At 66.1% G+C, this 55,020-nt stretch carries 57 protein-coding genes; 33 read left to right on the top strand and 24 right to left on the bottom strand.

Annotation, left to right across the window (positions count from 1 at the left end; genetic code table 11):
• Nucleotides 1-54: 54 nt before the first annotated feature.
• The 7 genes from AC1ROX_RS29855 to AC1ROX_RS29825 are packed head-to-tail and all read left to right on the top strand — an operon-like array spanning nt 55 to nt 6,222.
• Nucleotides 55-1,032 (top strand): branched-chain amino acid ABC transporter permease, encoded by a 978-nt coding sequence (locus AC1ROX_RS29855; protein ID WP_493132256.1) that lies wholly within the window; start codon nt 55-57, stop codon nt 1,030-1,032.
• The gene (locus AC1ROX_RS29850) at nt 1,025-1,777 is read left to right on the top strand and encodes an ABC transporter ATP-binding protein (RefSeq protein WP_493132254.1); all 753 of its coding nucleotides are present in this window, start codon (nt 1,025-1,027) and stop codon (nt 1,775-1,777) included. The genes AC1ROX_RS29855 and AC1ROX_RS29850 overlap by 8 nt, the downstream gene beginning before the upstream one ends.
• Nucleotides 1,777-2,478, top strand: a complete 702-nt coding sequence (locus AC1ROX_RS29845; RefSeq protein WP_493132252.1) for an ABC transporter ATP-binding protein — start codon at nt 1,777-1,779, stop codon at nt 2,476-2,478. Before AC1ROX_RS29850 ends, AC1ROX_RS29845 begins: the two co-directional genes overlap by 1 nt.
• Before the next feature lie 16 nt (nt 2,479-2,494).
• A complete protein-coding gene (locus AC1ROX_RS29840) occupies nt 2,495-3,580 on the top strand; it encodes a polyamine ABC transporter substrate-binding protein (RefSeq protein ID WP_493132250.1) in 1,086 nt (361 codons plus the stop codon).
• Between the two features lies 1 nt (nt 3,581).
• Nucleotides 3,582-4,580, top strand: coding sequence for an ABC transporter ATP-binding protein (locus AC1ROX_RS29835; RefSeq protein WP_493132248.1), 999 nt, complete (start codon nt 3,582-3,584; stop codon nt 4,578-4,580).
• Between the two features lie 3 nt (nt 4,581-4,583).
• Entirely contained in the window at nt 4,584-5,423 is an 840-nt protein-coding gene (locus AC1ROX_RS29830) for an ABC transporter permease (protein WP_493132246.1), read from the top strand.
• Nucleotides 5,424-5,433: 10 nt separating this feature from the next.
• Complete coding sequence (locus AC1ROX_RS29825) at nt 5,434-6,222, top strand: ABC transporter permease (protein WP_493132244.1); 789 nt, start codon at nt 5,434-5,436, stop codon at nt 6,220-6,222.
• 3 nt (nt 6,223-6,225) lie between these two features.
• Here AC1ROX_RS29825 and AC1ROX_RS29820 read toward each other — a convergent pair whose 3' ends face one another.
• A complete protein-coding gene (locus AC1ROX_RS29820) occupies nt 6,226-8,148 on the bottom strand; it encodes a hypothetical protein (protein WP_493132242.1) in 1,923 nt (640 codons plus the stop codon).
• Between AC1ROX_RS29820 and AC1ROX_RS29815 the strand changes: the two genes are divergently transcribed.
• From AC1ROX_RS29815 to AC1ROX_RS29805, 3 genes are all read left to right on the top strand, one after another.
• Complete coding sequence (locus AC1ROX_RS29815; protein WP_493132240.1) at nt 8,147-8,329, top strand: hypothetical protein; 183 nt, start codon at nt 8,147-8,149, stop codon at nt 8,327-8,329. The genes AC1ROX_RS29820 and AC1ROX_RS29815 overlap by 2 nt on opposite strands.
• 86 nt (nt 8,330-8,415) lie before the next feature.
• Nucleotides 8,416-9,600 (top strand): sulfite oxidase, encoded by a 1,185-nt coding sequence (locus AC1ROX_RS29810; RefSeq protein ID WP_493132238.1) that lies wholly within the window; start codon nt 8,416-8,418, stop codon nt 9,598-9,600.
• On the top strand, nt 9,597-10,037 hold the full coding sequence (locus AC1ROX_RS29805) for a hypothetical protein (protein WP_493132236.1): 441 nt from the start codon (nt 9,597-9,599) through the stop codon (nt 10,035-10,037). Before AC1ROX_RS29810 ends, AC1ROX_RS29805 begins: the two co-directional genes overlap by 4 nt.
• On the opposite strand, the gene AC1ROX_RS29800 is transcribed toward AC1ROX_RS29805, so the two are convergent.
• On the bottom strand, nt 10,038-10,346 hold the full coding sequence (locus tag AC1ROX_RS29800) for a winged helix-turn-helix transcriptional regulator (RefSeq protein ID WP_493132234.1): 309 nt from the start codon (nt 10,344-10,346) through the stop codon (nt 10,038-10,040).
• A gap of 86 nt (nt 10,347-10,432) precedes the next feature.
• Between AC1ROX_RS29800 and AC1ROX_RS29795 the strand changes: the two genes are divergently transcribed.
• Nucleotides 10,433-10,987 carry a carboxymuconolactone decarboxylase family protein gene (locus AC1ROX_RS29795; RefSeq protein WP_493132231.1) on the top strand — a complete coding sequence of 185 codons (555 nt, stop codon included), beginning with the start codon at nt 10,433-10,435 and terminating at the stop codon, nt 10,985-10,987.
• On the opposite strand, the gene AC1ROX_RS29790 is transcribed toward AC1ROX_RS29795, so the two are convergent.
• Together AC1ROX_RS29790 and AC1ROX_RS29785 are read right to left on the bottom strand one after the other, a co-directional pair.
• Complete coding sequence (locus tag AC1ROX_RS29790) at nt 10,968-12,131, bottom strand: benzoate/H(+) symporter BenE family transporter (RefSeq protein ID WP_493132229.1); 1,164 nt, start codon at nt 12,129-12,131, stop codon at nt 10,968-10,970. The genes AC1ROX_RS29795 and AC1ROX_RS29790 overlap by 20 nt on opposite strands.
• 126 nt (nt 12,132-12,257) lie before the next feature.
• Nucleotides 12,258-13,499: a Zn-dependent hydrolase gene (locus tag AC1ROX_RS29785; protein ID WP_493132227.1), complete on the bottom strand. Its 1,242-nt coding sequence runs from the start codon at nt 13,497-13,499 to the stop codon at nt 12,258-12,260.
• A gap of 39 nt (nt 13,500-13,538) precedes the next feature.
• Between AC1ROX_RS29785 and AC1ROX_RS29780 the strand changes: the two genes are divergently transcribed.
• The 3 genes from AC1ROX_RS29780 (at nt 13,539) to AC1ROX_RS29770 (ending at nt 16,230) form a co-directional block, all read left to right on the top strand.
• The gene (locus tag AC1ROX_RS29780; RefSeq protein WP_493132225.1) at nt 13,539-13,727 is read left to right on the top strand and encodes a hypothetical protein; all 189 of its coding nucleotides are present in this window, start codon (nt 13,539-13,541) and stop codon (nt 13,725-13,727) included.
• Between the two features lie 289 nt (nt 13,728-14,016).
• Nucleotides 14,017-15,189: a CaiB/BaiF CoA transferase family protein gene (locus AC1ROX_RS29775; RefSeq protein ID WP_493132223.1), complete on the top strand. Its 1,173-nt coding sequence runs from the start codon at nt 14,017-14,019 to the stop codon at nt 15,187-15,189.
• A gap of 9 nt (nt 15,190-15,198) precedes the next feature.
• On the top strand, nt 15,199-16,230 hold the full coding sequence (locus AC1ROX_RS29770; protein WP_493132221.1) for a histone deacetylase family protein: 1,032 nt from the start codon (nt 15,199-15,201) through the stop codon (nt 16,228-16,230).
• Here AC1ROX_RS29770 and AC1ROX_RS29765 read toward each other — a convergent pair.
• The 3 genes from AC1ROX_RS29765 to AC1ROX_RS29755 all read right to left on the bottom strand — a co-directional run bounded on the left by AC1ROX_RS29765 (nt 16,227) and on the right by AC1ROX_RS29755 (nt 19,144).
• Complete coding sequence (locus tag AC1ROX_RS29765) at nt 16,227-17,051, bottom strand: aminoglycoside phosphotransferase family protein (RefSeq protein WP_493132219.1); 825 nt, start codon at nt 17,049-17,051, stop codon at nt 16,227-16,229. The genes AC1ROX_RS29770 and AC1ROX_RS29765 overlap by 4 nt on opposite strands.
• Complete coding sequence (locus AC1ROX_RS29760; protein ID WP_493132217.1) at nt 17,038-17,880, bottom strand: MBL fold metallo-hydrolase; 843 nt, start codon at nt 17,878-17,880, stop codon at nt 17,038-17,040. The genes AC1ROX_RS29765 and AC1ROX_RS29760 overlap by 14 nt, the downstream gene beginning before the upstream one ends.
• Nucleotides 17,881-17,953: 73 nt before the next feature.
• The gene (locus tag AC1ROX_RS29755; protein ID WP_493132215.1) at nt 17,954-19,144 is read right to left on the bottom strand and encodes a glycosyltransferase family 61 protein; all 1,191 of its coding nucleotides are present in this window, start codon (nt 19,142-19,144) and stop codon (nt 17,954-17,956) included.
• A gap of 255 nt (nt 19,145-19,399) precedes the next feature.
• On the opposite strand from AC1ROX_RS29755, the gene AC1ROX_RS29750 reads away from it, so the two are divergent.
• Genes AC1ROX_RS29750 through AC1ROX_RS29725 form a run of 6 tightly spaced genes read left to right on the top strand, consistent with a single transcriptional unit; the run spans nt 19,400 to nt 26,162 of the window.
• Nucleotides 19,400-20,170 carry an ImuA family protein gene (locus tag AC1ROX_RS29750; protein WP_493132213.1) on the top strand — a complete coding sequence of 257 codons (771 nt, stop codon included), beginning with the start codon at nt 19,400-19,402 and terminating at the stop codon, nt 20,168-20,170.
• Nucleotides 20,088-21,737, top strand: coding sequence for a Y-family DNA polymerase (locus tag AC1ROX_RS29745; RefSeq protein WP_493132211.1), 1,650 nt, complete (start codon nt 20,088-20,090; stop codon nt 21,735-21,737). The genes AC1ROX_RS29750 and AC1ROX_RS29745 overlap by 83 nt, the downstream gene beginning before the upstream one ends.
• A 13-nt stretch (nt 21,738-21,750) precedes the next feature.
• Nucleotides 21,751-22,014, top strand: coding sequence for a FitA-like ribbon-helix-helix domain-containing protein (locus tag AC1ROX_RS29740; protein ID WP_493132209.1), 264 nt, complete (start codon nt 21,751-21,753; stop codon nt 22,012-22,014).
• On the top strand, nt 22,011-22,451 hold the full coding sequence (locus AC1ROX_RS29735; protein WP_493132207.1) for a type II toxin-antitoxin system VapC family toxin: 441 nt from the start codon (nt 22,011-22,013) through the stop codon (nt 22,449-22,451). The genes AC1ROX_RS29740 and AC1ROX_RS29735 overlap by 4 nt, the downstream gene beginning before the upstream one ends.
• A gap of 4 nt (nt 22,452-22,455) precedes the next feature.
• Nucleotides 22,456-25,776 (top strand): error-prone DNA polymerase, encoded by a 3,321-nt coding sequence (locus AC1ROX_RS29730; RefSeq protein WP_493132205.1) that lies wholly within the window; start codon nt 22,456-22,458, stop codon nt 25,774-25,776.
• A gap of 17 nt (nt 25,777-25,793) precedes the next feature.
• On the top strand, nt 25,794-26,162 hold the full coding sequence (locus tag AC1ROX_RS29725; RefSeq protein ID WP_493132203.1) for a hypothetical protein: 369 nt from the start codon (nt 25,794-25,796) through the stop codon (nt 26,160-26,162).
• Between the two features lie 5 nt (nt 26,163-26,167).
• On the opposite strand, the gene AC1ROX_RS29720 is transcribed toward AC1ROX_RS29725, so the two are convergent.
• A complete protein-coding gene (locus AC1ROX_RS29720) occupies nt 26,168-28,633 on the bottom strand; it encodes a ligase-associated DNA damage response DEXH box helicase (protein ID WP_493132201.1) in 2,466 nt (821 codons plus the stop codon).
• Nucleotides 28,634-28,780: 147 nt separating this feature from the next.
• Between AC1ROX_RS29720 and AC1ROX_RS29715 the strand changes: the two genes are divergently transcribed.
• The 6 genes from AC1ROX_RS29715 (at nt 28,781) to moaA (ending at nt 36,371) form a co-directional block, all read left to right on the top strand.
• Nucleotides 28,781-29,290: a 2Fe-2S iron-sulfur cluster-binding protein gene (locus AC1ROX_RS29715; protein WP_493132199.1), complete on the top strand. Its 510-nt coding sequence runs from the start codon at nt 28,781-28,783 to the stop codon at nt 29,288-29,290.
• Nucleotides 29,287-30,273 carry an FAD binding domain-containing protein gene (locus AC1ROX_RS29710; RefSeq protein ID WP_493132197.1) on the top strand — a complete coding sequence of 329 codons (987 nt, stop codon included), beginning with the start codon at nt 29,287-29,289 and terminating at the stop codon, nt 30,271-30,273. Before AC1ROX_RS29715 ends, AC1ROX_RS29710 begins: the two co-directional genes overlap by 4 nt.
• Nucleotides 30,270-32,579, top strand: a complete 2,310-nt coding sequence (locus AC1ROX_RS29705; protein ID WP_493132195.1) for a xanthine dehydrogenase family protein molybdopterin-binding subunit — start codon at nt 30,270-30,272, stop codon at nt 32,577-32,579. Before AC1ROX_RS29710 ends, AC1ROX_RS29705 begins: the two co-directional genes overlap by 4 nt.
• 96 nt (nt 32,580-32,675) lie before the next feature.
• Nucleotides 32,676-33,695, top strand: coding sequence for a ligase-associated DNA damage response exonuclease (locus tag AC1ROX_RS29700; protein WP_493132193.1), 1,020 nt, complete (start codon nt 32,676-32,678; stop codon nt 33,693-33,695).
• 3 nt (nt 33,696-33,698) lie between these two features.
• Nucleotides 33,699-35,309 (top strand): cisplatin damage response ATP-dependent DNA ligase, encoded by a 1,611-nt coding sequence (locus AC1ROX_RS29695; RefSeq protein WP_493132191.1) that lies wholly within the window; start codon nt 33,699-33,701, stop codon nt 35,307-35,309.
• Nucleotides 35,310-35,378: 69 nt separating this feature from the next.
• Nucleotides 35,379-36,371, top strand: a complete 993-nt coding sequence (moaA, locus tag AC1ROX_RS29690) for a GTP 3',8-cyclase MoaA (protein ID WP_493132189.1) — start codon at nt 35,379-35,381, stop codon at nt 36,369-36,371.
• 1 nt (nt 36,372) lies between these two features.
• Here the strand turns inward: moaA and AC1ROX_RS29685 are convergent, their stop codons facing one another.
• The 3 genes from AC1ROX_RS29685 to AC1ROX_RS29675 all read right to left on the bottom strand — a co-directional run bounded on the left by AC1ROX_RS29685 (nt 36,373) and on the right by AC1ROX_RS29675 (nt 38,554).
• Entirely contained in the window at nt 36,373-37,299 is a 927-nt protein-coding gene (locus tag AC1ROX_RS29685; RefSeq protein WP_493132187.1) for a DMT family transporter, read from the bottom strand.
• Nucleotides 37,300-37,379: 80 nt separating this feature from the next.
• Nucleotides 37,380-38,075, bottom strand: a complete 696-nt coding sequence (locus AC1ROX_RS29680; RefSeq protein ID WP_493132185.1) for a gamma-glutamylcyclotransferase — start codon at nt 38,073-38,075, stop codon at nt 37,380-37,382.
• Nucleotides 38,076-38,086: 11 nt separating this feature from the next.
• Nucleotides 38,087-38,554, bottom strand: a complete 468-nt coding sequence (locus AC1ROX_RS29675) for a MaoC family dehydratase (RefSeq protein ID WP_493132183.1) — start codon at nt 38,552-38,554, stop codon at nt 38,087-38,089.
• A gap of 148 nt (nt 38,555-38,702) precedes the next feature.
• Between AC1ROX_RS29675 and AC1ROX_RS29670 the strand changes: the two genes are divergently transcribed.
• Nucleotides 38,703-39,524 carry an enoyl-CoA hydratase gene (locus AC1ROX_RS29670; protein ID WP_493132181.1) on the top strand — a complete coding sequence of 274 codons (822 nt, stop codon included), beginning with the start codon at nt 38,703-38,705 and terminating at the stop codon, nt 39,522-39,524.
• Between the two features lie 4 nt (nt 39,525-39,528).
• On the opposite strand, the gene AC1ROX_RS29665 is transcribed toward AC1ROX_RS29670, so the two are convergent.
• The 7 genes from AC1ROX_RS29665 to AC1ROX_RS29635 form a co-directional block, all read right to left on the bottom strand.
• Entirely contained in the window at nt 39,529-40,326 is a 798-nt protein-coding gene (locus tag AC1ROX_RS29665; RefSeq protein ID WP_493132179.1) for an ABC transporter permease, read from the bottom strand.
• Nucleotide 40,327: 1 nt separating this feature from the next.
• Entirely contained in the window at nt 40,328-41,149 is an 822-nt protein-coding gene (locus tag AC1ROX_RS29660) for an ABC transporter ATP-binding protein (protein WP_493132259.1), read from the bottom strand.
• A 12-nt stretch (nt 41,150-41,161) separates the two neighbouring features.
• On the bottom strand, nt 41,162-42,196 hold the full coding sequence (locus AC1ROX_RS29655) for an ABC transporter substrate-binding protein (RefSeq protein WP_493132177.1): 1,035 nt from the start codon (nt 42,194-42,196) through the stop codon (nt 41,162-41,164).
• An 85-nt stretch (nt 42,197-42,281) separates the two neighbouring features.
• A complete protein-coding gene (locus tag AC1ROX_RS29650) occupies nt 42,282-43,145 on the bottom strand; it encodes a crotonase/enoyl-CoA hydratase family protein (RefSeq protein ID WP_493132175.1) in 864 nt (287 codons plus the stop codon).
• A 10-nt stretch (nt 43,146-43,155) separates the two neighbouring features.
• Nucleotides 43,156-43,488 carry a DMT family transporter gene (locus tag AC1ROX_RS29645; RefSeq protein WP_493132173.1) on the bottom strand — a complete coding sequence of 111 codons (333 nt, stop codon included), beginning with the start codon at nt 43,486-43,488 and terminating at the stop codon, nt 43,156-43,158.
• A 148-nt stretch (nt 43,489-43,636) separates the two neighbouring features.
• A complete protein-coding gene (locus tag AC1ROX_RS29640; protein WP_493132172.1) occupies nt 43,637-44,689 on the bottom strand; it encodes a glycosyltransferase family 2 protein in 1,053 nt (350 codons plus the stop codon).
• Complete coding sequence (locus AC1ROX_RS29635) at nt 44,682-45,422, bottom strand: class I SAM-dependent methyltransferase (protein ID WP_493132170.1); 741 nt, start codon at nt 45,420-45,422, stop codon at nt 44,682-44,684. The genes AC1ROX_RS29640 and AC1ROX_RS29635 overlap by 8 nt, the downstream gene beginning before the upstream one ends.
• Before the next feature lie 62 nt (nt 45,423-45,484).
• On the opposite strand from AC1ROX_RS29635, the gene AC1ROX_RS29630 reads away from it, so the two are divergent.
• Both AC1ROX_RS29630 and AC1ROX_RS29625 read left to right on the top strand, forming a co-directional pair.
• Nucleotides 45,485-47,068: a hypothetical protein gene (locus tag AC1ROX_RS29630; RefSeq protein WP_493132168.1), complete on the top strand. Its 1,584-nt coding sequence runs from the start codon at nt 45,485-45,487 to the stop codon at nt 47,066-47,068.
• Between the two features lie 170 nt (nt 47,069-47,238).
• A complete protein-coding gene (locus AC1ROX_RS29625) occupies nt 47,239-47,547 on the top strand; it encodes a DUF3775 domain-containing protein (protein WP_493132166.1) in 309 nt (102 codons plus the stop codon).
• A gap of 39 nt (nt 47,548-47,586) precedes the next feature.
• Here the strand turns inward: AC1ROX_RS29625 and AC1ROX_RS29620 are convergent, their stop codons facing one another.
• The 4 genes from AC1ROX_RS29620 to AC1ROX_RS29605 are packed head-to-tail and all read right to left on the bottom strand — an operon-like array spanning nt 47,587 to nt 49,797.
• Entirely contained in the window at nt 47,587-48,051 is a 465-nt protein-coding gene (locus tag AC1ROX_RS29620; RefSeq protein WP_493132164.1) for a PaaI family thioesterase, read from the bottom strand.
• Nucleotides 48,048-48,491, bottom strand: a complete 444-nt coding sequence (locus AC1ROX_RS29615; protein WP_493132162.1) for an acyl-CoA thioesterase — start codon at nt 48,489-48,491, stop codon at nt 48,048-48,050. The genes AC1ROX_RS29620 and AC1ROX_RS29615 overlap by 4 nt, the downstream gene beginning before the upstream one ends.
• Before the next feature lie 5 nt (nt 48,492-48,496).
• The gene (locus tag AC1ROX_RS29610; protein ID WP_493132160.1) at nt 48,497-49,342 is read right to left on the bottom strand and encodes a VOC family protein; all 846 of its coding nucleotides are present in this window, start codon (nt 49,340-49,342) and stop codon (nt 48,497-48,499) included.
• A complete protein-coding gene (locus AC1ROX_RS29605; protein WP_493132158.1) occupies nt 49,339-49,797 on the bottom strand; it encodes a MaoC family dehydratase in 459 nt (152 codons plus the stop codon). The genes AC1ROX_RS29610 and AC1ROX_RS29605 overlap by 4 nt, the downstream gene beginning before the upstream one ends.
• Before the next feature lie 88 nt (nt 49,798-49,885).
• Here AC1ROX_RS29605 and AC1ROX_RS29600 point away from each other — a divergent pair, with 88 nt between their 5' ends.
• Nucleotides 49,886-51,553 carry an adenylate/guanylate cyclase domain-containing protein gene (locus AC1ROX_RS29600; protein ID WP_493132157.1) on the top strand — a complete coding sequence of 556 codons (1,668 nt, stop codon included), beginning with the start codon at nt 49,886-49,888 and terminating at the stop codon, nt 51,551-51,553.
• A gap of 97 nt (nt 51,554-51,650) precedes the next feature.
• Here AC1ROX_RS29600 and AC1ROX_RS29595 read toward each other — a convergent pair whose 3' ends face one another.
• Nucleotides 51,651-52,811 (bottom strand): acyl-CoA dehydrogenase family protein, encoded by a 1,161-nt coding sequence (locus AC1ROX_RS29595; RefSeq protein ID WP_493132155.1) that lies wholly within the window; start codon nt 52,809-52,811, stop codon nt 51,651-51,653.
• Between the two features lie 135 nt (nt 52,812-52,946).
• Between AC1ROX_RS29595 and AC1ROX_RS29590 the strand changes: the two genes are divergently transcribed.
• Complete coding sequence (locus AC1ROX_RS29590) at nt 52,947-53,150, top strand: (2Fe-2S)-binding protein (protein WP_493132153.1); 204 nt, start codon at nt 52,947-52,949, stop codon at nt 53,148-53,150.
• Between the two features lie 28 nt (nt 53,151-53,178).
• On the opposite strand, the gene bfr is transcribed toward AC1ROX_RS29590, so the two are convergent.
• Complete coding sequence (gene bfr / locus AC1ROX_RS29585; RefSeq protein ID WP_493132151.1) at nt 53,179-53,664, bottom strand: bacterioferritin; 486 nt, start codon at nt 53,662-53,664, stop codon at nt 53,179-53,181.
• 449 nt (nt 53,665-54,113) lie between these two features.
• Here bfr and AC1ROX_RS29580 point away from each other — a divergent pair, with 449 nt between their 5' ends.
• Complete coding sequence (locus AC1ROX_RS29580) at nt 54,114-54,710, top strand: superoxide dismutase (protein ID WP_493132149.1); 597 nt, start codon at nt 54,114-54,116, stop codon at nt 54,708-54,710.
• 10 nt (nt 54,711-54,720) lie between these two features.
• A complete protein-coding gene (locus tag AC1ROX_RS29575; RefSeq protein WP_493132147.1) occupies nt 54,721-54,876 on the top strand; it encodes a DUF3309 family protein in 156 nt (51 codons plus the stop codon).
• Nucleotides 54,877-55,020: the final 144 nt, after the last annotated feature.

The following is a 55,020-nucleotide window of genomic DNA, read 5'->3' as shown; positions in this document are numbered from 1 at the left end:
GCGCCACTCCAGTGGCGCAATCTTTCATGAGCGCCACTGGAGTGGCGCGCTCCAATGAGAGACCTGATCTCTTCCCTCCGAACGCCGCGCGGGATCGCGACGGCGCTGATCCTGCTGGTGCTGGCGGTCCTGCCGCTGCTCACCCAGGCCTTCGACCAGCGCTATCTCCTGTCGATCGGCACGCGCATCGTCATCTGGTCGATCGCCGCGGTCAGCCTCAACATGATCCTGGGCTATGGCGGGCTGGTGAGCTTCGGCCACGCGATGTTCTTCGGCATCGGTGGCTATGCGGTCGGCATCCTGTCGGCGCATGGCATCTCCAGCGGCTGGATCCAGTGGCCGATCGCGCTGCTCGCGGCCACGGCCTGGGCGGCGCTGATCGGCGCGTTGTCGCTCCGCACGCGCGGCCTCTACTTCATCATGATCACGCTCGCCTTCGCGCAGCTCGTCTATTACGTGGGCAGCGGCCTCGAAGCCTATGGCGGCGACGACGGGCTCAACATCAGCCGCAGCCGCTTCCCCGGCCTGATCGACCTGCGCGACAAGGCGAGCTTCTACTGGCTGTGCCTCGCGCTGCTCTGCGCCAGCCTGTGGTTCTGCGGCCGCTACGCCAATTCCCGCTTCGGCCTGGTGATCCGCGGCGCCAAGTCCAACGAGCTGCGCATGACGGCACTCGGCTTCCCGGTGTTCCGCTACCGGCTGGCCGCCTTCACGATCTCCGGCGCGCTGGGCAGCCTCTCGGGCATCCTGCTGGCCAACGAAGGCGCCTATATCTCGCCCGCCATGATGTCGTGGATGAAGTCGGGTGACCTCATCGTCATCATCGTGCTGGGCGGCATGGGCACCCTGTTCGGCCCGCTCTACGGCACCATCGCCTTCTTCGTGCTGGAGGAAGCGCTGCCGCCGGTCCTCAACCTCGTCCACAAGGGCTGGGGCGAATACTGGATGATCGTCTTCGGCCCGCTGCTGGTCCTGATCGCGCTGTACGCGCGCGGCGGCATCGACTCGCTGCTGGGACGCCGTCATGACTGACCCCCTGCTCCGCACCGAGCGCCTCGTGAAGCGCTATGGCGGCCTGCTCGCCACCGACAACGTGTCGATCGACGTGCGGCCGGGCGAGATCCATGCGCTGATCGGCCCGAACGGTGCGGGCAAGACCACGCTGGTCCACCAGCTCACCGGCGTCGTCGCCCCCGATTCCGGCACCATCCACTTCGCCGGCTGCAACGTCACGCGCGTGCCGACGCATGCGCGCGTGCGGCTGGGCCTCGGCCGCTCCTTCCAGATCACCTCGGTGCTGCGCGAGTTCACCGCACTGGAGAACGTGGCGCTGGCCGTGCAAGGCCATGCCGGCCATTCCTTCCGCTTCCTGGCAGACGCAAGCCGCGACGAGAGCCTGCGCGGTCCCGCGCGCCGTCTCCTCGAGGAAGTCGGCCTCGGCGAGCGCGCCGGCACGCTTGCCTCCGCCCTCAGCCACGGCGAACAGCGCCAGCTCGAGATCGCCATGGCGCTGGCCGGCGATCCGCGCCTGCTCCTGCTCGACGAGCCGATGGCCGGCATGGGCGTGGAGGAGAGCCAGCGCCTGATCGGCTTCCTGCGGGCGCTGAAGCAGAAGCACGCCATGCTGCTGATCGAGCACGACATGGATGCCGTGTTCCAGCTCGCCGACCGTATCACCGTGCTGGTCTATGGTCGCGCCATCGCCAGCGGCACGCCCGACGAGATCCGCGCCAATGCAGAGGTTCGCCAGGCCTATCTCGGCGAGGAGGCACTCTGATGCTGCGGGTCCGCGAGCTCGACGCCTTCTACGGTCCCAGCCAGGCGCTGTTCGGCATGGAACTCGCCGTCGACGCCGGTCAGGTCGTGACCCTGATGGGCCGCAACGGCATGGGCAAGACCACGACCGTGCACACGATCATGGGCCTGATGCCGGCGCGCCGCGGCACGGTCGAGTTCGAGGGCAGCCGGGTCGATGGACTGCCCGCCTTCCGCATCGCCCGGCTCGGCTTCGGACTGGTACCGGAGGGAAGGCAGATCTTCCCAAACCTCTCGGTGCGCGAGAACCTCGTGGCCGCCAGCGCCAACCGTACCGCCCGGCCGAGCCCGTGGACTATCGCGCGTGTCTTCGAGTTCTTCCCGCGGCTGGCCGAGCGCCAGCGCAACATGGGCAACCAGCTCTCCGGCGGCGAGCAGCAGATGCTGGCGATCGGCCGTGCGCTGATGACCAACCCGAAGCTGCTGATCCTCGACGAGGCGACCGAGGGGCTGGCGCCGCTGATTCGGCAGGAGATCTGGTCCTGCCTCGGCCGGCTGAAGAGCGAGGGCCAGGCCATCCTCGTCATCGACAAGAACGTGTCGGCCCTGATTCCGCTCGCCGACCGCCACCACATCGTCGAGAAAGGCCGCGTCGTGTGGGCCGGTTCGTCCCAGGCGCTGGCCGGGGACAAGGACCTGCAGCACAGGTATCTTGGCGTCTGATCCCGCGGAGTTGCCGATGCGTCTGCTTGCCGTTGCCTCTTTGCTCGCCTCTGCCATCGCCCTGCCGGCCTTCGCCCAGGGCCAGGTGAACGTCTACAATTGGTCGGACTATATCGCCGAGGACCAGCTCAAGGATTTCAGCAAGGATACCGGCATCAAGGTCAACTACACGACCTATGACAGCAACGAGATCCTCGACGCCAAGCTGCGCACCGGCAAGTCGGGCTACGACATTGTCGTGCCGACGGCCTCGCCCTTCTTCGTGCGCCAGCTGCAGGCCAACATCTTCCTCCCGCTCGACAGATCGAAGCTGAAGAACTGGAAGAACCTCGATCCCGAGATCATGACGGCGCTGGCGACCTACGATCCCGGCAATGCGCATGCCGTCCCCTGGATGTGGGGTACGATCGGCATCGGATACAACGTGGCGGAGATCAGGAAGCGCCTGCCGGACGCCCCGGTCGATTCGCTGCGCATGGTCTTCGATCCCGCGGTCGTGTCGAAGTTCCAGGATTGCGGCGTCATGCTGCTCGACAGCGCCACCGACATGCTGCCGGCCGCGCTCAAGTATCTCGGCCTCGATCCCGATTCGAAGAAGCCGGAAGACCTCGCCAAGGCGGCCGACGTCATAAAGGCCGTGCGGCCCTACGTGCGCAAGTTCCATTCGTCGGAGTACATCAACGGCCTGGCCGGCGGTAACATCTGCCTCGCCTTCGGCTTCTCCGGCGACATCTTCCAGGCGCGCGACCGCGGCGCCAAGGCCGCCAGCAAGGTCGACATCGAATATGCGATCCCCAAGGAAGGCGCGATGCTGTGGATCGACGTCGTCGCCATCCCCAAGGATGCGCCCAACCAGGCCAACGCCTACCGCTTCCTCGACTTCATGCTGGAACCCAAGGTCGCCGCCGCGTCGACGGAACTCACGGGTTACGCCAACGGCAACAAGGCCGCTTTCGCGCTGCTGCCCAAGGATATCTCGGAGAACCCGCTGATCTATCCGCCGGCCGACGTGCGCGCCAAGTTCTACACCATCACCGCCGGCACGGCCGAGCAGACGCGCGATCGCACGCGGCTGTGGACCTCGGTGAAGACGGGTCGCTGAGTTGAATACAGGACCGATCGTCCGCATCGAGGGACTGACCAAGCGCTTCGGGCCAATCGTCGCCGTCGACAAGGTCGACCTGGAGATCGCGCGCGGCGAGCTGTTCGCGCTGCTGGGCGGCTCGGGCTGCGGCAAGACCACCCTGTTGCGCATGCTGGCGGGGTTCGAGACGCCCGACGAGGGCCGCCTGTTCATCGACGGCCAGGACATGACCGACGTGCCGCCCTACCGGCGGCCGGTGAACATGATGTTCCAGTCCTACGCCCTGTTCCCGCACATGAATGTGGCGGCGAACGTGGGCTACGGGCTGCGCCGCGACGGGGTGAAGGCGCCCGACATCGCCGCGCGCGTCGCGGAGATCCTGAAGCTCGTGCACCTCGAGGATCACGCGAAGCGCAAGCCCTCGCAGCTCTCCGGCGGCCAGCGCCAGAGGGTGGCGCTCGCACGGGCGCTGGTGAAGCGGCCCAAGCTCCTGCTGCTCGACGAGCCGCTGGCCGCACTCGATCGCAAGCTGCGTGAGAGCACGCGCTTCGAGATGGTGCGCCTGCAGGAACAGCTCGGACTCACCTTCGTCATGGTGACTCACGACCAGGAGGAGGCCATGTCGATGGCGACGCGGCTCGCCGTCATGAACGCCGGCCGCATCGCGCAGATCGGCACGCCGCACGAAGTCTACGAGCACCCAGCCTCGCGTTTCGTGGCCGACTTCATCGGCATCGCCAACATCGTCGCCCTGCCCGATGGCGGCTGGATGGCACTACGGCCGGAGAAGATCGCGCTCTCGGCCGCGCGGCCCGACCTGCCGCAGGCTGTGGCCGGCAAGATCATCGACGTCGCCTATGAGGGCGACCGCTCGCTCCATCACGTCGCCACCGAAGCCCATGGCACCATGATCGTGTCGACGACCAACATCAGCCGCGCCGCCGGCGAGACCTTTGCGCGTGGCCAACCGGTCTGGCTGGGCTGGGCCTACGAGGCCGGCCAGCGGCTGGAGACCTAGGCGATGCGCTTCGTCATCGGCCTGCCGTTCCTGTGGCTCGGCCTGTTCTTCCTGCTGCCCTGCCTGCTGGTGCTGGCGATCGCGCTCGGCACCAACGCCCCCGACTCCGTCCCGCCGGTCGAGCTGGGCTTGAGCTTCAAGAGCTTTGCCCTCCTCTTCTCCGACGATCTCTATCTCGCGGCCTGGCTCTCCTCGATCAGGATCGCCGCGACCTCGACCCTGGTGACCCTGCTGCTGGGCTATCCCATGGCCTACGCCATCGCGCGTGCAGCACCCAACCGGCGGCCGCTGCTGCTGATGCTGGTCGTGCTGCCCTTCTGGACCTCGTTCCTGATCCGCATCTATGCCTGGATGGGCTTGCTGGCCGACAACGGGTTGATCGGGCAGTTCCTGCGCTGGACCGGCCTCGCCTCGAACCCCGGCACGATCCTCGGCACCGAATGGGCGGTGCATCTCGGCATCGTCTACGCCTACCTGCCGTTCATGGTGCTACCGCTCTACGCCACCCTGGAGAAACTGGACGGGAGCCTGCTGGAAGCGGCGGCCGATCTCGGCGCGCGGCCCTTCGCGGCCTTCCTCACGGTCACGCTGCCGCTGTCGCTCCCCGGCATCGTCGCCGGCTGCCTGCTGGTTTTCATCCCGGCGGTTGGCGAGTTCGTGATCCCCGACCTGCTGGGCGGCACCGACACGCTGATGATCGGCAAGGTCCTGTGGGACGAGTTCTTCACCAATGGCGACTGGCCGCTCGCTTCCGCGGTCGCGGTCTGCCTGCTGGTGCTGCTGGTCGGCCCGATCGCGCTCTTCCAGCGCAACCAGGCGCGCAGCCTGGAAAAGCGCTCATGAGGGCCTTGGCATGACGGGCCGCGCCCGCTTCGCCTTCGGCATGCTGGCCTTCGGCTATGCCTTCCTCTACCTGCCGATCGCGCTGGTGATCGTCTACTCGTTCAACGAATCGCGCCTCGTCACCGTCTGGTCGGGATTCTCCCTGAAATGGTGGCATGCGCTGTTCGCCAACGAGGCGATGCTGGAAGCCGCCTGGCTGTCCCTGCGCATCGCGCTGGTAAGCGCGACCGGCGCGGCGCTGCTCGGTCTCGCCGCCGGATACGCGCTGGTGCGGGCGCCGCGCTTCCCGGGACGCACGCTGTTCGGAAGCCTGATCGTGGCGCCCATGGTCATGCCCGAGGTCGTCATGGGCATTTCGATGCTGCTTCTGTTCGTCGGCTCCGAACAGCTCTTCGGCGGGCCGGACCGCGGCTTCCTCACCATCGCCATCGCCCACACGACCTTCTCGATCGCCTTCGTGGCCATCGTCGTGCAGGCGCGCCTCACCGATTTCGACCGCGCGCTGGAGGAGGCCGCGATGGATCTCGGCGCCACGCCCTGGATCACCTTCCGCACCATCACCTTGCCGCTGATCGCGCCGGCCGTAGGCTCGGGCTGGCTGCTCGCCTTCACGCTCTCGCTCGACGATCTGATTCTGACCCAGTTCGTGGCGGGGGCGCAGTCGCAAACCCTGCCGATGCGAGTCTATTCCAGCGTCCGCCTCGGCGTCGATCCGCAGATCAACGTGCTGGCCACCATCGTGGTCACGATCGCCGCCTCTGCATTGATCCTGTCCGGCTGGCTGACGCGGCGGCGATAGGGATCAGGGTGCCTTCGGCATCGCGTTGAGGACGGATGTCAGAACGGTTGCCCGTTGCTGCGCATCGGCGATCTCAAGCGCTGTGTCGAAGGCCGCCCTGAACTGCTGGGCCTCGGCCTGAGCGCGCGCGAGGTTACGCAATCCCACATCCCGGCGCATCCCTTTCAGCGAACCGGCGGTCTTCCGGGCCGAGGCGAAGTCGCGCTGCTTAATTTCATCGCCGAGAACGTCCATCGTCTCCTGTTGGGGAGAATAGCGATCGGCAATCGCCATCAACGATATGAACTGCTGCCCCGCATTCTTCCCCAGTAACTCTGCGGCTTGCTTCAGGTTCTGTTCGCCCATCCTGGGGTCATCGGACTCTTCACGCTGCTGCAACAGCTTCAGGGCCTCGGCCATCTTGGCAACATCACCGCCTTGCGACAGGGCACGCTGGGTCTCCTCCTTGAAAACGACCATCTCTTGCCGGATGGCCTGCTTCGTCTTCTCCAGCCCCTCCTTGTCGCCAAACTCGGCTTGCGCGGCCCTGATCCCCTTCAGGGCATCCAGGCGCTGCCAGAAAGAGAGCCGGCTGGCGTTTTGCTCGGCGAGGCCGATCACCGTTCTGGCTTCATTCCGGTATCCCGCCGCCAGAAGGGCGCCGGCCAGTTCCGGAAGATAGGTCTTGTTGGCGCGCGTGGTCGATTTGGCCATTTCGAGAGCGATCGGAACCGTCTGACGCAGTGCCTGCTCATCGCCCCGCCGCGTTTCCTCCTTGATCGCCATGACGATCCGCGACGGACGATTGAGCTCGTCCAGTTCTCGCGACAGGGAAACAGCCTGCGAAAATGCCCCCACCGAAATCAATCCTTCGACGATCCCGCTGATTTCCATCGTACGGTCGATTCGCGCCATGCCCTTCTTCTTGTTCAAGGCCTCATGCGCAGCCATGAATGCCTCTCGCGCCGCGGCTTCGTCACCGGCAAGGCGCAGGGCTCCCCCCAGGTAATAGAGGGCTCGCGGGCTTTCGGATGCTTCCGCCATTTCCCTCGCGTGGACGAAATCACCATCCCGCTGGAAAGTGTTCGCGAGCTCCGAAAAGAGCTGATCGCGCTTCTGTTTCTCCGGCAAAGCCTCGATGACTCGCAGCACGTCGCCGCTGCTCCCAGCACGTGCCAGCATAAGCGCTTCGCTACGAGCCCGCTGCACCGGATCGTCAGGATACTGTTGCTCGATTTCCTTCGTCGCGCGGCGAACCGTCTCGGCGGCCGCATCCTGATTTCCCGACTGGCGCTGTACCCGGGCAATTTCCCCGAGCAACCCCGCCTTCCGTCCCGAAAGATTCTCCGCCACTTCCATGGCCTGACGGATGTCGCCCTTTTTCGCAAAGGCTTGTCCGATAGCGCTCAGCGCGGCCTGATAAGTCCGCGCGAAACTCTGCTTCTTCGAGTCCAGCGCGGAGGCCGCCATTTCCTGAGAGGATTTCAGATAGAAGGCTTCGAGGCGCGTGATCATCCCGATCGCCTCTGCAGGCTTGTCAGCCTCGATCAAATAGACCGTGAGCTGCCCAAGTGCCTGTACCTGACGCTCTTCCGATGCCTTCTGGACAAGCTCGAGGGCACCACTCAGATCACCGGCTCGCGCGGTCATCACGGCAATGTCGGCGACAAGATACCCGTCGGGCTTAGCCGACTTCGCCGCCTCAAGAGTGAGCCGGGCCCCGCTCAGGTCCCCTATTCTGAGCTGCGCCGTTGCCAGATCATTCAGCGACGAGAGCTTCCCAGCGCCGGATTCCCCTGCCTTCTTGACGGAGTCGTTGGCGGCGACGCCGATGGCCGCAATCAGCGTCGGATCGGGCGGATCGGCCGCCAGGGCCGTGGACATCGTCCCCATGACAAGAAGCGCCGCATAAAAACCCGAAGCCCGCCTGAAGCAACGAATCGACATGAACCTGACCTTCGGACTTTGGCTTTCGATCAAGGCGCAATCCTGGATCGCCCAAGATCACGGCTCTGCACAAGGTGAAGTTGTATCAGGTCCGGAAGAATCGTCGATCCCTGCCCTCGTCATCGGGATTTGGCCTGTGCATCGATCAGGGCTCGGCTGGCTGACGCGGCGGAAAGTTTGAGCTAAGAAAACCTTCTCAGGGAGGAAAATATGCTTCGTTCCGGAACGTCCAAGGCGTCGCGTCGTAATGTGCTGAAGGGGGTCGGAATGGCCACTGTCGGCGCTTCACTGGGTGCTTCTCTGCCGATTGGCGCGGCTCATGCGCAGGGCACACCTGCTGCCGCCGCCAAGGGCCCGAAGCTGCTCGAGATGGAAGGCAAGGCCAAGCTTGCGGTCCTGGGCGACAAGCCGCTCGTGGCCGAGACCCAGGCCGAGCTGCTCGACGACAATGTCACGCCGACCAACAAGCTCTTTATCCGCAACAACGGCCAGGTGCCCGACATCACGGGCGACGCCAAGGCGTGGAAGATCAAGATCGACGGCGAGGTCAACACGCCGATCGAGATCAATGTCGGCGACCTGATGACCAAGTTCCCCGCCGTCACCTACCAGCTCATGCTGGAATGCGGTGGCAACGGCCGCTCCTTCTTCTCGCCCGATGCGCGCGGCAACCAGTGGACCAACGGCGGTGCCGGCTGCCCGATGTGGACCGGCGTGCGCCTGTCTGACGTGCTGAAGAGCGCCGGCCTGAAGTCCTCCGCCGTCTATATCGGAAGCTATGGCGCCGATCCGACGCTGGCGGGCGAGACCGACAAGCCTACCATCTCGCGCGGCGTGCCGATCGCCAAGGCGATGGAGGAGCACTCGCTGATCGCCTTCAAGCTGAACGGCCAGGACATGCCGCTGGTGCACGGCGCGCCGGTGCGCCTGGTCATTCCGGGCTGGCCCGCGTCGGTCTCGACCAAGTGGCTGAACCGCATCTGGGTCCGCGACAAGGAGCATGACGGCCCCGGCATGGGCGGCTTCTCCTACCGTGTGCCGAAGACGCCGATCGTGCCCGGCAGCAAGGGCAACGAGAAGGACATGGCGATCCTGGAATCGATGCCGGTCCGTTCGGTCATCACCTTCCCGGCCGACGGCTCCAAGCTCACCTCGCGCAAGCTCGACCTGCGCGGCCACGCCTGGGCCGGCGACTTCGAGGTCAAGACAGTCGACATCTCGACCGACTACGGCGTCACCTGGAAGCCGGCCAAGGTCGATGCACCGGCCAACAAGTTTGCGTGGCAGAACTTCAGCGCCTCGATCGACCTGCCAACCACCGGCTACTACGAGGTGTGGGCCAAGGCGACCGACAGCAAGGGCGTGACGCAGCCCTTCCAGGCCGCCAACTGGAACCCGCAGGGCTACGGCGCCAACCCGATCAACCGCATCCGGGTGCTCGTCGAATCTTGAGCCGGATCAACATCACGCATGCCGTCGTCGTCACCCTGACGGCGACGTTTCTCCTGCTCGCCTTCGACCGCGCCGGCGAACTGCGCAAGGACAAGTATGTCTACGTGCCGCCGGCGCCCAAGGTGGCGGCGGCTCCGCCCGCCGTCGATCCAGACAAGGGCAAGCCGCCGCCGCACAACGACAAGGTCGAGGACCTGCCCGAGGGCAAGAACCGCGAGCTGACGTTCTATACGTGCACGGCCTGCCATGGCGTGGCGCTGATCAAGGCGCAGGGCCTGACGCGCGAGCTGTGGGATTCGACCCTCGACCTGATGGTCGAGAAGCACCGCATGCCGCCGATCAAGGCCGAGGAACGCGTCGAAATCCTCGACTATCTCGCCGAGCAGTTTCCGCCCCGCCGCAAGGGCCGCGGCAACGACAATCCGTTCCTGAAATAGTCAGAGCGCCTTCGCCCATTTCTCCGACCAGACATGCAGCGGCAGGAACAGCCGCAGCAGCTCGTTGCCCAGTGCCGTGAGCCGGTAGCCCGTCGCGTCGTCCAGCTCGACCAGCTTCGCCTCGCGTAGCTCGGCCAGCCGCGTGTTCACGATGGTCGGGCTGGCGCCGATCAGGTCCTGCAGTTCGCGGAAGCGACGCGGCTCCTCGCGCAGTTCCCAGACGATGCGCAGGGTCCAGCGCCGGCCCAGCAGGTCGAGCAGCGCCATGATCGGCCGGCCGGTCTTCGAGCCGCGCACGCGCTTCACCATCTATTACACTCCGTTACTACATTTTATGTAGCGTCGACCGATCGCGTCCGCTACGGAATATGTAGCATCGCGAAAGGATACAAACCATGCCCCGCATCGCTCCCGCCGAAGAGCCCTATGCCCCCGAGATCGCCGTCGCCCTGGCGCGCATCATGCCCGCGGGTGTGCCGCCGCTCGTCCTGTTCCGGACGATGGCGCGCAATCCCCGCATCTTCGAACGGATCTTTGCCGGCGGCCTGCTCGACAAGGGCGCGCTGTCATTGCGCCAGCGCGAGCTGGTAATCGACCGCACGACGGCGCGGCTGGGCGCGGAATACGAATGGGGCGTCCACATCGCGTTCTTTGCGGAGAAGGTCGGCTTCGACGCGGACAGGATTTCCGCGACCGTTCACGGCCCATCCGATGCATCCTGCTGGTCGGCGGATGAGCAGGCCCTGTTGGCCGCCGTCGACGATCTGGTCGACCGCCGCACCATCGGCGACGAAACCTGGACCGCCCTCACGCCTCATTTCGATGAGGCGCAGATCCTCGAGGTGATCGCGCTCACCGGCTACTACCACACGATCAGCTTCCTCTGCCGCGCCCTCGACCTGCCGCTCGAAGCCTATGGCGTACGCTTCCCTAGCGCTTCGCCTTCGTAAGACCGTCAATCCCGAGGATCAGCAGACCGAAGACGAGCCCCCAGAAGGCCGAGCCGACGCCCATCAGGGTGACGCCCGAGACGGTGACAGCCAGCGTGCCTGCCGCCGCGAGACGATCCTGGTCGCCCGCCAGTGCGATGCCCAAAGCGCCGGCCGTCGAGCCCAGCAGCGCTGTGCCCGCAACGGTGGCGAGCAGCGCCGGCGGCAACGCGCCGAACAGACCGACCAGCGAGGCGCCGAACAGCGCGATCAGGCCCCAGAAGACGGCATAGAACGGTCCCGCCTTCCAACGCTGCGCCGGATCGGGATGGGCGTCGGGTCCGGTGCACAGCGCCGCCGAGATAGCCGCGAGGTTCGAGGTGTGCGCGCCGAGGAACGCCGTGCCAAGCGACGCCGCGCCGGTCACCGCGAGGATCGGCTGGGTCGGCGGCTGGTAGCCCGAGCCGCGCAGCACCGCGAAGCCCGGTAGGTTCTGCGAGGCCATCGTCACGAGATAAAGCGGTACGCCGAGGCCGATCAATGTCGCGACGTCCCACGCAGGCGCGGTGACGACCAGTGTCGAGAAACCGATCGATGGCAGCGGCTTCATTAGACCCAGCGACCAGGCCAGCAGCGCACCGGCCACCAGCACGATCAGCGAGGCGAGAGCGGGATAAAAGGCGCGCGCCACCAGGAACAGCGCGACCAGCGGCAGGACCAGCAGCGGCGAGGTCGGCACATGCTCGACCATCGCCATCACGAGGCGCAGCAGGATACCCGCCAACATGGCCGCCGCGATGCTGGCGGGGATCTTCCCGATCAGCCGTCCGAGCGGTTTTATCGCGGCCGTCAGGAGAATGAGCACGGCCGCCAGCACGAAGGCACCGACCGCCGCCGCGAAGCTCGGCACGCCCGAAGTCGAGGCGATCAGCGCGGCGCCCGGTGTCGACCAGGCAGTAATGATCGGCATGCGATAGCGGACGCTGAGCAGCAGCGCGCTCGCCGCCGTGGCAAGGCCCAGCCCCGACACCCACGAACTCGCCTGGTCGGGCGTCGCCCCCACCGCCTGCGCGGCGGCCAGCACGACCGGCAAGGTTCCGCCCACGCCGGCAATCGTCGCGACCAAAGCGGCGGCCGCGACCGAGATGAGTCCGCTCGATTTCAAGGGCGCACGCCCGTCGAATACGCAACCATTGTCATCCCGAGCCGCAGGCGAGGGACCTTTAATCGGCGCCGCGAAAGGTCCCTCGCTGCGCTCGGAATGACAAGAAAGGGTATTCGTGCGCCAACTCTAGGCATTCGCGCGTTCGACCATCGCCTGCAGCAGGATCTGCGCGCCGGCACCGATGTCGCCCTTGCTGGCATCCTCGATCTCGTTGTGGCTGACGCCGTCCTTGCAGGGCACGAAGACCATGGCCGTCGGCGCGACGCGGTTCACGTAACAGGCGTCGTGGCCGGCACCGCTCACGATGTCCATGTGCGGATAGCCCGCCTGCTCGGCACCCCGGCGTACCGCGTCGACCAGCTCCCTGGCGAAGGGCGATGGCGGGAAGTACCAGATCTGCTCGATCTTCACCTCGAGCCCGTGGCGCTTGGCGATGTCGGCGGCGGCGGCACGCATCTCGGCGTCCATCTTCGTGAGCTCGCCATCGTCGGGATGGCGGAAGTCGACCGTCATGAAGACGCGGCCCGGGATGGTGTTGCGCGCCTGCGGCTGGCTCTCGATCACGCCGATGGTCGAGCGGCCGTTCGGCCGGTTGCCGATGGTGCGCGCGGCGACGATCAGCTCGGCGGCACCGACCAGCGCGTCGCGGCGGCCTTCCATCGGCGTCGTGCCGGCATGGCTCTCCATGCCCGTCCAGTTGATCTCGTACCAGCGCTGGCCCTGCGCGCCGGTGACGACACCGATCGTCTTCTTCTCGCGCTCCAGGATCGGCCCCTGCTCGATATGCGCCTCGAAGAACGCGCCGACCGGCCGGCCGCCCACCGGCTCCTTGCCGTCATAGCCGATCTGCTTCAGCGCCTCGCCGAAGGTGACGCCATCGCGATCCTTGATCGAGAGCGCATGCTCCAGGGTGAAGGCGCCGCCGAACACGCCTGACGCCACCATGGCCGGCGCGAAACGGCAGCCTTCCTCGTTGGTCCAGACAGCGACCTCGATCGGCGCCTCGGTGACGTAGTTGGAATCGTGCAGCACGCGCAGCACCTCGAGCCCCGCCATCACGCCATAAGCGCCGTCGAACTTGCCGCCGGTCGGCTGCGTGTCGAGATGAGAGCCGGTCATGACCGGCGGCCGGGCCGGATCGCGCCCCTCGCGGCGTGCGAAAACATTGCCGAGCTGGTCGACCTTGATGGTGCAGCCCGCCTCCTTGGCCCAGCGCACGAACAGGTCGCGCCCCTGCCGGTCGAGATCGGTCAGTGCGATGCGGCAGACGCCACCCTTCTCCGTGCCACCGATCTGCCCCAGCTCCATCAGGCTCGACCAAAGCCGGTCTGGATCTACGCGGAGATTGGGGCGGTCGGCGGTGGTCATGTATAATCCGATCTGGAATTGGAGGCGCAGGAACCTAGCATGTCCAATACGCCACGCGAAAAACCCAATGCCTCGTCAGAACCTGCCGCGAACGCAGAAACGAGGGCTTTCGTCAGAATATTGGAGCTCGGCGAGCAACAGGTCCGCGAGGGCAACACGGTGCCGGCGGTAGAAGCCTTGCAGCGATTTAGAGATCGTCTGAAGAATGAGCGACAGCACATGACCTAAGGGTCCTTCGCTGCGCTCAGGATGACACCTGTTTTGGCATCGACGCAGCGCGCCAATTTCAACAATGGTGTCATCCTGAGCGCAGCGAAGGATCTTTTTCAACATTTCACACACGGAGCACTCGCCTATTGAGGCGGCGTGCGATGGCCGTGCCATCACGTAATACCGCCTCTCAAAAAGCCGGCAAAAGCACCGTCGGTTCCATCCTTCGAGACGCGCCCCTCGGGTCCTCTCCAAGGATGAGGTAGAAAGCTGTCCCCCGCCTCCGGACAAAATGGATACCCGCCTCATGCTTCCCCTTTCCGATACGCTCGTTCTCGACCTCACGCAGGTCATCGCCGGTCCCACGGCCGGCCAGATCCTGGGCGACATGGGCGCCGACGTGATCAAGGTCGAGCCGTTGAACGGCGAGCATTTCCGGCCGCATTTCGGCGGCGCCTGGGTGCCGTCGATGAACCGCAACAAGCGCGGCCTCGCACTCGATCTACGCAGCGAGGGCGGCAAGGACGTGCTGATGCGGCTGGTGAAGAAGGCCGACGTGTTCATGGAGGCCTTCACACCGGGCGTGATCGACAAACTGGGCTTCGGTTGGGATACCGTCTCCAAGGTCAATCCGCAGACGATCTATGCCTCGATTTCGGGCTACGGCCAGACCGGCCCCTATTCGCCGCGCGCCGGCTACGATCCCTGCATCCAGGCCGAGATCGGCCTGATGGATGCCACCGGCCCCTACCAGGGCGAGATGTGCCGCGTCGGCACCGCGCCCATCGATTATTCGACCGGCCTCGCCTGCGCCGGCGGTATCGCCTTCGCCCTGCTGCACCGGATCAAGACCGGCAAGGGCCAGCGCCTCGACCTGTCGCTGTTCGATGTCGGCATGCACATGATGAGCCACTGGATCACCAACCATGGGCTGACCGGCGAGAACCCGGAGCGCATGGGCACCTCGAACACGATCCTCTGCCCGCTGCGCGTCTTCCCGACCAAGACCCAGCCGGTCTTCGTCGCCGGCACCAACGACGCCTTCTGGCGCCTGCTCTGCACCGCCTTGGGCAAGAAGGACTGGCTGGACGACGAGCGCTTCAAGACCAATGCCGGCCGCGTCGCCCATCGCGCTCTCCTCGAATCGATGATCGAGGCCTATTTCCTGGAGCACACCGCCGACGAGCTGCTGGACAAGCTCATCCCCGCCGGCATGCCCTGCTCCGCCGCCTACAAGGTGAGCGACGTGATGGCGAGCGATCACGCCAGGGCGCGCGGCAGCGTGCTGGAGATCGACTATCCCGGCATCGGCCCGGTGAAATCGGCCGCCAACCCGATCAAGCTCTCTGCCGCGCCGGTCGAGACGCGGCAGAAGTCGCCCGGCATCGGCGAACACACGGTCGAGATCATGCGCGAGGTCGGCTATAGCGATGACGAGATCGCCGCGCTGAAGTCGGCGAAGGCCATCGCTACGACCTGAGGTCCTCCCGTGAAGATCGTCTATTCCGAGAAGCACGCCCGGCACGATCCGCAGAACTTCGTCGTGCGCGGCACCAAGCTGCGCAGCGCCGAGCAGCCCGAGCGCGCCACGCGCCTGCTGGCCGCGGCGAAAGCCTCCGGCCACACGATCCTGCCGCCGCGGTCATACGGTCCGGCGCCGGCCGCCACGGTGCATACGCCGGAGTACATCGACTTCCTGCAGATCGCCGCGCGCGAATGGGCCAAGCTGCCGGGCTCCAGCCCCGAGGTCGTGCCCAACGTCCATCCGGCGCGCGCCCATGCCTCCTACCCGAAGGCGCTAGCCGGCCGCGCCGGTTGGCATCAGGTCGACATGGCCTGCCCGATCGGCCCGCACACCTGGGAGGCCGCCCTCGCCGCCACCGAGGTCGCCGCGACCGTGGCCGACATGGTGCTGGGAACCGAGCGCCATGCCTACGCGCTCTGCCGGCCCCCCGGCCATCACGCCTATGCCGACATGGCGGGCGGCTTCTGCTTCCTGAACAACACCGCCGTCGCCGCGCAACGCCTGCGTGGCCGGCACGAGCGCGTGGCGATCTTCGATGTCGACGTGCATCACGGCAACGGCACGCAGGGCATCTTCTACGAGCGCGACGACGTGCTCACCGTCTCGATCCACGCCGATCCCGACAATTATTACCCGTTCTTCTGGGGGCATGCGCACGAGCATGGCGCCGGAGAGGGCCAGGGCTTCAACCTCAATCTGCCGCTGCCGCTCGGCTCGCCGGACGCGCCCTGGCTCGAAGCCGGCGATAAAGCGCTCGCCCGCATCCGCGAGTTCCAGCCGACAGCGCTGGTCGTGGCGCTGGGCCTGGACGCCAGCGAGAGCGATCCGCTGCAGGGCCTCAAGGTCACCGGGCCTGGTTTCCACGCGATGGCCGAAAAGATCGCGCGCATGGGCCTTCCGACCGTGCTGGTCCAGGAAGGCGGCTATCTCGGTGACGATCTCGGCCGCAACCTCGTGCAGTTCCTCACCGGCTTCGAGAAGGGACGCGGCGCCTAGCGTCCGCTCTTCAAGGCTGCGGTCGCCAGCTCCGCGACCGCGAGGTCGAGGGTTGGGTTATCGCCATCGTCGAGAATCCAGACCGCCGACAGGCTGGCGAAGGCGAGTGTCCATTGCAGCAGCCGCGTGCGGTCCAGCACTGCCGCTTCGGCGATGACATCGATCTGCCGTGTGAAGCGCCCCGGGATCAGTGCAGTCTTCTCATCTGGGTCGCGCAGGATATTCACGAAGTCGAAAGTGCGCTCACCCAACAGTCCCTTTGGATCGATGACGAGCCAGCCACGCGCGCCGGCATCCAGCACGTTCTCATGATGGATGTCGCCATGAAGCACCACGGTCTCGCGCTTCTCCGACAGGAGAGTGCGGGCGACATCACGTGCTGTGTTTAGGAGAGCGCCCCGATCCGAAGCTTGCAGCAACGGCACGAACCATTCGTCGAGCGACACGAGGCCGGCTGGCGGCGGCGCGCGATGGTCATGCAGACGCCGGGTCGCTGTGCACAGGATACGGGTCGCCTCGTCGTCGCTGTCGCCGCCCGCCCATGCCATGGCGGCCAGCGAGCGCGGTCCGGTCGCTCGCTCCAGGAGCAACACGCCGTCATCCTCGGCCAGCACGCGGGCCGCGCCATCACCGTTCCACCAGGCCATCAGCTTAGCCCCGCGGCGTTCTTCCTTTTCGTGCGCGATCTTCAGCATCGCCGGCACGCCGTTGCGCTGCACCGGCAAGAGGAGGCTGCTGTGGGTCTTCAGCGGTTCGCCGTCGGCTTCGAGATGCCAGCGGTCGAGCCAGGTCGCCGGATCCGCAGGATCAGTCGCCGCCATTCCCGCCGACGACATAGACAGTGAGCTTCTCGGGCAATGTATCGTGCGCGACTTCGATGGTCCGGCTATTGGGCCAGATGAAGACGGCGTCCTGGTCGGCCATCAGCTCCTCGAAGCGCGCGACCTGGCCGCGCCCCCAATAGTGCATCGGCAGCACGACGCGTGGCTGGACCTGGCGGATGACCTCAACCATCACCGGCAGGCCGACCGTATAGGCGCCGTCGATCGGCACCATCAGCACGTCGATGCGGCCGAGTTCGTCGAGATGGTCCTTGGTCAGCCGGTGATGCAGGTGACCGAGATGGGCGATGCAGAGATCGCCGATGGTGAAGGTGAAGATCGAGTTGCCGTTGATGCGCGCCGAGCCGCCGCCCCAGTCGCGCGCATTGGTCGGCAGGTTGGTCACCTTGAGGTCCTTGAGCGAGACCTCGTGGCGGGCCTCGGTCTGGCCGGCCTCGCTCGGCCAGCCGCGCAGCACGTAGGCGATGCCGTCCTCGGGCGTGTCGGTGTAGTGCGTGGAGTGCGCATTGTTCATCGTCACGATGTCGGGCTTTCGGCCGAAGCCGTTCAGCCCGTTGTAGTCGGTGATGGCGCGCACGCCCTGCGGCGTGTCGATCTCGAAGCTGGCATGGCCGAGGAAAGTGATGATGGCGCGGCTCGCCGTGTCGGCCGCCATCTGCGCCCCGTCGAGCGACGCCATCTGCACGCCGCGGCCCTGCAGGGTCGGGCCGAACTCGACCAGGTTCTTGGAACAGCGCGCCAGCGCCGGTCCCGCCAGCAGGGCGAGGGCGGCGGCACACAAAGCGGCTATGGACAATCGAAGAGTCATGGAGCCTCCATGAGACGCGCGCCACCGATCCCGCCATCGGACGTGATCAATATCATTGAGGGGAACAACGATCTCAATCGATTTGTCTCATGGACCGATCGATGACATCCACGTCGAGGATGGCCGTCCGGGGTGAACCGGCTTTCGCCAAACTCCATATGTGAAAAGCGGCAGCCGGGCGGATGGCGCTGATCAGGAGTTGATTGACGGCCGGTCTGGTCCGCAATTCGATGAACCTGGTCCGCGGGTTGCCGTTGAACAGCATCAGGTGCAAAGCCGAACCGGAAGTACCCGCGACGTGGGTCGCGTTTGCAACGAGGGCGACCTGCTCCTCGAATGGCAGGGTCTCGGGCTGCAGTATCTCGTAGCCGCGCTTGCGGAACAGGGCTTCGACTTCCCCTTCATTGGAGATGATGGCGCGCGGCAGCCCCGACGCTCTCTCCGATGAGAGGCCCTTCCGGCTGAAGTAGATCTTGGCCGGTGTCGGCGGCAAGCTCGCCCGGCCCTTCAGTATCTTCTCCCTGACATGGTCGAAGGCGATGCCCATCCCGGGCGATGCCTTGATCCCCTGCCAGAACTGTGACGTCGGAAGGATCAGCCGCGATACCCGCACATCGTTCACGGCGATCCTGATTCGCGCAGGATCGACGTCGAGGGCTGCGAAGATGATGCGAGCGAAAGACGTCAGGTTCACCTGCTCGTCCCTGCCGTGAAACAGCAGCAGGCTCGTGGGGTCGGCCTTCGTCAGGTACCAGGCACGCTGCAGGGACTCCAAGAGGAAGTGCCCGAAATGCACGGAAAGCGGCCCCATGTAGACGCATGTCCGGTCGATGCGGGCGGCTTGCTTGACGCGAGACGTTTCGACCGCCTGCGGATTGGTGCGTCTTGGCACACGATGACCGGTCAGCGAATCGTACTCGAGGAATTCGGAGACGATCTTGCGGTCGTCGCGATAGATGGCGCCGGAATAATGGGTCGCGGACGGCAATGTCGGATGGCGAGTCCCGGCCACGAAGGCCGACGAGATGGACTCGGCGGTCAGGGGGATGGCTTCGACGACTGGCAGATGGGCCTTGGGCGGCCTGTGGAAATAGGTAAGTCCACCAATGGTCCAGTTCCTGGGAGTCGATTGGTCCTCTATTGGCAATTCCGGTTTTTTGGCGAGCGCCTGTCGCCGGAGGAGACGCCGCTTTCTGCGTTCGGCCCGGAGTGGGTCCTTCGACAGCGTGTGCTGATCTGGCGTCTGCGCTTTCTCTGTGCTCACCGAACATCCCCGATGACGTCCTGCGCGGCAGCAAGCCTCTGCGCAGGACGACAGCATCTCCCCATATGCAGGCGATATGCCAGCCCTGACTCCCGTTGACTCCTGACTTGGAGGGAACTAGAACAAAATAGGAACATTTAATCCCAGCCCATTCCATCAACCTGCGAGGGGGCGATGCCGGTCATTTCCCCGAGTGCCTTTGCCTCCCCAGTTTCTGGCCCTGCTTCCAAGGCCGCCAACGACCCGGCTGCCTCGGTGTCCCCTGCCTTGCGGGAAAAAGTGCGCCGGCTGGAGCGAGCGAACAGTGTCCAGCGCAGCGGCAAAGCAGCCGCGGTTCCGCTCGGGATCCCGGCCATCGACGCGCTGCTGCCCGACGGCGGCCTGCTGACCGGCGCCCTGCACGAAATCGAGGCCGGTCCCGGCCCCTCCGGCCGTGTGGCGCCGCACGATGGCGCCGCCCTCGGCTTCGCCGCCCATCTGCTCGGGCGCTTCGGTCCCGGCACGATCCTGTGGTGTCGCCGCCCCACCGGCCGCTTCGATGCCGCCCCCTATGCGCCCGCCCTCTCCGCCTGGTTCGATCCGGCGCGCCTGCTGATGGTCACGGCGCAGCGCGACGAGGATCTCTTCTGGGCCATGGAGGAAGGGCTGCGTTGCCCCGGCATCGCGGCCGTGCTGGGCGAGACGCGGGCCGCCGATCCCACGGCCGGCCGCCGCCTGTCGCTTGCTGCCGAAAAGAACGGCGTGCCCGCCCTGCTGCTGCGCGCCCAGCCGGCACCGCCGCAAAGCGTGTGCGCGACGCGCTGGCGGGTCGCCTCTGCTGCCTCGGCCTCGACGCCGGGCCTCACCGATGTCGGTGCCGCGCGCTGGCGCCTCGAACTGCGGCGCAACCGCTTCGGCACGCCGTCCGCCGCCGAAACACCGTCCTGGCTCCTGGAGTGGAACGATGAAACGCATTGTCTCGCTGTGGTTCCCCAAGCTCTCCACGGACCGGCTGGCGCGCGCTTCGAAGAAAGACTGGTCGGATAGGGCGGCCGCCACCGTCGTCTGGGACGACGGCTGCCCGCGTCTCGCGGCCCTCAATCCGCATGCCCGCGCCGCCGGCCTGCGTCCGCGCATGCGGCTGGCCGATGCGCGGGCCCTGCTGCCCGATCTCGTCACCGAGGCAGGGGAACCGCAGGCCGACTGCCGTCTCCTCGAGGCGATCGCGGGCTGGTGCGATCGCTACACGCCCTGGGTTGCGATCGATCCGCTGGGCGGCGCCCTGGCCGAGGACATCGAAACGGCCTGCAGCGCCGGCGGCTTCGGCGGCGATGCCGGCCTGCTGCTGGACGTGACGGGCTGCACGCATCTCTTCGGTGACGGCGAGAGCGGCGAGCGGGCCTTGCTGGCCGATCTCGTCACGCGCCTGGCCCGCCGCGACCTTTCCTGTCGTGCCGCGATGGCCGACACGGCAGGCGCGGCCTGGGCACTGGCGCGCTTCGCCGAGCGCCAGGCCGATCTCTTCTGCCCATCACGGGGGCAACGCGATGCGCTCGCGTCGCTGCCGGTCGAAGGGCTGCGTCTTGACGCGCCGATCCTCGAGACCTTCCTGAAGCTGGGGCTGCGCCGCATCGGCGATCTCTATCCCCTGCCGCGCGCGCCGCTCGTCCGCCGCTTCGGCGACCAGCCGCTCAATCGCATCGACCAGATGCTGGGCACGCTCGCCGAGCCGATCGAGCCGCGCCGTATCCCGCCGGCCTTCCGCACGCGTCTCGCCTTTGCCGAACCGATCGGCCGGGCCGAGGATATCGCCGCCGCGACCAGCCGCCTGCTGGCCGCCCTCTGCCGCCAGTTCGAGCAAGCCGGCGTCGGCGCACGCCAGCTCGAGATCGCGCTCTATCGCGTCGACGGTTCGGTCGACCGCACCTCGATCGGCACCAGCCGGCCCAACCGCGACAATCCGAAGCTGATGAAGCTGTTCGAGGAGAGGCTCGGCCAACTCGATCCCGGTTTCGGCGTCGAGTTGATGATCCTGTCGGCGCCGGAGGTCGAGGCGTGGAGCGGCACGCAGGATGCGCTGCCCGACCAGGATTCGCCCGGCATCGCCTCGGGCGTGGACGGCACGATCGATCTCGCCGACCGGCTGGCGTTGCGGCTCGGCGCCGAAAACGTCGTGCGGCTGCTGTCGCGCGACAGCCATCTGCCCGAGCGCGTACAGGTCGCCGCGCCGGTTTCGTCGAAGCCCGCCGCGGCGGGCGCCTGGCGTCGTATCGGCGATCTCAAGGGCGCCCGGCCGACGCGCCTGCTGCAGCAGCCCGAACTGGTCGAAGTCACCGCCTTCGTGCCCGACGATCCGCCCTCGGTTTTCCGCTGGCGGCGGCATGCCCATCGCATCGTGCGTGCCGACGGGCCGGAACGGATCGCCAATGAATGGTGGCGGCCCCGGTCCGACGGCAGCCATCCAGCGGCCGGCACCCTGCCGCCGGTGCGCGACTATTACCGCGTCGAGGACGATGACGGCGGACGCTTCTGGCTGTTCCGCGACGGGCCCTACCAGCTCGCCGCCAACGGTCAGCCGACGGCCCGCTGGTTCCTCCACGGATTCTGCGCCTGAAGGGGAGAGGGAAATGGAAGCAGCGACAGAAACAGCAATAGCAACAGCAACGAACAAGCGTGGCACCACGCTCACCATCCGCGGTCTCGATGTCGCGATCATCGAGCGCCTGAAGGTCCATGCGCGCGCCAAGGGCCGCTCGCTCGAAGCCGACCTGCGCGACCTGCTGACCTACGCGTCGGGCCAGCCGCTGGTGCTCGATCCGCTGGAAGAGGCCGACCGCATTGCCGCCATGACACCGCGGGCAGTCGTCGCGCAGATGGGAGGCGGCAAGTGATCGTCGTCGTCGATCCCGGCGTCGCCATCAAATGGTTCGTCGAGGAGCCATTGCGGCCGCAGGCGCGCTCGCTGCTGGCCAACCGGCACGAGGTGATCGCGCCCGACATCCTGATCGCGGGCGTCGCCGAGTTGGCCCGGCAGAAGGCGACGCGCGGCGAGATCACGGTCGAGCAGGCCGAGCCGATCGTGCGCAACATCGCGCTGCCGTCGTTCGTCTCGGCTTTCGTCGAATCGCCGCAACTGCGCAATCGCGCGCTGGCCATCGCGCTGCAGTGCGGCCGGCCGGTGCACGAATGCTTCTATGCCGCCTGCGCCGAGTCCGCCCAGGCACCGCTGGTCAGCGCCGACGAGGAATTCCTGCAGGCGCTGAAGAGCGAAGGCATCCCGGTGCGCGGCGTGCCGCTCGCCCAGGCGGACGAACTCGTCGATCCCTGACGCCATGGACTATGCCGAGCTCCAGGTCACGACCAACTACAGCTTCCTGCGCGGCGGCTCGCACCCGCAGGAGCTGGTCGAACGGGCGATCGAGCTCGGCCATACCGCCATCGGCATCACCGATCGCAACACCCTGGCCGGCGTCGTTCGCGCCTTCGCGGCCTCACGCGACAAAGAGAAACCGAAAGATCCCGAAAAAGACAGGATCAAGCTGTTGGTCGGCAGTCGCCTCGAAACGCGCGACGGCTATTCGCTGCTCGTCTATCCGACGGATCTCGACGCCTACAAGCGCCTGTCCCGCCTGCTGACCCTGGGCAATCGACGCACCGAGAAGGGAAAGTGTGACATCGGCTTCGAAGATCTCGCCGAGCATGCCGAAGGCCTGCTGGCGATCGCGCTGCCGCCACGCAAACCAGAAGAGACGGTCTTCCAAGACCGGCTCCAGAAGCTCGCAAACCTGTTCGAGGGGCGCTGCTACCTCGCGGCCTCCATGCTCTATCGCGGTGATGACGCCCGCCGCCTTGCCTTGCTCGACGATCTCGCCGACCGGCACGGCGTGAAGCTCGTCGCCACCAACGACGTGCACTATCACGTGCCCGAACGGCGGGCGCTGCAGGATGTGGTGACGGCGATCCGCCTCGGCTGCACCGTCGAGGAGCTGGGCTTCCGCGGCTTCGCCAGCGCCGAGCGCCATCTCAAGGAACCGGCCGAGATGGCGCGCCTGTTCCGACGTTATCCGCATGCGATCACGCATACGCAGGAGATCGTGAACCGCTGCAGCTTCTCGCTGCGGCAGCTCACCTACCAGTACCCGATCCTCTACGAGGGCGGCGAGACGCCGATGGACAAGCTCATGCGCCTCACTTGGGAAGGCGCGAACTGGCGTTATCCGGGCGGCGTTCCCGAGGAAGTGGCCAGCACGATTCGGAAGGAATTCGCGCTCATCGATTTCAAGAAGATCGCACCCTACTTCTTGACGGTGCATGAGATCGTGATGGAGGCCCGCAGGCGTGAAATTCTTTGCCAAGGCCGCGGTTCGGCCGCCAATTCCGCCGTCTGCTACTGTCTCGGCATCACCTCGGTAAACCCCGCCGAGATCGACGTCTTATTCGAGCGCTTTCTATCCAATACCCGCGACGAGCCGCCCGACATCGACGTCGATTTTGAACACGAGCGCCGCGAAGAGATCATTCAGTGGATCTACAAGACGAAGAGCCGTAATCGCGCCGCCCTGGCGGCTACGGTGATCTCCTTCAGGAGCCGCAGCGCGATCCGCGAGGTCGGCAAGGTGCTGGGCCTTTCACCCGACACAGTGGGCGTAATGGCCGACACGGTGTGGGGCATGGGATCGAGCGGCGTGAAAGTCGATCACGTGAGGGAGGCCGGCCTCGATCCGATGGATCCTCGCATCATGCTGGCGCTCGAACTGTCTTCGGCGTTGTGCGGTTTCCCCCGTCATCTCTCGCAACATGTCGGGGGATTCGTTCTCACCCAAGACCGACTCGATGAATTGGTGCCGATCCAGAAAGCGGCGATGGAAGATCGCACTGTCGTCGAGTGGGACAAGGACGATCTCGATGTCTTGAACATCTACAAGGTCGATGTGCTGGCACTCGGCATGCTGACGGCGTTGCGCAAAGGTTTCGCCCTCATCGAGAAGCATTTCGGAGAAAAGCTGTCACTCGACATGCGGCCGGACGATCCAGAGGTCTACGAGATGCTGTGCCGTGCCGATTCAATCGGCGTCTTCCAGGTCGAAAGCCGGGCGCAGATGTCGATGCTGCCACGGCTCAAACCCAAGGAGTATTACGATCTCGTTGTCGAGGTAGCGATTGTGCGTCCGGGTCCCATCCAGGGCGGCATGGTGCATCCTTACCTGAAGAACCGCGCCAATCCTGGCGGCGTCGTCTATCCCAAGCCGGAACTCAAGGAGGTTTTGAAAAGAACGCTGGGTGTTCCGCTGTTCCAGGAGCAGGCGATGCAGATTGCCATGGTCGGTGCGGGTTTTTCCGCAGAGGAGGCCGATGGATTACGCCGTGCCATGGCGACATTCCGACACAACGGCACGATCTACAAGTTCAAGACGCCATTCATCGACGGCATGAAGAAGAACGGCTACGAAGAAGACTTCGCCGAACGCTGCTTCAAGCAGATCGAAGGATTCGGCGAGTACGGCTTTCCCGAAAGCCATGCCGCGAGCTTCGCGATCCTGGTCTACGCCTCGTCTTACGTGAAGCACTACTATCCCGAGGTCTTCGCCGCGGCCCTGCTCAACTCCCAGCCGATGGGTTTCTATGCGCCTGCCCAGCTCGTGCGCGATGCAAAAGAGCACGGCGTCGAAGTGCGACCGCCCGATATCAACGCCAGCGAGCGCGACTGCACACTCGAGCCGGGACAGAACAATCGGTGTGCGCTCCGCCTTGGCCTGCGCCAGGTAACGGGGCTCTCCGAAGACGCCGCCAACAGGATGGTCGAACGCCGTGGGACCAAGCCCTATCAGGATCCTGCAGATCTGTGGCAGCGCAGTGGCCTCACCAAGCGGCAGATCATCGCCCTGGCCCGCGCCGACGCCTTCGCGTCCCTGGGCCTCACGCGCCGTGACGTGCTATGGGCCGCGCGTGGTTTTGCCGAGGGGCAGTTGCCGCTGCTCGATGCGCAGCCGCAGGTGCGCGACCTCGAGCCTCCTGTCACCTTGCCGGCTTTGACGCTCGGCGAACAGGTGGTGGATGATTACAGCAGCTTTTCGATGTCGTTGCGGTCGCATCCGCTGGAGCTATTGAGAGCGACCTTCGCGAAGCGGGGATTTTCCAGCACCGAGGTGCTGAAAGCCTCTCAAAACGGCGATTTCCTCACCCTGGCAGGCCTCGTGCTGGTACGCCAGCGGCCGGGCACGGCCTCGGGCGTGGTGTTCGTTACTTTGGAAGACGAATTCGGCATCGCCAATCTCGTGGTCTGGCCCAAGGTGTTCGAAGCGCATCGCCGCATCGTGATGGGCGCGCGCCTGATGGGTGTGCGAGGGAAAATCCAATGCGAAGGTGAAAAGAACTACAAGGTGATCCATCTCGTCGCCGACGAAGTGTGGGACCTGTCGGCCGAACTCGACGCGATCTCCGAGCTCGACCTGTTCCACCTGACCAACGGTCGTGGCGACGAAGTGCGCACCGATCCGGGCGACCGCCGGATGAAGGTCGCCGAGGCCAATGCCACCCGCCATCGGTCGAGCCGGGGCGTGCCCGCCAAGCCAACCGTCAAACCCGATTACGACCGCAACCGCATCGTCCTCGACCGCCCCAAGATTCGCATCCATAGTCGGGACTTCCACTGAGTCGGACTGCCGGATTCTTGCGCGCGCTTTCGATCTTCTTCGTCGCCTTGGCCTTCACGGTGCCTGCCGCCGCCCAGGCATTGGAAGATTGTCCGCACTACGTTCCGAGCACGCTCGAAGCCTGGATCGCCTCCTCCGACCTCAAGCTCGCGGCCTACGGCTACACCTGCCGCATGATCAACATCGACAAGACGCTGAGCCAGGCGATGCGCGAGGGCGTCCAGGCCAACGACAGCACGACCTGGATCGAGACCTATCGGCGGACGCTCGAACGGGTGCGCGAGGCCAGCGCCATCAACCGCCGCTGGGCTGGTGCCGAGGCCACCCGCAACCTCGCCGTCCTCACGCGCCTCGAAGTGAAGTATCGTCGTCTGGCCGAGCCCTGACCCGCTCAGAGCCGCGTCGCCTCGTCGATCAGTTCCTGGGCGGCGATGTCCAGAAGCTCGTCCTCGGCGGTGCCGTCGAGCACGCGTTCCTTGCCGATTTCGAGCAGTACCGGCACGGCGAGCGGCGAGATGCGGTCGAGGCGACGATAGACGATGCGGCCCTTGGCGCGCTTCAGAAGGTCGCCCAGCCTCTTCAGGTCCGCAAGCTGCCAGGCGGCGTCCTGGCGCGTGGCGCGCAGCAGGATGTGGTTGGGCTCGTGCTGGCGCAGCGTGTCGTAGATCAGGTCGGAACTGAACGTGACCTGGCGGCGCGACTTCTCCTCGCCGGGAAAGCGCCGCTCGATCAGGCCGGCGATCACCGCGACGTTGCGGAACGAGCGCCGCAGCATGCTCGATTCGTCCATCCAGGCTTCGAGATCGTCGCCCAGCATGTCCTCGTCGAACAGCTCATCGAGCTGCTTTGGCGAGGCCGGCCGCAAGCCCCAGATTCCCAGCACATAGTCGGTGGCGACGAAGCCCAGCGGCCGCAGCCCCATGCGCTCCATGCGCCGCGTCAGCAGCATGCCCAGGGTCTGGTGCGCATTGCGGCCCTCGAAGCAATAGGCGACCAGGAACTGCTTGCCGCCGCGCGGGAACCCCTCGACCAGCAACTTGTCGGCCGGCGGCAGCATCGAGCGGAAGACCTGGATGCGCAGCCACTCCTGCACCTCGGCCGGCAGCTTCGGATGCTTCAGCGGATCCTGCAGGATGCCGCGCACCCTCGCGGCGAGGAAGGTCGAGAGCGGCAGCCGGCCGCCGCCATAGGCCGGCACCTTGGGATCGCCGCCGGTGGCCGGCGAGCAGATCGCCGCCAGCTCCTTCACGCCCTCGAAGCGCAGCAGGCGCCCGGCGAACACGAACGTGTCGCCCGGCACCAGCCCCTGCACGAAGCCCTCCTCGACCTCGCCCAGCACCGGGCCGCGCCGCAGCCGCACCTTCATCAGCGGCAGCTCGACGATGGTGCCGACATTCATGCGGAACTGCCGCGCCACCAGAAGCGAGGCCAGCATCCAGCGCCCGTCGGGCAGTTGCTTCAGCCGGTGCCAGCGATCGTAGGCTGCCAGCGCATAGCCGCCGGTCGCCACGAAGTCGAACGTGTCGTCGAAATCCTGGCGCGGCAGGCCGCGATAGGGCTGCGCGCGCCGCACCTCGGCGAAGAAGGCCTCCCGGTCGATCGGCTGGGCACAGGCGGAGCCCACGATGTGCTGGGCCAGCACGTCGAGGCAGGGCGGCCGTGGCGGATCGCCGTCGAGCTCGCGCGCTTCGACGGCCTCGAGCGCGGCCAGCGATTCCAGCACTTCGAAGCGGTTGGCCGGCGCAATCATGGCGCGGCTGGGTTCGTCGAGCCGATGATTGGCACGGCCGATGCGCTGCATCAGGCGGCTGACGCCCTTGGGCGCCCCCATCTGGATCACCAGGTCGACATCGCCCCAGTCGATGCCGAGATCGAGCGAGGAGGTCGCGACCACGGCGCGCAGCTTGCCCGCCGCCATCGCCGCCTCGACCTTGCGGCGCTGCTCGACAGCCAGCGAGCCGTGATGCAGCCCGATCGACAGGTTGTCGTCGTTGATGCGCCAGAGTGCATCGAAAGCCAGCTCGGCCTGGGCGCGCGTGTTCACGAAGATGATCGAGGTCTTGTGCTGGCGGATGATGTTGTAGATCTCCGGCACCGCATGGCGCCCCATATGGCCGCCCCACGGTAGGCGCTCGTGCGCATCGATGATCGACACGACCGGCGGCGCCCCGGGCTCGCCCATCACGATCTCGACCGGCTCGTCGCGCAGGTTCAGGAACTCGGCCAGCGCCGGCGGATCGGCGACGGTGGCGGACAGACCGACGAAGCGCGCCTGCGGTGCAAGCGTCGCCAGCCGCGACAGGCAAAGTGCCAGGTGATGACCGCGCTTGCTGGTGGCGAAAGCGTGCAGCTCGTCGATGATCACGCACTTCAGGCTCGCAAAGAACTTCGCCGCGTCGAGATAGGAGAGCAGCAACGCCAGTGACTCGGGCGTCGTCATCAGCAGATCGGGCGGCCGCTCGCGCTGGCGCAGCCGGCGGCTCTGCGGCGTGTCGCCGGTCCGGCTCTCCGCGCGCACCGGCAGCTGCATCTCCGCCATCGGCTGTTCGAGGTTGCGGCGGATGTCGGTCGCCAACGCCTTCAGCGGCGAAATGTAGAGCGTGTGCAGCTCTCCCTGCCCCTTCTTGTAGGCGAGGTCCTGCCCGGCCTGCCGCCGCTCCGTGAGTTCGATCAGTGACGGAAGGAAGCCGGCCAGCGTCTTGCCGCCGCCGGTCGGCGCGATCAGCAGCGCGCTCCGGCCCCGCCGCGCCAGGTCGACCAGCGCGAGCTGGTGCGGCCGCGGCGCCCAGCCGCGACTCTCGAACCAGCGGGCAAACAGGTCGGGAAGCTCGATGTTCAGGCCGATGTTTTCGGGCATCTCAGCTTGTGTTTGGCATCGAGGGGGTCCCGAGCGCCACATTGATCGCGTGGGAAGTCGAACGATCAACAAGCAACCGGCAAGTCACCGTAGGGAACCTTACCTAACCGGCGGCGTATAGGTCACGCGGCCAAGTGCGAGGGAACAATGCAGGTCATCGTAAACGGCGTGCTTCGCACTTTGGACACGGATCCGCGCCACTCGCTTCTGGACCTGCTGCGTGAATCTTTCGAGCTGGCCGGCACCAAGAAAGGATGCGACCAGGGCGCTTGCGGTGCTTGCACCGTGCTGCTGGACGGACGCCGGGTCCTGTCGTGTCTGACACTTGCCGTGCAATGCGACGGACAGAACCTCACGACCATTGAAGGCGTCGAGGACCGCGGCGAGCTCCACGCACTCCAGCAGGCGTTCATTGAGCATGACGGCTTCCAATGCGGCTATTGCACACCCGGCCAAATCTGTTCGGCGCTGGGCATGCTGGAGGAAGCGCGCCGCGGCGATCCGAGCCACGTCACGGTCGATCTCGCGGCCGGTCACGAAACACTGACGCGCGAAGAGATCCGCGAGCGCATGAGTGGTAATCTGTGCCGCTGCGGAGCCCATAACGGGATCGTCGACGCGATCCTGGAATTTGCCGATGCCGGAGAAGCGACGTGACGCCGTTCACCTACAGCGTGGCCGGCAGTGCTCAGGACGCTATCGCGCAGGCGAGCACCAGTGCCACCCGGTTTCTGGGCGGCGGGACCAACCTCGTCGATCTGCTGCGGCAGGATGTCGAGCAGGCGGAACGTCTGATCGATGTCTCGCGGCTGTCGGGCAGCATTGAAGAGACTCCGGCCGGCGGATTGGTGATCGGTGCGGCGGTTCGAAACTCGGTCTTGGCCGCCGATCTGCGCGTCAGGACACGTTATCCTGTGCTGTCGCGTGCCCTGCTCTCCGGCGCTTCGGCGCAGATTCGGAACATGGCAACGGTCGGCGGCAATATCCTCCAGCGCACGCGCTGCGCCTATTTCTATGACGTGCCAGGCGCACGCTGTAACAAGCGCGATCCTGGCGCCGGGTGCGACGCGATCGGCGGCTTCACCCGTTACCACGCCATTCTCGGTGCTTCGGGAAGTTGCGCTGCCACTCATCCGTCGGACATGTGCGTGGCGCTGGTCGCGCTGGACGCCGTCGTTCATCTCGACGGCACTGCGGGCAAGCGGAGCCTCCTGCTCGCCGACCTGCATCTGCTGCCAGGCGACACGCCCCACCTGGAAACTGCGCTACTGCCGGGCGAACTAATCACCGCCGTCGAGATCCCGCCCTGCCCTGCCGCCGCCAACTCTGGCTACCGAAAGGTCCGCGACCGGTCGAGCTATGCCTTCGCCCTGATCTCCGTGGCAGCCGCTTTGCACATCGAGGGCGGGGCTATCGCCGACGTCAGGCTGGCGCTCGGCGGCGTGGCGCCCAAACCATGGCGAGCCGCACGCGTCGAAGCCTCGCTACGCGGGCGGGCGCCGAGCCACGCAGGCTTTCTGGAAGCCGCAGACGCCGAACTCGCCGACGCGACGCCATTGAACGGCAACGCCTTCAAGATAGCGCTTGCCCGCAACACCATCGCCGCCGTGCTCGGCGCTCTGGGCGGAGTGGCGGCATGAGCAAGCTGCAGAACGTCATCGTGAGCGGTGTGCGAGGGATCCTCAGCCACGTTCCCGCCGAGTGGCTACCCGGCGGCAGCCCCGATCCGATGATCGACAAGCGCGTCACGCTCGGCACGCAGCAGCCCCGCGTCGACGGCCCTGACAAGGTGCGCGGCGCTGCGCGCTTCGCGGCCGAAGTGCCGATGGACGGGCTGCTCTACGCCGCGCTGGTCCATTCGACGATCGCACGCGGGCGCATCGCCGATCTCGACACCGCCGCCGCGGAAGCCTCGCCCGGCGTGGCCTTGGTGATGACTCATCGCAATGCGTCGCGGATGACAGCGCCGCCGTCCATGGGAATCACCAACCCCAAGGCGGCTGGCAACAACATACTGCCGGTCATGCAAGGCACGGATATCCGCTGGAATGGCCAGGCAGTGGCACTCGTGCTTGCCGAGACGCAGGAACAGGCCAATCATGCGGCGTCCTTGGTCCGGGCCCGCTACGAGGCGGCGCCGGCACGCACGAGGTTCGAGGACGCCAAGGCCGATGCGCAAACGCCGGCGTCGATTCTCATCGAGAAGAATCGTCTCCTCAAAGGCGATGCGAAGAGCGCGCTGGCAGCGGCTGCGTACCGCGTCGACGCTGTCTATCGCACACCGTGGATGAACCACAATCCGATCGAGCCTCATGCCGTGACCGTCGTCTGGGAGGGCGATCGGCTGGTCGTGCACGACGCCACCCAGATGTTGAACGCGACGGCGGCATCGCTGGCCAAGGTGTTCGGCATCAAGGAAAACAAGGTCCATGTCAGCTCGCCCTTCGTTGGCGGCGGGTTCGGCAGCAAGGCGCTTTGGGATCATCAGATCCTGGCCGTGGCCGCCGCGAAATTGGCGGGCCGTCCGGTGCGACTCACTTTGCCGCGCGCGGGCATGTACCGGTTGATCGGCGGACGCACGCAAACGGAGCAGCGCGTCGCTTTGGCCGCCAGCGCCGACGGCAAGCTGAAGGCACTGCTGCATCACGGCTATTCGGTGAAGCCGCCACACAGCGTTTGCGACGAACAATATGGGCTGACCGGCCGCTCGCTCTATGCCTGCGACAGCTTTGACGTCGTGCAGCATCATGTCGATCTCGACGTACTGGCCAATACGTTCCTGCGCGGCCCGGGCGAGGCCGTCGGTACCTTCGCCATCGAAAGCGCGATGGACGAGCTTGCCCATGCGCTCGGCATCGATCCCGTCGAACTGAGAATACGCAATATGCCCGAAACGGACCCGGTGAGCGGCGCGCCGCATTCGCAGCACGATGCCGCACGCGCCTGGCGATTGGGCGTAGAACGCTTCGGCTGGGACCGCCGGACCACCGATGCGCCGCGCCGTGAGGGTGAATGGCGAATCGGCATGGGCTGCGCCACCGGCACCTTCCCCTATGTACGCCTACCCGGCATGTCGGCGCGCATCACGCTGACCGCCGCCGGTCACGCGACCGTGGCAAGCGCGGCGCATGAGATGGGAATGGGAACCGCCACCGTACAGCGCCAGCACGCAGCCGACCGTCTCGGGCTGCCGTTGGACAAGGTCATTGTTAGGATCGGTGATACCAGCCTGCCGACCGCCACTTATGCCGGCGGATCGTCCCAGACGGCCTCGCTGGGTGCGGCGATCATCGCGGCAAGCGGTAAACTGGCAGCGGAACTGGTTCGGCTGGCAGGAAACGACACGCCCCTCGCCGGCTTGAAGGCCAGCGAGATCGAATTCGCCGATGGCGGCCTCCGCAGCATTGCCACCCCCAGGCGCCATGAGACCTTCGAGTCGATCCTGCGACGTGCTGGGCGCTCGGAGATCAGCGTCATCGGGCAAAGCGGCCCGCCGCTCGAGATGCTCAAATTTTCCATGCACAGCACGTCGGCGAACTTCTGCGAAGTCCGGGTGAGCGATGTGACGGGCGAGGTGCGGGTGGATCGGCTGCTGGGCGTGTTCGACTGCGGTCGGATCCTCAATGCAAGGACTGCCGCCAGTCAGTTTCGCGGCGGTATGATCATGGGACTAGGCATGGCACTGACGGAGGAGACACTCTTCGACGAGCGCAATGGCCGCATCATGAGCGCTTCGCTCGCTGACTATCACGTCCCGGTGCATCTCGACATTCCCGAGATCGAGGTGATGTGGACGGACATACCCGATCCGCGAGCACCGATGGGCGCACGCGGGATTGGCGAGATCGGTGCCACCGGCGTGGCAGCCGCAGTGGCCAATGCGGTATTCAATGCCACGGGCGTGCGCGTGCGAGACCTGCCAATCACGCTCGATAAGCTTTCCTAATTGGCCGCGCTGCCCGCTGGCTGCGCCCCGTTGGGGGACGATCTCGCATACGGCCGAAGAAACCCCATATCCATGGGGTAGGATGCAGCAAGGCTCATGGCAACCGCGACCCTAAATCCCCGGACGTGGCTCTATCCGACGCCGCGCGGCCTCTATTGCGAGCCCGGTGATTTCTACATCGATCCGGCCTTCGCCGTGCCGCGCGCGGTGATCACGCATGGGCATGGCGATCATGCGCGGCCGGGCCATCGCAAGGCGCTGGCGACCCCCGAGACGCTGGCGATCATGCGCACGCGTTTCCAGGACATGCCCGACACCGAGCAGCAGGCGCTGAAATACGGCCAAAGCGTGCGGATCGGCGAGGTCGAGGTGGGCTTCGCGCCGGCCGGCCACATCCTCGGCTCGGCGCAGGCAGTGCTGGCATACAAGGGCCAGCGCATCGTCGTGTCGGGCGACTACAAGCGCCGGCCGGATCCGACCTGTCCGCCGTTCGAGCCCGTACCGTGCGACGTGTTCATCACCGAAGCGACCTTCGCGCTGCCGGTCTTCCATCATCCCTCCGATGCCGGCGAGATCGGCAAGCTGCTGCGCTCCGTCGCGACCTTTCCCGAGCGCACTCATCTGGTGGGCGTCTATGCGCTCGGCAAGTGCCAGAGGGTCATCCGCCTGCTGCGCGAAGCCGGCTACGACAAGCGCATCTGGCTGCACGGCGCGCTGATGTCCCTGTGCAAGCTCTACCAGGAGCATGGCGTCGATCTCGGCGACGTGGCGCCGGTCTCGGAGGCGATCCTCGAGACCTTCAAGGGCGCCATCGTGCTCTGCCCCCCTTCGGCCATTGCCGACCGCTGGTCGCGGCGCTTCGCCGATCCGATCGCTGCCGTGTGCTCGGGCTGGATGAACGTGCGCGCCCGCGCGCGGCAGCGCGGCGCCGAGTTGCCGCTGGTCATCTCCGACCATGCCGACTGGCCCGAACTCACGCAGACCCTGAAGGATGTCGGCGCGCCCAAGGTCTGGGTGACGCACGGCCGCGAGGAAGCGCTCGTCCACTATGCGCGCGGGATCGGCATCGACGCCGAGGCGCTGCACCTCGCCGGCCGCGAGGATGAGGATTCCTGATCCGTGCAGGCCTTCGCCCGCCTCCTAGATGCCCTCTCCTTCCAGCCGGCGCGCAATGCCAAGCTGCGGCTGATCGAGACCTATCTGCGCGACACGCCCGACCCCGATCGCGGCTGGGCGCTGGCGGCGTTGACCGGCGGCCTCGACTTTCCGTCGGCCAAGCCCGCGCTGCTGCGCGGCTTCGGCCAAGAGAAGATCGGCGAGGAGCTGTTCGCCCTCTCCTACGACTATGTCGGCGACCTGGCCGAAACGCTGGCGCTGATCTGGGAGACCGATCCCGCCGCCGGGCCGCCGCCGACGCTCGGCGAGGTCGTCGAGACCTTGCAGCGCGCGACGCGCACGCAGACGCCGGCGATCCTGAAGCACTGGCTCGACGCGCTCGATTCGACCGGCCGCTGGGCGCTCCTGAAGCTCCTGACCGGCGCGCTTCGCGTCGGCGTCTCCGCGCGCTTGGCCAAGCAGGCCGTTGCCAACATCGGCGAGCAGCCGGTCGATGCCGTCGAGGAAGTCTGGCACGGGCTGGAGGCGCCCTACCGGCCGCTGTTCGACTGGCTGCTGCAGGGCGCGCCGCGGCCAAGCAGCAATGCCGGCGCCGCCTTCCTGCCGGCCATGCTGGCCAATCCGATCGACCGCACCGAACTCGACGCGCTCGATCCCGCGCATTTCCGCGCCGAATGGAAATGGGACGGGATCCGCGTGCAGGTCGCGGCCTCGGGCGGACTGAAGCGGCTCTACAGCCGCGCCGGCGAGGACGTGTCCGGCGCTTTCCCCGACATCATCGAGGCGATCGACTTCGAGGGCGTGTTCGACGGCGAACTGCTGGTCCGGCGCGAGACGGCGGTGGCGCCGTTCAACGACCTGCAGCAGCGGCTGAACCGCAAGACGGTGACGCCGAAGATGCTGAAGGAGCATCCCGCCCATGTCCGGCTCTACGACGTGCTGTGGCTGGAGGGCGAGGATCTGCGCGGCCTCTCCTTCGACGAGCGCCGCGCCCGGCTCGAAGCCTGGATCGCCCTGAAGGAGCGCCCGCGCTTCGACCTCTCGCCGCTCGTGACCTTCGGCGACTGGGCCGAGCTTGCCGCCAAGCGCGAGGAGATGCGCGCCGACGGAATCGAGGGGCTGATGCTGAAGCGCGGCGACAGCGCCTATCTCGCCGGCCGCCCCAAGGGACCATGGTTCAAGTGGAAGCGCGATCCCATGCTGGCCGACTGCGTGCTGATGTATGCCCAGCGCGGCCACGGCAAGCGCAGCTCGTTCTACTCCGACTTCACCTTCGGCTGCTGGCGCGACGGTGCGGAGGGCCGCGAGCTGGCGCCGGTGGGCAAGGCCTATTTTGGCTTCACCGACGAGGAGCTGCGCTGGCTCGACAAATGGGTGCGCGACCATACGACCAACCGCTTCGGCCCGGTCCGCGAGGTCGAGCAGAAGTTGGTGCTGGAGATCGCCTTCGACGGCATCGCCCGCTCGACCCGGCACAAATCGGGCGTTGCGATGCGCTTCCCGCGCATCAACCGCATCCGGACCGACAAGCCGGCCGCCGAGGCCGATACCGTGGACAATCTCCTGCGGTTGCTGGAAATGCCGGTTTTGCCGGTTGTTGCGAGCGATTCCTAAGGCTAGATCGCCCCTTGCAGGGGGTATGTCCCATGCCCATTATCCGGGCGTTGTTGTAATCGTAGAGCCATGATCGACCCGTTCGGCCGTCACATCTCCTATTTGCGCGTCTCGGTAACGGATCGCTGCGATTTCCGCTGCGTCTATTGCATGGCCGAGGACATGACCTTCCTGCCCAAGGCGGAGGTGCTGTCGCTGGAGGAGCTCGAGCGGCTGTGCACCGCCTTCGTGCGCCGCGGCGTCAAGAAGCTGCGTATGACCGGCGGCGAGCCGCTGGTGCGCAAGAATGTGATGTCGCTGTTCCGCGGCCTCGGCCGGCACCTCGACAGCGGCGCCCTGGAGGAGCTCACCCTCACCACCAACGGCAGCCAGCTCGCCAAGTACGCCCAGGAGCTGGCCGATATCGGCGTGCGCCGCGTGAACGTGTCGATGGACACGCTCGATCCCGACAAGTTCCGCCAGCTCACCCGCTGGGGCGATCTCGACCAGGTGATGCGCGGCCTCGACGCCGCCCAGCGTGCCGGGCTCGCCATCAAGATCAACGCGGTGGCGCTGCGCGGCGTCAACGACGGCGAGTTCGAGGAGCTGATCCGCTGGAGCCACGGCCGCGGCATGGACCTGGTCCTGATCGAGGTCATGCCGATGGGCGAGATCGGCGACGCGGCGCGGCTCGACCAGTACCTGCCGCTGTCACTGGCGCGCACCAACATTGCGCGCCATTTCACCTTGACCGAGACCGACTACCGGACCGGCGGCCCGGCCCGCTATTTCAAGGTCGAGGAGACCGGCGGCCGGCTGGGCTTCATCACGCCGCTCACCCACAATTTCTGCGAAAGCTGCAATCGCGTGCGCCTCACCTGCACCGGCACGCTCTATATGTGCCTGGGCCAGGAGGATGCGGCCGACCTGCGCGGACCGCTGCGTGCGTCGGAGAGCGACGAGGTGCTGGATCGCGCCATCACCGACGCGATCGCGCGCAAGCCCAAGGGCCACGACTTCATCATCGACCGCCGCCACAGCGGCCCCGCCGTTCCCCGCCACATGAGCGTGACCGGCGGCTGAGCTACGCCTCGGGATTGGCCTTCGCGGTCGCGGTCTTGATCTGCGCCCGCCGCACCGCCTCGCGGTGGGAGATGTAGAGGGCGCTGGCGAAGATCACTGCGGCGCCGATGAAGGTCCAGATGTCGGGCTTCTGGAAGAACAGGAAGTAGCCCAGCATCGTGTTCCAGATCAGCGACAGGAAGCCGATCGGCTGCAGCAGCGTGATGTCGGCGAGCTGGTAGCCGCGCTGCTGGCAGATATGGCCCAAGGTGCCGGCGGCGCCGGCCAGCAGGAACCAGACGATGTCGCCCAGGCCGGGCGTCTGCCAGAACCACAGTGCGACCGGCAGGGCACAGGCCACGATCACGATGTTCTGCCAGATCACGATGGTGGTCGCCGAATCGGTGCGGGCCAGCGCCTTGGAGATCAGGTTCGAGGCGGAGAAGATAGGCGTCGAGACCAGGATGCAGATGACGCCGAGATGGATGTCGCCGAAGCCCGGCCGGATGATGATCATGGCGCCGATGAAGCCGACGATGACGGCGATCCAGCGCCGCAGCCGCACCTTCTCGGAGAGGAACAGCGCGGCGCCGATGGTGACGAAGATCGGCCCCGTGAAACCCAGCGCCGTGATCTCGGCCAGGGTCGTGAGCGGCAGCGCCACGAACCACAGCATCATGCCCATCGTATGGATGGCGCCGCGCGAGACGTGCAGCGGCAGCCGCCGCGTATGGAGCGAGCGGTAGAGGCCGAGGCGCATCACGATCGGCACGAGAAACAGCGCGCCGAAGAAATAGCGCAGGAACGCCATCACGTAGGGATTGAGATGCTGCGCGGGGATCAGCGTGAAGACGTTGAGCAGCGCGAACAGCACGCCCGAGAAAGCGACCCACAGGATGCCGCGCAAATTCGGCGGCAGCGCGAGCCAGCGGGAAACGAGGGCGGACACGAAGCGACTATGTCACAGGCGCTGCAGACCCGCACCTTTGACGGTGCGGCGGTTTCCGAGAGGCGAATCCAGCCGAGGCGTCAGGCTACGGCCGCGGCGGGCACCTGCTGCTCGCGCAGCTGCGCGACGCGGACCACCATCTCCTCGAGATAGGGATCGTGGATGCCCAGGGACCGGGCATGCTCCACCGTGTTGGCCAGGTAGTCGCGGCAGCTGCCGCGGCGGCCCTCGGCAAAGGCGATATGGAAGGCCGCCCGCTCGATCGGCAGTTCGCCGCAATACTGGCAATGCTCGGGCTCGACGACGAAGGTGACGGCCTTGACGGTCCGCCCATCGTGCAGCTTCGCCGACACCCAGCGCGGCCGGTAGAGACCGGCCAGCATCTCACGGTTCCACAGGATGCCCAGTTCGCTGCGCACCAGCTCGGGCGACAGGCGATAGACCATACCTTCACAGTCGCCGCCGCCTTCTTCGAGCGCCAGCATCAGGCCCGGCAGCTCCGGCGTGCCGCGGCCCATCGGCGTCCAGAAGGAGAAGGACCGGCGCCAGCCCTCGATCCTGCCTTGCTGGACCTCGGCGTGTTCGAACGCCGGGTTCCACATCAGCGAACCGTAGGCGAACACCCACGCCTCCTCTTCCGGACGATGGTCGAGCAGCGCCTCGTTCAGGCTGGCCTCGCGCTCCGGCGAAAACAGGAAGAAGTCGTAGCCGGCGGCACGCGCATCGGCCACGATCTGGTCGATCCGCTCCGACGAGAGGTCCTCGCGTGTCAGCAAGCGCGCGCCCCTCAGGTGCCGTAGACGATGGACATGGTCTCGGCCACGCAGGCCGGGCGCTCCTGTCCCTCGATCTCGATGGTGATCTGGTTGGTCAGACGCACGCCGCCTTTGTCCATCGGATCGGCCGCGATCAGCTTGGCACGGGCTCGCACCTTCGAGCCGGCCTGCACCGGGCTGGTGAAGCGCACCTTGTTGCAACCGTAGTTGATGCCGTTGCGCACGTTGTTGATGTGCGAGATCTCTGAATTGAGCATCGGGATCAGCGACAGCGTCAGGAAGCCGTGGGCGATGGTCTTGCCGCCCGGCATGTCCTTCTTCGCGCGCTCGACGTCGATATGGATCCACTGATGATCGCCGGTTGCATCGGCGAACAGGTTGATCCTTTCCTGGGTGATCTCGACCCAGTCGCTCACGCCGATTTCCTGGCCCACGTACTTATGCATCTCGTTCGGGTGGGCGAACTCACGCTTTGCCATCTACCGCCTCTGGTTCATTGATTTCGCATTGACTGCAATTTAGGCCCGAAACGCGCGCGCAGAAACGCCGGCCTCTCCCCGCGTTTGTATCGTCGCGGGGTTTTGCCCATCATGCCACTCACAAGAATGCACAGGAGGAGACCCCCCAATGGCGTATGAGACTGTCCTCTACGACGTCGCCGACCGGATCTGCACGATCACGCTCAACCGTCCCGAGAAACTCAATGCCTGGACGCGACAGATGCACCTCGACCTTAAGGACGCGATGCACAAAGCGGGCGGTGATTCCGAGGTGCGGGCGATCATCCTGACCGGCGCAGGCCGCGGCTTCTGCGCCGGCGCCGACATGGGAGGCCTGCAGGCGATCGGCGCCGGGGCCTCCACGGACCGGTCCTCCAAGGCCCAGGAGGGCCTGCCGGGCGGCAGCACCCTGGCCGAATTCAAGATGAACTACTCGTATTTCCCGTCGATTCCGAAGTTCATCATCGCTGCGATCAACGGCCCGGCAGCGGGGCTCGGCATGGTGATCCCGCTCCATGCCGACCTGCGCTTCGCGGGCGAATCGGCGGTCTTCACCACCGCCTTCGCCCAGCGCGGCCTGATCGCCGAGCACGGGATCAGCTGGCTGCTGCCTCGGCTGGTCGGGTTGCCGACCGCCCTCGACCTGCTCTGCACGGCCCGCAAGTTCCGCGCGCCCGAGGCGCTGGCGATGGGGCTGGTGAACCGGGTCATCCCCGACGACAAGCTGCTGGCCGAGACGCGGGCCTACGCCACCCTGCTCGCCAACACGGTCTCGCCGCGCTCGGTGGCCGTGATGAAACGCCAGCTCTGGGAGGCCGAGTTCCAGACCCTGGCCGAGGCCACGACCCAGGCCAATCACGAGATGGACCTGTCCTTCCAGACCTCCGACTTCAAGGAAGGCGTCGCCCACTATCTGGAAAAGCGCGCGGCCCGGTTCACCGGGAAGTAGCGCGCTACACCTTCTCCGTCTGGCCGGCCTTCGGCTGCCAGGTCATGAGGCGACGCTCGACGGTTCCGACCAGACCGTCGAGCACGAGGGCGAAGGCGGTCAGGACCAGGATGCCGGCGAACACGGTGTTGATGTCGAAGGTGCCCTCGGCCTGGAGGATCAGGTAGCCGACGCCCATAGAGGAGCCGAGATACTCGCCGACCACGGCGCCCACGAAAGCGAGGCCCACCGCATTGTGCAGGCTGGCGAACACCCAGCTCATGGCGCTCGGCAGATAGATCGAGCGCAGGAGCTGGCGTTGCGAGGCGCCCAACATGCGGGCGTTGGCGATCAGGTTGGGGCTGACCTCACGCACGCCCTGGTAGACGTTGAAGAACACCACGAAGAAGACGAGCGTGACGCCCAGCGCCACCTTCGACCAGATGCCCAGGCCGAACCACACAGCGAAGATCGGCGCCAAAACCACGCGCGGCATCGAATTGAAGCCCTTGATGTAGGGATCCATGATCGCCGAGGCGGTGGGCGACAGAGCCAGCCAAAGGCCGATGCCCAGCCCCGACGCCGCGCCGATCGCGAAGCCCAAGGCCGTCTCCAGCAACGTGATGCCGAGATGGGGAAAGATCTCGCCGCTCCAGAACCACTCGACGACCACCCAGAAGACCTTCTGCGGCTCACCGAAGAAGAAGGCGGCGCGATTGTCCTTGTCGAAATAGAAAGGCGGCACCAGGCCCGGCTTGGTCATCACGTACCAGAACAGCACGAGCAGGCCGAGGACGAGCAGTTGTGCGATCCTGAGTTTCATCTCAGATCGCCTTCTGCTGTTCGTAGGCCTTCAGCACCTCTTCCTTCATCGCGCTCCAGATCTCGCGATGCAGGTCGAGGAAGGCGGGCGTCATGCGGATCTCCGAGACGTCGCGCGGCCTGGGAAGATCGACCCTGAAATCGCCGATCGGATGCGTTGCCGGGCCGGCCGACAGGACGATGACCCGGTCGGACAGCGCGATCGCCTCCTCCAGGTCGTGGGTGATGAACAGGACTGACTTGCGATCCTCCGCCCACAGCGCCAGCAGCTCGTTCTCCATGAGCTGCCGCGTCTGCACGTCGAGCGCCGAAAAAGGCTCGTCCATCAACAGGATGTCGGGACTCAGGATCAGCGTCTGGGCCAGCGCCAGTCGCTTGCGCATGCCGCCGGACATCTGGTGCGGATAGCGATCGCCGAAGCCCGCAAGCCCGACGCGGCGCAACCACGCCTCGCCCTGCCCGATCGCCTCCGCCCGCGGCACGCCACGGAATTCGAGGCCGGCGATGACATTGTCGATGCCGGTGCGCCACGGCATCAGCGCATCGGCCTGGAACATGTAGCCGGCGCGCCGGTTCACGCCGTTGGCCGCCAGCAGCCTCTCGCCGAATACCTCGACCGTGCCGGACGACGGCTCCAGCAACCCCGCCGCCACGTTGAGCAGGGTGGACTTGCCGCAGCCGGTCGGTCCGACCACCGACACGAATTCTCCGCGCGCCACGTTCAGCGTGGCGTTGGCGACGGCGGTGTAGGCCTTGCTCGCATCGTCGCGCGCGGCGAAGCGACAGGTGATATCGGCCAGCGCCAGCGCCGGCCCCTCATTGATCGTCACGTCGAACTAGCTGCGCTTGGCGGCGCGCTGGGCGAATTCGTTGTTCCAGGTGTCGGCGAGCTTCACCGTCGACGCCTTGATGGCGGGATCACTCTCGACCAGGAACTTGAGGCAGTTCTCCATGGCACCGGCGGGCATGGTGCCGTCCGGCGAAATGGTCTCGCGCACGCCCGCGAACGACTTCTCGTAGACCGCGCGATCGCCCAGCAGGTAGCCCTCGGGCACGGCGTTCGCGACATCGGCCGGTGTGGCCGTCTGCAGCCACTGGTTGGCGCGCACGATGCCGGTGGCCATCGCCTGCACCGTGCCCGGGTTCTTCTTGATGAAGTCGGTTTGCGAATAGAGGCTGGCCGCCGGGAAAGCGCCGCCGAAGACTTCCTGGTTGCCCTTGGTCGTGCGCGTGTCGACCATCACCTTCACGAGGTTCTTGTCGGTCAGGATGGTGAGCGCGGGATCGGTCTGGGACACACCGTCGACCTCGCCCTTCTCGATCGCGGCGATGACCGAGGCGCCGGCCCCGACGCCGATCGCCACCACGTCGCTGGCCTTCAGCCCACCCTTGGCGGCCCAGAAGTTCAGCAGCATGTGGGTCGACGAGCCCGGCGCCGTGACGCCGAACTTCATGCCCTTGATGTCGGCCGGCCCCTTCACCTTGGCGGCCACGTCGTTGCGCAGCGCGATGCAGATCTGCATGCCGCGGCCGATCAGGGCGAAGCCCGTTACGTCCTGGCCGCGCTGCTGCATTCGGATGGTGTGCTCGTAGGCGCCGGCCACCACATCGGCGCTGCCGCCCATCAGAGCCTGCAGCGACTTGGCGCCGCCCTGGAAGTCGTTGATCTCGACGTCGAGACCGGCTTCCTTGAAGAAGCCCTTGCGCTCGGCGATGGTCAACGAGAGGTAATAGAGGGCGGACTTGCCGCCGACCGCGAGGATCACCTTGCTCTTCTCGGGCTTGCTCTGGGCCCGCGCGACATAGGGCGCCGCCACGATCATCGGGGCGGCCGCCATCAAGGTCCGGCGCCGCATCTGCAGCTTGGTCATCGTTTCCTCCGCGACAGGCTTGTTTTCTGGCAGCTTGCCGCAAGGCCCCCGTCGCGGCAACCGCCAGGCGGTCGCGGAGAAACCGCTACTTGAACTTACGCTCCTGCCACCACGGGAAGTAGGACGGCATGCCGTCGCTGACCTTCATGGGGAAGCGGGCCGGGCGCTTTTCGAGGAAGGCGGTCACGCCCTCCTTCACGTCGTCCGACTTGCCGCGCGAGTAGATGCCCTTGGAATCGACCTTGTGGGCTTCCATCGGATGGTCGGCGCCCAGCATCTTCCAGATCATCTGGCGGTTCAGCGCGACCGAGACCGGCGCGGTGTTGTCGGCGATCTCGCGGGCCAGCGCATAGGCCGCCGGCAGGAGATCGTCGGCCTTGTGGATCGAGCGCACGAGGCGGCCGTTCAGCGCCTCCTCGGCGGAGAAGACGCGGCCGGTCATCACCCATTCCAGCGCCTGCTGCGGACCCACGAGACGGGGCAGGAACCAGCTCGAACAGGCTTCCATGACGATGGCACGACGCGTGAACACGAAGCCGTAGCGCGCCGCCTCCGAGGCGAGGCGGATGTCCATGGCGAGCTGCATGGTGATGCCGACACCGACCGCCGGGCCGTTGCAGGCGGCGATCGTGGGCTTCAGCGATTCGTAGAGGCGCAGGGTGAAGAGGCCGCCACCATCGCGATGACCGTCGAGGCCGGGATCGACCGGCCCGCGATTCTCGGCGTTGAAGGTGTTGGCACCGCCCGACAGGTCCGCGCCGGCACAGAAGCCTCGGCCCGCTCCGGTGAACACGACGGCGCGCACATCGTCGTCGCGGTCCGCGCGGTCCATCGCGTCGAGCAGCTCCGACAGCATCTTGCCGGTGAAGGCATTGAGCTTGTCGGGACGGTTGAGGGTGATGGTGAGGATGCCGTCCCTGGTCTCGTACTTGATCTGCTCGTAATCCACGGGGCGCTCCTCAGCTCTGGTTGATGAGAACGACACCGCCCACGATCAGCGCGATGCCGCCGATCTGCTTGATGCCGAAGGGCTCGCCGAAAAGGAAGTGCCCGAGCACTGCAACGATCGCATAGGAGAGCGACACGCTGGGAAAGGCGACCGAGACCGGAATTTTGCGCAGCGCGACGATGTAGAGGAAGGCGGCCGAGCCGTAGAGCGCCAGGCCCGCGATGGTCGAGGGGCGGAGGAGCTGGCTCACGAAGTCCGGCGCATCGGCGCCCGCCTTGAGCAGCATCTGGCCGCCGATGCCGGCCAGAATGCCGATCCCCAGCGCCACGTAGTAGATCGTCATTCCCTGTCGCTCCTCATTCGCTATTGCCGCTCATGTGTCGAGAGGCCGCGGAAAGGTCCTTCGCTGCGCTCAGGATGACAGCTTTTTTTGGATCAGCGCACTGCGCCGATTCCAACAATAGTGTCATCCTGAGCGCAGCGAAGGACCCTTAGCCCGGCCCGCCCGTCGCCTCGCCTGACGGCTCGCGATGCGGCTGGCCGGCTGCCCGCGTATCGACCTTCGGCCGCTCGATGTCGAGCCCCCCGGGGCCATCGCCGCGGCGGAACACTTCGCGCACCAGGTATTGCGGCTTGCGGTTCACGGCCAGGAACATGCTGCCGAGATATTCGCCGATCATGCCGATCACGAGGAGCTGCACGCCCGCCAGCACCAGGACCGCGACCATCAGCGAGGCCCAGCCCTGCGGCGGCTTGTCGGAGATGATCGCCTCGACGATCACGATGCCGGCAGCCAACGCGCCCAGGGCGCCGAAGGCCAGGCCGAGGATCGTCGCCACCCGCAGCGGCATCACCGAGAAATTGAGGAACATGGCGAGCCAGAGCCGCAGCAGCCGGCGCAGCGTGTAGTTCGACCGGCCCTCGGCACGCGGCAGGTGGTTGACCTGCAGGCGGCTGACATTCTGGGTGATCTGGAAGATCAGCCCGTCGACATAGGGCGCCGGCCCTTCGTAGCTTGCCGTGACCCTCTCGCGCAGGAAACGGGAGACGCAGCGGAAGCTGGAGAGATAGAGACCCGGCGGCTTGTCGATCAGCTTGTCGGCGCACCAGTTGGTGAAGCGGCTGCCGAGATTGCGCCAGGCCGCGTGCTTCTTCTCTTCGTAATAGGTGTAGACCGCGTCGTAGTGGCCGTCGCGCGCATGCTCGAACAGGCGCCGCACTTCCTCGGGCGGGTTCTGCAGGTCGTCGTCCATGGTGATCGCATAGGCCCCGCGCGCCCGCGCGAGGCCGGCCATCACCGCGTTGTGCTCACCGAAGTTACGGCTGAGGCTCAGCACCGTCACCGGCGCGCCGGGCTCGACCGCGAGCTGCTTGCAGACGTCGAGACTGTTGTCCGGGCTGCCGTCGACCACCAGCACGACCTCCAACCCGCCCTCGATCTCCAGCGCGCGCAACGCCTTCACCAGCTCGCCGACGGTCGATGCGCCATTGTAGACCGGCACGACGATCGAAAGAGCCGGCGCATTTTCGGAAGTCTCAAGCATCACGCACCGCCACGATCATGAGGGAACCGCCGAACGGCAGGCTGATCCCGGCGCCGATGACGGTGCGCTCGATGGCGAGCGCAGTGGAGAATATTGCGTCGAGCCAGCGCGGATAGTCACGCACATCGCTCTCCGCGTCGTCGCGCTCGACCAGCCGGTGAAGGAGCATCAGGGGAAACAGGAGCATGTTCCAGTAGCTCGCACGAAGGATACGGAAGCCTGAGGCGGCGATCAGAGCGCGGGCCTGCCCTCGCGTAAAGCGGCGGGCATTGTGGACGCGCCTGTCGTGCGCCGACAGCAACCATGAATAGGCCGGCAGATTGAAGACCGCGATCGCGCCCGGCCCGAGGCAACGATGCGCCTCTTTCAGGGCACGCGCGGGTTCCACGTTGGCGTGACAGAGGACGTCGAGCGAGACATAGGCGCCCAGGGCTCCGTCGCCGAGCGGCATTTCGTTGACCGACCCCGACACGACGGGCCGCCCCGCCTTGGTCTTCGCCAGGCCCGCGGCCACCGGATCGTATTCGAGGCCGATGGTGGGACGCCCGGCCACGCCCGGCCCCATCACGCGCAGCATGCCGCCGGTACCGCATCCGGCATCGAGCACCGGGCCGATGGCGCTGGATCGCGTCAATGCCCGAGCGAGTTGGTCGGCAATCAGCCGCCGCAGGCCGCGATACCACCACATGCGGTCTTCGACCGCATGCATACGCTCGTACTCGGCCCGTTCCACGAAGCGGCCTCTCTCCCGGGAAGTCTCCTCTTCCCGTCCGCTTATGATATCTTCGCCCCGCCTTGCCAACCGCTCAGACCAAACCTCCGACCATTCCGCCGCGTGTCGAGCGGCTGCTGCTGGTGCCGCTGTTCGCGCTGCCGATCCTCTGGCTCGCCGGCTATTTCTTTCCGCCCATCAACCACGACGTCGCCGCCATCCTCGACGTATCGACGCGCTGGATCGGTGGCGAGAAGCTCTATGTCGAGGTCCTGGACGAAAACCTGCCGCTGACCTTCATCGTGCACGGGCTGCCGGTGCTGACGGCAAAGCTGCTGCCTGGAACAGTGGCCTTCTGGTTCACGGCCTGGGTGGTCGCCGGCATCTTCGCCTCGTTCTGGGCCTGCCGGCGGCTGATTCATCTGGTGCCCTCGGCCGACCATGCGCTCACCGAGGCGCTGCTGCCGCCGGTGCTGCTGTTCCTGTTCACGGTGCTGCCCAACGAGCATTTCGGGCAGCGCGAGCACATCATGTTCGTGGCCTGCGCGCCCTACCTGATCGCCTCGATGGCGCGCGCCGAGGGCGTGAATCCGACGCGCGTCTCCTCGATCCTCGTGGGCCTCGTGGCGGGCATCGCGCTTGCGATGAAGCCGCACTATCTCGCCATCCCGGCCGCGGTCGAACTCTATCTGCTGGTCCGGCGCGGCTGGCGGACGACCTTCACCGACCCGATCCCCTGGGCGATCGGCCTGCTCGCGGTGGTCCATCTCGGGCTGATGTACCTGGTCTTCCCCGAGTTCGGGCATTTCGTCCTGCCGCTCGCGGTCGAGGCCTATGCGCCGATCGGGGATTCGGGCTGGCGCGAGGTGCTGACCAGCAACGTGCTGGGCCCCACCCTGCTGGCGCTGGCGATCTTCGGCCTGCTGGCCATCGTCTTCACCAAGACCATCGCGGCGCGCGTCCTCGTGGTGTTCGGCGTCGGCGCCGCCCTGTCGGCCATAGGCCAGGCCAAGGGCTGGCCCTATCACGTGCTGCCGGCGCTTTCGGCCGCGATCCTGCTGGCGGCCCTCACCGTCTCGCAGACCGTCGACCGCTACCTGCCGATCAGCCGCAGCGCCCACCGCCTGCCGGTGGCGGTGATCTGCGCGACCTTCATGGTGCTGCTCTACTTCCAGGCCGCGCTCTACACGCCGCCTTTCTACAAGCAGCGCCAGTTCGAGGATTCGATCGGCGGCCGGCTGCAGCACATCATCGAGCAGAACGCGCCGCACCGGACCATCCTCGTCCTGTCGCCGGGCATCTATCCGTTCTGGCCGATGATCAACTACATCGGCGGCCGCATGACGACGCGGTTCCTCACCATGTGGGTGCTGCAGGGCGTTTACGCGACCTGCGACGACTTCCCCGCGCTCTACAATCCGCCCGACACGATGGGCGATTCGGAGAAGTTCGTGTTCGACACGCTGAGCGAGGATTTCGCCCGCGAGCATCCCGACCTGCTGATCGTCGACCGCATCGCCGGTGTCCCGCGCTGCCAGGGCAAGGAGTTCGATTACCTCGAATACTTCATGCAGAATCGGGTGTTCGCCGACGCCTTCGAGAACTACGAGCACCTGATGGATTTCGACCGGTATCAGATCTACCGGCGGAAGAAGGTGAAGAAGTAGAGCCCTCGCGGCCTCCTGGAAAACAATCCCGTCAAATTGGCGCGCAATCGGGCTGGGAACTGTGCTCTCCCTGGGCAGAAGACGAAAAAGCCTTTGTTTGTTGGTGTCGCTGAAACGTCTTAATTGTCGAGGAGGCACAATCCCCAGGACTTAAGGGCAGGGAGTTCGTAATGCGTAGATTCCTGACACATGCCCAGTTGATCGATATCATTTCGAAGGCGGAGCTTCTCGACGCCTCCGCATCCGGCGATACCCGCCCGCTTTTCGACGCCCTCACCGCCCTCGGCGACGATGCCATGACCGAACTCAAGGCCCTCACCTGGCTTGGGTGCGGAGACTTTGAATCCTGGGAAGACGCCTTGGCGGAAGTGAAGGATCAGGGGAACCAGGGCGAGCGTGATGTCGCGTACATGGCTCAGGGATCACCGCTCGCCGAACATCTTCGCAGCGGCGCCAAAATGATTGGCGAAACGTTCTGATGCCGTGACCGGCTGAGCGGCAACGTCGGACGAAGACGACTACTTTTTCCAGGGTGGCGACAAGGCCACGGCGCGGGCCGCCTCGGGAATCTTGTCCGGGTCGGGCACCTTGAAGACACCGGACGATACCAAGACTATCTCGCCGCCGCAGACGAGATCGCAACTCGCGAAGCAGAAGTTGATGGTGCGCCGCGCGATGCGCGCCTTGCCTTCGAGCCACTGGCCGAGCCTGGCGCCGCGCACGAATTCGCTGGTCAGCGAGATGGTGGGATGCGGCCAGAACATGCCGGTGGCGAAGCCGGAGCCCACGCCCATCACCATGTCGGCGACGGTGACCAGCAGGCCGCCATGCGCAATGCCCATCGGATTGCCGTGCCTCTTTTCCAGCGGCAGGCCGATCCTGAGCCCATCCTCTTCAGCCTTGTACCAGAGCGGTCCCGCGAGCGAGACGAAGTCGTCGATGACGTCGAGCTTGCGGAAGCCTTCCGGTACCAGATCGGTCATGGATCGAGCCCATCCTTCGAAGCAGCGAGACGGTCGAGCATCGCGCGCACCACCGGATCGAACGGCGTGGCGCGATGTGTCTCCTCGTTCAGCGACACCATGATGACACGCTGGACGGCGGTGCAATTCCCCTCGCCATCGAACAGGCCCTGGCCGATCACGCACTTGCGGTCGTGCGCCTCAATGAGGCGGGCGCAGGCGACGGCGGTGCCGGGATAGAACATCTGGCGCTTGAAGTCGGCCTCGATGCGGCCGATGACCAGCCGGAAGCGGGGCAGGCCTGTGCGCACGATGCCGCGCAGGTAGGAGACGCGCACATTCTCCAGCAATTCGAGGAAGGCGCCGTTGTTGATGTGCCCGTTGGCGTCGACGTCGGCGAAGCGCAGGTTTTCGGTGGTGGAGAAGCCGTAGATGCCGCGGTCGGCAAGATCGAACGCCATGAAGACTAGAACTCCGAGAATTCCAGGGTGAGATGCGCCGCCTCGGACGGCGGCACGACCAGCCGACCGGAGTCGGGCTTGGTGAACTTGACGCCGTTCTTCTTCAGCAGGCTCTCGCAGGCCGCGAGATTCTCGACACGGATCGTGAGCAGGGCGGGATGATCGCCCGGGCGTACCGGCGTGATGCCGGGATAGCGCACGGCATAGTCCTTGGGCGTCATGTAGCGGATCGGCTGGGTGCCGGTGTCGACCACCAGCCCCTCGCCCTCGCGCTTGACCGAGTCGGGGCCGAAATACTTCTCGAGTTCGGGGATCCACTTGGCCGACTGGCTGGCGATCACCGTGACGCCCAGGATGCCGCGCGCGCCGTTGGGATGGGCCGCCCATTCCGCCCGGTAGACGAACTCCGGCGTCTGGTGCTCGCAGACGAAGAAGCCGACGACCGGCATATTGTCCTTCGGAATGCGCACGGTGCGGAACCTGGCGAGTTCCGTCTTGCCCGCCACGTCGACCGCGCGGTCGAACGACAACGGCGCATCGGGATTGAGGCCGGCTGCCTTGAAGGCTTCGTAAGCCACGTCGGCGCCATCGGTCGCCAGCGCCACGTTGGCCAGCCCGCCGCCGCCCTTCAGCCACTCGCGCCGCTCGGCGTTGAACTCGGTGTCCTCGACGATGCCCAGGATCTCGAAATAGTCGGTATCGAAGATCATCAGATGGTTGGCCGTGCCGAGCTTCTTGTGGAAGCCGCGCGGCTGCACCTGGAAGCCGAGCTTCCTGTAGGCCGCCTCGGCCGCGTCGATGCCGTCGACCATGACCACCACATGGTCGAGCCCCTTCACCGCACGCTTCATACCGGCCTCCTGCGCACCATGTTGACCCCCTTGGAGGTCATTACCAATTCGCCATTCTGGTTGACCGCCGTCCAATGCTCGTGGATGACACCCATGGTCGGGCGGCTCTTGGACGGGACCTTGTTCGCACACTCGACCCAGGCGGTGAGCGTATCGCCCGGCCGCACCGGCTTCAGCCAGCGCAGCTCGTCGATGCCCGGAGAACCCAGCGCCGTGCGCTGGTCGACGTAGCTGTCGACGAAAAGCCGCATCAGCTTGGCTGCAACGTGCCAGCCCGAGGCGCAAAGACCTCCGAACAGGGAGGATTTGGCGGCCTCGGCATCGACGTGGAAGCTCTGCGGATCGAATTTCTTGGCGAACTCGATGATTTCCTCGGCCGTGAAACTGGTCGAGCCGAGGGGATATTTCTTCCCGACTTCGTAGTCTTCCCAGTAACGGGGCTCCGCGGACTGCATATCCCGGTCTTCGCAGAGCATGGACAATCACGCAAGCATGTCCTCTGCCGCGCGCTATGGTACTTTCCCCGCGGAAGATCAGCGCGCAATGACCGAATCAAATCTCGTACGACGGCTCACCACGATCCTCGCCATCGATGTCGTGGCGTTCAGCACCATGTCGGCGCGCGACGAGGAGCATGCGCTGGCCCTGTTGGCCGCCCGCCTCGATTCGTCCGGCACGCTGGTGCGCCAGCATCGCGGGCGCGTCTTCAAGATGACCGGCGACGGGCTGCTGGCGGAATTCCCGAGCCCGGTCGAAGCCGTCCGCGCCGCGCTCGAAATCCAGGAGGCCATGCGTTCGGCCAACGCCACGTCGAAGGCCGACGACCAGCTCACCCTGCGGATCGGCGTCAACCTGGGCGACGTCGTGGAGAGCGGCGACGATCTCATGGGCGATGCCGTGAACGTGGCCGTGCGTCTGGAGTCGATCTCGGCGGCCGGCGGCGTCTGCATTTCGTCGTCGGTCTACGAACAGATCGTCGGCAAGCTGATGCTGGGTGCCGAGGATATCGGCGAGCAGCACGTCAAGAACATCCCCCGTCCCATCCATGCCTATCGCCTGACCATCGACGGCGCGCGCCCGGCGAGCCCGGCGCACCCCGCGCATGCGGTAGCCCGGTCGATGCCGCGTACGCGCATGTTCCTGGTCGGCGGGGTCGTGGCGGTCCTGGTCCTGGGGGCGCTCGCCGGAACCTTCTATCTGCGCCATCCCTCGGCGCCACCGTCCCTGCAGACCGCCGAACCCACTTCCGCTCAGCCGGCCGGGCCCCGGCCCGTGCCGGAAACGGTTGCCACGCCGGCGGCCCCCCGGGCACCAACGCCGGCAGTTCCGCAAAGCGTCGCCGCGCCAAGCGCACCCGCGGCCCCTGCCCCCCCTTCGGCACCGCGTCGCTTCGTGGCCAAGGAGGTTCCCTTCGTTCCCGACTTCCACTGGCGCGCCCTGCAGAACTATGCCGACGCGCCAGGCGCCAAGGCCTTCGCGCTGAATGTGCGCGGCATCTTCGGGACGGCCATCGACCGGATCGACGAAGGCGCCGCGCGCCAGGCCGCCCTGGAGGAGTGCAACAAGAAGGTCCAGAAGGACGTGCCGATCGTGCGCGCCTACGACAGCTGCATGCTCTACGCGGTCGAGAACGACGTGGTCTGGTCGTTCCGCTCGCCGCCGATGCCGCCGCCACCCTATGTGCCCGCCATGAAGCCGTCGCCGCCGATTGCCTTCGATCCCGCGACGGCGCCGCTGCTCAATCCGCCAGCCCGCGAACGGCTGACCTCGCATTACCTGACCAACACCCACAGCCGCGCGCTGGTGCTGGGCCACAACCGCTTCGACTGGTGGACCCCCAGCGAAACCGACGCCGACGCGATCCGCCGCAACCTGCAGATCTGCGGCCATCTCACAGGCCGGCCCTGTGTCGTCTATGCAGTGAACAACAACGTGCTGGTCCGCACGCCGCAAACGATGCGCGTCACCGACATCTTTACGCCGCAGGACATGGGCGGCCTCGACGACGCCCAGACGAAGGCGCTGGAGCAGTATCTGATCGCCGACGGCTGGCGCGCCGTCGCGCTGGCCGCCAATGGCCGCATCGGCATCACGACCGGCCGATCGAGCGAACAGGACGCCACCTCGATGGCGTTGCAGGCCTGCCGCGATGCCGGCGGCTCGGAGTGCACCATCACGGCCATCGGGCCGTTCATGGTCGCGCCACAGTAATCCGTGTCATCCTGAGCGAAGCGAAGGATCTCACGCCCGCCAAGGAGTCCGTCGGTCGATCCGTTAGGTCCTTCGCTGCGCTCAGGATGACTGTTAGTCAATCCGCGATCGCCGCGCCGAAGCGCTTGGCGATCTCCTCCAGCATGACCTCCGAGGCGCCGCCGCCGATCGCCTGGACGCGCACGTCGCGCGACATGCGCTCGACCGGGGTTTCGCGCATGAAGCCCATCCCGCCGTGGAACTGCACGCAGTCGAACAGCACCTCGTTCACGAGGTCGCCGGCCAACGCCTTGACCATCGAGACCTGGGCCACGCAATCGCCGCCCTGCGCATCGAGCCAGGCCGTGTGATGGACGAGCTGGCGGGCCGCCTCGACCTCGGCCAGCCGCTTGGACAGTCGCTGGCGGATCGCCTGCTTGTCCCACAGTGGCTTGCCGAAAGCGGTGCGCTGGTTCACGTGCTCGAAGGTGAGTCGGATCGCTTCGCGCGCCTCCGCCATCGCCATGGCGCCGATCACCAGCCGCTCGGTCTGGAAGTTGGCCATGATCGAATAGAAGCCGCGATTCTCCTCGCCCAGCACGTTCTCGGCGGGCACGCGGCAATCCTCGAAGATCAGCTCGGCCGTGTCCGACGAGCGCCAGCCGGTCTTGTCGAGGGCGCGGCCGACCTTGAAGCCGGGCGTCCCCTTCTCGACGATGAACATGGTGATGGCGCGGCTGCCCTTGGCCTCGGGATCGGTCTTGGCCGCGATGAAATAGAGATCGGCATGCACGCCGTTGGTGATGAACATCTTGGTGCCGTTCAGCACGTAGTGGCTGCCGTCGCGCACGGCGCGGGTGCGGATACCCGCCACGTCGGAGCCGGCGCCGGGCTCGGTGACACCGACCGCGGTGATGGCCGTGCCGGCGACGATGCCCGGCATGTACTTCTCGAGCTGGCGCCTGGTGCCGAAGCGTACGAGATGCGGGCTCGCCATGTCGGTATGGACCAGCACGGTGATGGCGAAACCGCCATGGGTCGACCGGCCGACCTCCTCGGCGAGCACGACCGAAGCGCGGGCGTCGAGGCCGGAGCCGCCCAGCGCCTCGGGCACCCGCAGGCCGAAGAAGCCCAGCCCGCCCATCTCGGCCAGCACGTCGCGCGGCACGAGGCCCGCTTCTTCCCATTTCGGGCCTTCTGGTCGGACGCGCTCATCGACGAAGCGGCGGAGCTGGGCGCGGATGAGGTCGTGTTCTTCGGTGAAGATCGGATGGGTCATGGAGGCCGATTCTACACTTCAGTCCGGAAAAGTCCCGAATCGGGGGTTTTCAGACCACTTGACCGGCTGGGGCGCCCGCCCCTATCTTCTGCCTGCGAGTAAGTCGCAACAGCGGGAAGAAACGGCCGCCAAGGCATGTATATCTGTATCTGCAAGGCCATCAGGGAACGTGAAGTCGATGCCGCCGTCCGCGCGGGCGCCCGGCGTCCAGCCGACGTCTTCCGGGCCTGTGGCAAGAGCCCCCAATGCGGCTCCTGCGCCTGCGACATGCGTGAGCGGATCGCCCACACAGTTGCCCACGAGCGCTCCGCCCAGCAGACCCTGCTCGCGGCCGACTAGCCGGTCTCCTAGGCTCCGACCCGAGCGATCAGCTCGGGCCCTTCCCTTCGCCCATCTGGCTCTGCAGGTAGTTCTGCACGCCGACCTTCTCGATCAGGCCGATCTCGGTCTCGAGGAAGTCGATATGCTCCTCGGCGTCCTCGAGGATGCTGACGGCGATCTCGCGGCTGACATAGTCCTTCGCCGCCTCGCAGGCGGTCACCGCCTCGACCAGTGCGGTGCGCGCGGCACTCTCGAGCTTGAGGTCGGCCTCGAGCGCCTCCGGCACGTTCTCGCCGATCGCGATCCTCCCCATGTCCTGGAGATTGGGCAGGCCGTCGAGCAGGAGGATGCGCTGGATGAGCTTGTCGGCATGCTTCATCTCGCCGATCGACTCTTCGTAGATCTTATGGCCGAGGCGATCGAAGCCCCAGTGCTTCATCATGCGGGCGTGGAGGAAATACTGGTTGATCGCCGTCAGCTCGTTCTTCAGGAGCTTGTTGAGTTCGGCGACGATCTGCGGGTTGCCCTTCATGGCGAACCTCCTCTTTGGATGAGTCGGTTCTTACAGATACTCACCGATTTTAGTGGCGCAACCAAAGAGTGAGCGAGTGAGAAACGTTAGCGGAGAAATCTGCCCTTAACGCATCGAAGTCGGGCAAGTGAGAACGACTTGCTCGCATGTGAGAAGCACTCGCTCGCGTTTGAGAATCACTCACTCGTTTGCCCCGTCGCGCCTCTCGAATCGAATCGGAGGACGAGGCGACGGAGGAACCGGCCGCGGTGAGCGCACGTTCGTTCAGGCCATCCTCGAATCCCACCGCGAAACAGAGAGCCGAACCCACACGCAAAATCGGGGCTTTCGGGCCTTTTGCGGCAAAAATCGTAGCACCATCGCAACGCGCAACGTCATAAGGTGAGGTGCGTTCATGTCGGACGCCGCCCGCCCGGGTCGATCCGGGCCAGCCAGCTGAGGATAGCGTTATGTCCAACTTCACTCTCCCGAAACTCCCCTACGCCGATGACGCGCTTGCGCCGGTGATTTCGGCCAACACGATTTCGTTCCACTACGGCAAGCATCACAAGGCCTATGTTGACAAGCTGAACGAGCTCGTCCCGGGCACGGCGTACGAAGGCCTGTCGCTCGAGGACATCGTCAAGAAGTCGGCCAAGGACGAGAAGGGCAAGGCGATCTTCAACAACGCCGGCCAGATCTGGAACCACACCTTCTACTGGAACAGCATGGCGCCGAAGGGCGGCGACCCGACCGGCAAGATCAAGTCGGCGATCGACGACAGCTTCGGCGACCTCGACAAGTTCAAGGCGGCCTTCAAGGCGGCGGCCGTCGGCCAGTTCGGCAGCGGCTGGGCGTGGCTGGTGAAGGGCGCGGACGGCAAGCTCAAGATCGAGACGACCGCCAATGCCGACACCCCGCTGGCGCACGGCGGCAAGCCGCTCCTCGTCGCCGACGTGTGGGAGCACGCCTACTACCTCGATTTCCAGAACCGCCGCCCGGACCACATCCAGGCCTGGCTCGACAAGCTCGCGAACTGGTCGTTTGCCGAGAAAAACCTAGACTAAGGAGCAAGCAATGTTGGGCACCATCCTTCTTATCATCCTGATCCTCATCCTGATCGGGGCGCTGCCGACCTGGCCGCACAGCAGCGGCTGGGGTTACTATCCAAGCGGCGGCATTGGACTGGTGCTCATCATCGTGGTGATTCTGTTGTTGATGGGACGCATATAGCGGCCCATCCCGCAGACAAAGGGGCGCCTTCGGGCGCCCCTTTTATTTATCGGTGCCAGCTTTGGAGCGCGCCACTCCAGTGGCGCCTGATCGGCTTCCTGATGGGGCCGATGTCGAGCCAGCTCTCGATCGACTATCTGACGC

It is taken from the genome of Reyranella sp. GW821-FHT14A01, from assembly GCF_058803965.1.
The sequence above is the reverse complement of the archived record's forward strand: the minus strand, read 5'-3'. Positions and strand labels throughout refer to the sequence as shown.

Bases quoted from the DNA above. Each gene is read 5' to 3' on its own strand.
- AC1ROX_RS29855 (WP_493132256.1), top strand. From the start codon at position 55: ATGAGAGACCTGATCTCTTCCCTCCGAACGCCGCGCGGGATCGCGACG.
- AC1ROX_RS29850 (WP_493132254.1), top strand. From the start codon at position 1,025: ATGACTGACCCCCTGCTCCGCACCGAGCGCCTCGTGAAGCGCTATGGC.
- AC1ROX_RS29845 (WP_493132252.1), top strand. From the start codon at position 1,777: ATGCTGCGGGTCCGCGAGCTCGACGCCTTCTACGGTCCCAGCCAGGCG.
- AC1ROX_RS29840 (WP_493132250.1), top strand. From the start codon at position 2,495: ATGCGTCTGCTTGCCGTTGCCTCTTTGCTCGCCTCTGCCATCGCCCTG.
- AC1ROX_RS29830 (WP_493132246.1), top strand. From the start codon at position 4,584: ATGCGCTTCGTCATCGGCCTGCCGTTCCTGTGGCTCGGCCTGTTCTTC.
- AC1ROX_RS29825 (WP_493132244.1), top strand. From the start codon at position 5,434: ATGACGGGCCGCGCCCGCTTCGCCTTCGGCATGCTGGCCTTCGGCTAT.
- AC1ROX_RS29815 (WP_493132240.1), top strand. From the start codon at position 8,147: ATGAACCTGACCTTCGGACTTTGGCTTTCGATCAAGGCGCAATCCTGG.
- AC1ROX_RS29820 (WP_493132242.1), bottom strand. From the start codon at position 8,148: ATGTCGATTCGTTGCTTCAGGCGGGCTTCGGGTTTTTATGCGGCGCTT.
- AC1ROX_RS29810 (WP_493132238.1), top strand. From the start codon at position 8,416: ATGGCCACTGTCGGCGCTTCACTGGGTGCTTCTCTGCCGATTGGCGCG.
- AC1ROX_RS29800 (WP_493132234.1), bottom strand. From the start codon at position 10,346: ATGGTGAAGCGCGTGCGCGGCTCGAAGACCGGCCGGCCGATCATGGCG.
- AC1ROX_RS29795 (WP_493132231.1), top strand. From the start codon at position 10,433: ATGCCCCGCATCGCTCCCGCCGAAGAGCCCTATGCCCCCGAGATCGCC.
- AC1ROX_RS29785 (WP_493132227.1), bottom strand. From the start codon at position 13,499: ATGACCACCGCCGACCGCCCCAATCTCCGCGTAGATCCAGACCGGCTT.
- AC1ROX_RS29780 (WP_493132225.1), top strand. From the start codon at position 13,539: ATGTCCAATACGCCACGCGAAAAACCCAATGCCTCGTCAGAACCTGCC.
- AC1ROX_RS29775 (WP_493132223.1), top strand. From the start codon at position 14,017: ATGCTTCCCCTTTCCGATACGCTCGTTCTCGACCTCACGCAGGTCATC.
- AC1ROX_RS29765 (WP_493132219.1), bottom strand. From the start codon at position 17,051: ATGGCGGCGACTGATCCTGCGGATCCGGCGACCTGGCTCGACCGCTGG.
- AC1ROX_RS29760 (WP_493132217.1), bottom strand. From the start codon at position 17,880: ATGACTCTTCGATTGTCCATAGCCGCTTTGTGTGCCGCCGCCCTCGCC.
- AC1ROX_RS29745 (WP_493132211.1), top strand. From the start codon at position 20,088: ATGAAACGCATTGTCTCGCTGTGGTTCCCCAAGCTCTCCACGGACCGG.
- AC1ROX_RS29740 (WP_493132209.1), top strand. From the start codon at position 21,751: ATGGAAGCAGCGACAGAAACAGCAATAGCAACAGCAACGAACAAGCGT.
- AC1ROX_RS29730 (WP_493132205.1), top strand. From the start codon at position 22,456: ATGGACTATGCCGAGCTCCAGGTCACGACCAACTACAGCTTCCTGCGC.
- AC1ROX_RS29720 (WP_493132201.1), bottom strand. From the start codon at position 28,633: ATGCCCGAAAACATCGGCCTGAACATCGAGCTTCCCGACCTGTTTGCC.
- AC1ROX_RS29715 (WP_493132199.1), top strand. From the start codon at position 28,781: ATGCAGGTCATCGTAAACGGCGTGCTTCGCACTTTGGACACGGATCCG.
- AC1ROX_RS29705 (WP_493132195.1), top strand. From the start codon at position 30,270: ATGAGCAAGCTGCAGAACGTCATCGTGAGCGGTGTGCGAGGGATCCTC.
- AC1ROX_RS29700 (WP_493132193.1), top strand. From the start codon at position 32,676: ATGGCAACCGCGACCCTAAATCCCCGGACGTGGCTCTATCCGACGCCG.
- moaA (WP_493132189.1), top strand. From the start codon at position 35,379: ATGATCGACCCGTTCGGCCGTCACATCTCCTATTTGCGCGTCTCGGTA.
- AC1ROX_RS29675 (WP_493132183.1), bottom strand. From the start codon at position 38,554: ATGGCAAAGCGTGAGTTCGCCCACCCGAACGAGATGCATAAGTACGTG.
- AC1ROX_RS29670 (WP_493132181.1), top strand. From the start codon at position 38,703: ATGGCGTATGAGACTGTCCTCTACGACGTCGCCGACCGGATCTGCACG.
- AC1ROX_RS29665 (WP_493132179.1), bottom strand. From the start codon at position 40,326: ATGAAACTCAGGATCGCACAACTGCTCGTCCTCGGCCTGCTCGTGCTG.
- AC1ROX_RS29655 (WP_493132177.1), bottom strand. From the start codon at position 42,196: ATGACCAAGCTGCAGATGCGGCGCCGGACCTTGATGGCGGCCGCCCCG.
- AC1ROX_RS29645 (WP_493132173.1), bottom strand. From the start codon at position 43,488: ATGACGATCTACTACGTGGCGCTGGGGATCGGCATTCTGGCCGGCATC.
- AC1ROX_RS29640 (WP_493132172.1), bottom strand. From the start codon at position 44,689: ATGCTTGAGACTTCCGAAAATGCGCCGGCTCTTTCGATCGTCGTGCCG.
- AC1ROX_RS29625 (WP_493132166.1), top strand. From the start codon at position 47,239: ATGCGTAGATTCCTGACACATGCCCAGTTGATCGATATCATTTCGAAG.
- AC1ROX_RS29620 (WP_493132164.1), bottom strand. From the start codon at position 48,051: ATGACCGATCTGGTACCGGAAGGCTTCCGCAAGCTCGACGTCATCGAC.
- AC1ROX_RS29615 (WP_493132162.1), bottom strand. From the start codon at position 48,491: ATGGCGTTCGATCTTGCCGACCGCGGCATCTACGGCTTCTCCACCACC.
- AC1ROX_RS29610 (WP_493132160.1), bottom strand. From the start codon at position 49,342: ATGAAGCGTGCGGTGAAGGGGCTCGACCATGTGGTGGTCATGGTCGAC.
- AC1ROX_RS29605 (WP_493132158.1), bottom strand. From the start codon at position 49,797: ATGCAGTCCGCGGAGCCCCGTTACTGGGAAGACTACGAAGTCGGGAAG.
- AC1ROX_RS29600 (WP_493132157.1), top strand. From the start codon at position 49,886: ATGACCGAATCAAATCTCGTACGACGGCTCACCACGATCCTCGCCATC.
- AC1ROX_RS29595 (WP_493132155.1), bottom strand. From the start codon at position 52,811: ATGACCCATCCGATCTTCACCGAAGAACACGACCTCATCCGCGCCCAG.
- AC1ROX_RS29590 (WP_493132153.1), top strand. From the start codon at position 52,947: ATGTATATCTGTATCTGCAAGGCCATCAGGGAACGTGAAGTCGATGCC.
- bfr (WP_493132151.1), bottom strand. From the start codon at position 53,664: ATGAAGGGCAACCCGCAGATCGTCGCCGAACTCAACAAGCTCCTGAAG.
- AC1ROX_RS29580 (WP_493132149.1), top strand. From the start codon at position 54,114: ATGTCCAACTTCACTCTCCCGAAACTCCCCTACGCCGATGACGCGCTT.
- AC1ROX_RS29575 (WP_493132147.1), top strand. From the start codon at position 54,721: ATGTTGGGCACCATCCTTCTTATCATCCTGATCCTCATCCTGATCGGG.